53 protein-coding genes and 4 pseudogenes (2 of these 57 running past the window's edge) are annotated in these 57671 nt (G+C 61.0%); 30 read left to right on the plus strand and 27 right to left on the minus strand.

The annotated features are described in order from the left end of the window. On the plus strand, positions 1–57 hold the final stretch of the coding sequence (locus J3489_RS01265) for an ABC transporter substrate-binding protein (RefSeq protein WP_206995383.1). Its footprint begins 810 nt before the window's first position; 57 of the gene's 867 nt are visible here — the last part of the coding sequence; the start codon falls outside the window, past its left edge; the stop codon is at positions 55–57. A 72-nt stretch (positions 58–129) separates the two neighbouring features. Here the strand turns inward: J3489_RS01265 and J3489_RS01270 are convergent, their stop codons facing one another. Both J3489_RS01270 and J3489_RS01275 read right to left on the minus strand, forming a co-directional pair. Beyond that, on the minus strand, positions 130–948 hold the full coding sequence (locus tag J3489_RS01270; RefSeq protein ID WP_206995385.1) for an adenylyltransferase/cytidyltransferase family protein: 819 nt from the start codon (positions 946–948) through the stop codon (positions 130–132). A 102-nt stretch (positions 949–1050) separates the two neighbouring features. After that, positions 1051–1986 carry a LysR family transcriptional regulator gene (locus tag J3489_RS01275; RefSeq protein WP_206995387.1) on the minus strand — a complete coding sequence of 312 codons (936 nt, stop codon included), beginning with the start codon at positions 1984–1986 and terminating at the stop codon, positions 1051–1053. Between the two features lie 165 nt (positions 1987–2151). Between J3489_RS01275 and J3489_RS01280 the strand changes: the two genes are divergently transcribed. Together J3489_RS01280 and J3489_RS01285 are read left to right on the plus strand one after the other, a co-directional pair. Beyond that, positions 2152–2712 (plus strand): flavin reductase, encoded by a 561-nt coding sequence (locus tag J3489_RS01280; protein WP_206995389.1) that lies wholly within the window; start codon positions 2152–2154, stop codon positions 2710–2712. 36 nt (positions 2713–2748) lie between these two features. Further along, positions 2749–4302, plus strand: coding sequence for a 4-hydroxyphenylacetate 3-hydroxylase family protein (locus J3489_RS01285; RefSeq protein WP_206995391.1), 1554 nt, complete (start codon positions 2749–2751; stop codon positions 4300–4302). A 79-nt stretch (positions 4303–4381) separates the two neighbouring features. On the opposite strand, the gene J3489_RS01290 is transcribed toward J3489_RS01285, so the two are convergent. Then, positions 4382–5131: an ion channel gene (locus J3489_RS01290; RefSeq protein WP_206995393.1), complete on the minus strand. Its 750-nt coding sequence runs from the start codon at positions 5129–5131 to the stop codon at positions 4382–4384. Between the two features lie 182 nt (positions 5132–5313). Here J3489_RS01290 and J3489_RS01295 point away from each other — a divergent pair, with 182 nt between their 5' ends. Continuing rightward, on the plus strand, positions 5314–6006 hold the full coding sequence (locus J3489_RS01295) for a TetR/AcrR family transcriptional regulator (protein WP_309491310.1): 693 nt from the start codon (positions 5314–5316) through the stop codon (positions 6004–6006). A 122-nt stretch (positions 6007–6128) separates the two neighbouring features. Here J3489_RS01295 and J3489_RS01300 read toward each other — a convergent pair whose 3' ends face one another. The 10 genes from J3489_RS01300 to J3489_RS01345 form a co-directional block, all read right to left on the minus strand. Further along, on the minus strand, positions 6129–6623 hold the full coding sequence (locus J3489_RS01300) for a 4-hydroxylaminobenzoate lyase (RefSeq protein ID WP_206995395.1): 495 nt from the start codon (positions 6621–6623) through the stop codon (positions 6129–6131). Between the two features lie 18 nt (positions 6624–6641). Continuing rightward, complete coding sequence (locus tag J3489_RS01305) at positions 6642–7664, minus strand: amidohydrolase family protein (RefSeq protein WP_206995397.1); 1023 nt, start codon at positions 7662–7664, stop codon at positions 6642–6644. A 34-nt stretch (positions 7665–7698) separates the two neighbouring features. Further along, the gene (locus J3489_RS01310; protein WP_206995404.1) at positions 7699–8469 is read right to left on the minus strand and encodes a 2-keto-4-pentenoate hydratase; all 771 of its coding nucleotides are present in this window, start codon (positions 8467–8469) and stop codon (positions 7699–7701) included. After that, on the minus strand, positions 8466–9500 hold the full coding sequence (gene dmpG, locus J3489_RS01315) for a 4-hydroxy-2-oxovalerate aldolase (protein WP_206995406.1): 1035 nt from the start codon (positions 9498–9500) through the stop codon (positions 8466–8468). The genes J3489_RS01310 and dmpG overlap by 4 nt, the downstream gene beginning before the upstream one ends. A gap of 18 nt (positions 9501–9518) precedes the next feature. Beyond that, positions 9519–10451 carry an acetaldehyde dehydrogenase (acetylating) gene (locus tag J3489_RS01320; RefSeq protein ID WP_206996012.1) on the minus strand — a complete coding sequence of 311 codons (933 nt, stop codon included), beginning with the start codon at positions 10449–10451 and terminating at the stop codon, positions 9519–9521. Positions 10452–10456: 5 nt separating this feature from the next. Beyond that, entirely contained in the window at positions 10457–11260 is an 804-nt protein-coding gene (locus tag J3489_RS01325) for a 2-keto-4-pentenoate hydratase (RefSeq protein WP_206996021.1), read from the minus strand. A gap of 20 nt (positions 11261–11280) precedes the next feature. Then, entirely contained in the window at positions 11281–12765 is a 1485-nt protein-coding gene (locus J3489_RS01330) for a 2-hydroxymuconic semialdehyde dehydrogenase (protein WP_374193420.1), read from the minus strand. Positions 12766–12892: 127 nt separating this feature from the next. Beyond that, the gene (locus tag J3489_RS01335) at positions 12893–13843 is read right to left on the minus strand and encodes a LysR family transcriptional regulator (RefSeq protein WP_206995409.1); all 951 of its coding nucleotides are present in this window, start codon (positions 13841–13843) and stop codon (positions 12893–12895) included. A gap of 18 nt (positions 13844–13861) precedes the next feature. Beyond that, the gene (locus tag J3489_RS01340) at positions 13862–14395 is read right to left on the minus strand and encodes a 3-hydroxyanthranilate 3,4-dioxygenase (RefSeq protein ID WP_206995411.1); all 534 of its coding nucleotides are present in this window, start codon (positions 14393–14395) and stop codon (positions 13862–13864) included. A gap of 12 nt (positions 14396–14407) precedes the next feature. Continuing rightward, positions 14408–14857 (minus strand): RidA family protein, encoded by a 450-nt coding sequence (locus J3489_RS01345; protein WP_206995413.1) that lies wholly within the window; start codon positions 14855–14857, stop codon positions 14408–14410. A 456-nt stretch (positions 14858–15313) separates the two neighbouring features. On the opposite strand from J3489_RS01345, the gene J3489_RS01350 reads away from it, so the two are divergent. The 5 genes from J3489_RS01350 to J3489_RS01370 all read left to right on the plus strand — a co-directional run bounded on the left by J3489_RS01350 (position 15314) and on the right by J3489_RS01370 (position 19820). Beyond that, on the plus strand, positions 15314–16090 hold the full coding sequence (locus J3489_RS01350) for a class II aldolase/adducin family protein (RefSeq protein WP_206995415.1): 777 nt from the start codon (positions 15314–15316) through the stop codon (positions 16088–16090). After that, positions 16080–16340 carry a 4-oxalocrotonate tautomerase gene (locus J3489_RS38240; protein WP_309491318.1) on the plus strand — a complete coding sequence of 87 codons (261 nt, stop codon included), beginning with the start codon at positions 16080–16082 and terminating at the stop codon, positions 16338–16340. Before J3489_RS01350 ends, J3489_RS38240 begins: the two co-directional genes overlap by 11 nt. Positions 16341–17190: 850 nt before the next feature. Then, entirely contained in the window at positions 17191–18609 is a 1419-nt protein-coding gene (locus tag J3489_RS01360; RefSeq protein ID WP_206995418.1) for a cytochrome ubiquinol oxidase subunit I, read from the plus strand. 58 nt (positions 18610–18667) lie between these two features. Then, positions 18668–19669 (plus strand): cytochrome d ubiquinol oxidase subunit II, encoded by a 1002-nt coding sequence (cydB, locus tag J3489_RS01365; RefSeq protein ID WP_206995420.1) that lies wholly within the window; start codon positions 18668–18670, stop codon positions 19667–19669. Next, entirely contained in the window at positions 19647–19820 is a 174-nt protein-coding gene (locus J3489_RS01370; protein WP_206995422.1) for a hypothetical protein, read from the plus strand. The genes cydB and J3489_RS01370 overlap by 23 nt, the downstream gene beginning before the upstream one ends. A 173-nt stretch (positions 19821–19993) precedes the next feature. On the opposite strand, the gene J3489_RS01375 is transcribed toward J3489_RS01370, so the two are convergent. After that, positions 19994–20602 (minus strand): DUF1007 family protein, encoded by a 609-nt coding sequence (locus tag J3489_RS01375; protein WP_242539685.1) that lies wholly within the window; start codon positions 20600–20602, stop codon positions 19994–19996. Between the two features lie 277 nt (positions 20603–20879). On the opposite strand from J3489_RS01375, the gene J3489_RS01380 reads away from it, so the two are divergent. The 6 genes from J3489_RS01380 (at position 20880) to J3489_RS01405 (ending at position 26082) form a co-directional block, all read left to right on the plus strand. Beyond that, positions 20880–21521 carry a DsbA family oxidoreductase gene (locus J3489_RS01380; protein WP_206995424.1) on the plus strand — a complete coding sequence of 214 codons (642 nt, stop codon included), beginning with the start codon at positions 20880–20882 and terminating at the stop codon, positions 21519–21521. Positions 21522–21896: 375 nt separating this feature from the next. After that, positions 21897–22568: a peroxiredoxin-like family protein gene (locus tag J3489_RS01385; protein WP_206995426.1), complete on the plus strand. Its 672-nt coding sequence runs from the start codon at positions 21897–21899 to the stop codon at positions 22566–22568. A gap of 148 nt (positions 22569–22716) precedes the next feature. After that, on the plus strand, positions 22717–23466 hold the full coding sequence (locus tag J3489_RS01390) for an SDR family NAD(P)-dependent oxidoreductase (RefSeq protein ID WP_206995428.1): 750 nt from the start codon (positions 22717–22719) through the stop codon (positions 23464–23466). Between the two features lie 165 nt (positions 23467–23631). After that, on the plus strand, positions 23632–24270 hold the full coding sequence (locus tag J3489_RS01395) for a glutathione S-transferase family protein (RefSeq protein WP_206995430.1): 639 nt from the start codon (positions 23632–23634) through the stop codon (positions 24268–24270). An 84-nt stretch (positions 24271–24354) separates the two neighbouring features. After that, the gene (locus J3489_RS01400; RefSeq protein ID WP_206995432.1) at positions 24355–25017 is read left to right on the plus strand and encodes a gamma-glutamylcyclotransferase; all 663 of its coding nucleotides are present in this window, start codon (positions 24355–24357) and stop codon (positions 25015–25017) included. 162 nt (positions 25018–25179) lie between these two features. Then, positions 25180–26082, plus strand: a complete 903-nt coding sequence (locus tag J3489_RS01405; RefSeq protein ID WP_206995434.1) for a LysR family transcriptional regulator — start codon at positions 25180–25182, stop codon at positions 26080–26082. Positions 26083–26270: 188 nt separating this feature from the next. On the opposite strand, the gene J3489_RS37300 is transcribed toward J3489_RS01405, so the two are convergent. Then, positions 26271–26558 (minus strand): hypothetical protein, encoded by a 288-nt coding sequence (locus J3489_RS37300; RefSeq protein ID WP_242539688.1) that lies wholly within the window; start codon positions 26556–26558, stop codon positions 26271–26273. Between the two features lie 589 nt (positions 26559–27147). Here J3489_RS37300 and J3489_RS01410 point away from each other — a divergent pair. The 8 genes from J3489_RS01410 (at position 27148) to J3489_RS01445 (ending at position 38229) form a co-directional block, all read left to right on the plus strand. Next, complete coding sequence (locus J3489_RS01410) at positions 27148–28065, plus strand: haloalkane dehalogenase (protein WP_206995437.1); 918 nt, start codon at positions 27148–27150, stop codon at positions 28063–28065. A gap of 17 nt (positions 28066–28082) precedes the next feature. Next, complete coding sequence (locus tag J3489_RS01415; RefSeq protein WP_206995439.1) at positions 28083–31106, plus strand: FAD-binding and (Fe-S)-binding domain-containing protein; 3024 nt, start codon at positions 28083–28085, stop codon at positions 31104–31106. Between the two features lie 40 nt (positions 31107–31146). Further along, positions 31147–32088, plus strand: coding sequence for a dihydrodipicolinate synthase family protein (locus tag J3489_RS01420; RefSeq protein ID WP_309491311.1), 942 nt, complete (start codon positions 31147–31149; stop codon positions 32086–32088). A 160-nt stretch (positions 32089–32248) separates the two neighbouring features. Next, entirely contained in the window at positions 32249–33496 is a 1248-nt protein-coding gene (locus tag J3489_RS01425) for an MFS transporter (RefSeq protein ID WP_206995441.1), read from the plus strand. A gap of 107 nt (positions 33497–33603) precedes the next feature. Beyond that, positions 33604–34848, plus strand: coding sequence for an FAD binding domain-containing protein (locus tag J3489_RS01430; RefSeq protein WP_206995442.1), 1245 nt, complete (start codon positions 33604–33606; stop codon positions 34846–34848). 60 nt (positions 34849–34908) lie between these two features. Beyond that, positions 34909–36174 carry an LVIVD repeat-containing protein gene (locus J3489_RS01435; RefSeq protein ID WP_206995443.1) on the plus strand — a complete coding sequence of 422 codons (1266 nt, stop codon included), beginning with the start codon at positions 34909–34911 and terminating at the stop codon, positions 36172–36174. Continuing rightward, on the plus strand, positions 36165–37163 hold the full coding sequence (locus tag J3489_RS38520; protein WP_206995444.1) for a Gfo/Idh/MocA family protein: 999 nt from the start codon (positions 36165–36167) through the stop codon (positions 37161–37163). Before J3489_RS01435 ends, J3489_RS38520 begins: the two co-directional genes overlap by 10 nt. A 46-nt stretch (positions 37164–37209) precedes the next feature. Continuing rightward, a complete protein-coding gene (locus J3489_RS01445; RefSeq protein WP_206995445.1) occupies positions 37210–38229 on the plus strand; it encodes a porin in 1020 nt (339 codons plus the stop codon). A 31-nt stretch (positions 38230–38260) separates the two neighbouring features. Here J3489_RS01445 and J3489_RS01450 read toward each other — a convergent pair whose 3' ends face one another. Next, the gene (locus J3489_RS01450) at positions 38261–39175 is read right to left on the minus strand and encodes a LysR substrate-binding domain-containing protein (protein ID WP_206995446.1); all 915 of its coding nucleotides are present in this window, start codon (positions 39173–39175) and stop codon (positions 38261–38263) included. A gap of 206 nt (positions 39176–39381) precedes the next feature. Beyond that, the gene (locus J3489_RS01455; protein WP_206995448.1) at positions 39382–40371 is read right to left on the minus strand and encodes an LLM class oxidoreductase; all 990 of its coding nucleotides are present in this window, start codon (positions 40369–40371) and stop codon (positions 39382–39384) included. Between the two features lie 233 nt (positions 40372–40604). On the opposite strand from J3489_RS01455, the gene grxC reads away from it, so the two are divergent. Continuing rightward, positions 40605–40874, plus strand: coding sequence for a glutaredoxin 3 (gene grxC / locus J3489_RS01460; RefSeq protein ID WP_206996026.1), 270 nt, complete (start codon positions 40605–40607; stop codon positions 40872–40874). Between the two features lie 178 nt (positions 40875–41052). On the opposite strand, the gene J3489_RS01465 is transcribed toward grxC, so the two are convergent. From J3489_RS01465 to J3489_RS01480, 4 genes are all read right to left on the minus strand, one after another. Then, the gene (locus J3489_RS01465) at positions 41053–42171 is read right to left on the minus strand and encodes an alkene reductase (RefSeq protein ID WP_206995450.1); all 1119 of its coding nucleotides are present in this window, start codon (positions 42169–42171) and stop codon (positions 41053–41055) included. 330 nt (positions 42172–42501) lie between these two features. Then, positions 42502–43332 carry a glucose 1-dehydrogenase gene (locus J3489_RS01470; RefSeq protein WP_206995452.1) on the minus strand — a complete coding sequence of 277 codons (831 nt, stop codon included), beginning with the start codon at positions 43330–43332 and terminating at the stop codon, positions 42502–42504. Positions 43333–43461: 129 nt separating this feature from the next. After that, the gene (locus J3489_RS01475; protein ID WP_242539689.1) at positions 43462–44181 is read right to left on the minus strand and encodes an SDR family NAD(P)-dependent oxidoreductase; all 720 of its coding nucleotides are present in this window, start codon (positions 44179–44181) and stop codon (positions 43462–43464) included. Positions 44182–44479: 298 nt separating this feature from the next. Then, entirely contained in the window at positions 44480–45658 is a 1179-nt protein-coding gene (locus J3489_RS01480) for a glutathione S-transferase N-terminal domain-containing protein (RefSeq protein WP_206995456.1), read from the minus strand. Positions 45659–46061: 403 nt separating this feature from the next. Here J3489_RS01480 and J3489_RS01485 point away from each other — a divergent pair. The 4 genes and pseudogenes from J3489_RS01485 to J3489_RS01500 all read left to right on the plus strand — a co-directional run. Further along, a pseudogene (locus J3489_RS01485) lies at positions 46062–46530 on the plus strand (MDR/zinc-dependent alcohol dehydrogenase-like family protein). Positions 46531–46604: 74 nt separating this feature from the next. Beyond that, a complete protein-coding gene (locus J3489_RS01490) occupies positions 46605–47351 on the plus strand; it encodes a TetR/AcrR family transcriptional regulator (RefSeq protein ID WP_206995458.1) in 747 nt (248 codons plus the stop codon). Between the two features lie 146 nt (positions 47352–47497). Continuing rightward, positions 47498–47965 carry a VOC family protein gene (locus J3489_RS01495; RefSeq protein WP_206995460.1) on the plus strand — a complete coding sequence of 156 codons (468 nt, stop codon included), beginning with the start codon at positions 47498–47500 and terminating at the stop codon, positions 47963–47965. Positions 47966–47979: 14 nt separating this feature from the next. Further along, a pseudogene (locus tag J3489_RS01500) lies at positions 47980–48498 on the plus strand (Rossmann-fold NAD(P)-binding domain-containing protein); the annotation flags it as partial. A 462-nt stretch (positions 48499–48960) separates the two neighbouring features. Here J3489_RS01500 and J3489_RS01505 read toward each other — a convergent pair. The 4 genes from J3489_RS01505 to J3489_RS01520 all read right to left on the minus strand — a co-directional run bounded on the left by J3489_RS01505 (position 48961) and on the right by J3489_RS01520 (position 53720). Further along, a complete protein-coding gene (locus tag J3489_RS01505; protein ID WP_206995462.1) occupies positions 48961–49752 on the minus strand; it encodes a 3-hydroxybutyrate dehydrogenase in 792 nt (263 codons plus the stop codon). 75 nt (positions 49753–49827) lie between these two features. Continuing rightward, positions 49828–51069: a glycolate oxidase subunit GlcF gene (gene glcF, locus J3489_RS01510; RefSeq protein ID WP_206995464.1), complete on the minus strand. Its 1242-nt coding sequence runs from the start codon at positions 51067–51069 to the stop codon at positions 49828–49830. A 3-nt stretch (positions 51070–51072) separates the two neighbouring features. Continuing rightward, positions 51073–52209, minus strand: coding sequence for a glycolate oxidase subunit GlcE (glcE, locus tag J3489_RS01515; RefSeq protein ID WP_206995466.1), 1137 nt, complete (start codon positions 52207–52209; stop codon positions 51073–51075). Beyond that, entirely contained in the window at positions 52209–53720 is a 1512-nt protein-coding gene (locus J3489_RS01520) for an FAD-linked oxidase C-terminal domain-containing protein (protein ID WP_206996028.1), read from the minus strand. The genes glcE and J3489_RS01520 overlap by 1 nt, the downstream gene beginning before the upstream one ends. Before the next feature lie 89 nt (positions 53721–53809). On the opposite strand from J3489_RS01520, the pseudogene J3489_RS01525 reads away from it, so the two are divergent. Both J3489_RS01525 and J3489_RS01530 read left to right on the plus strand, forming a co-directional pair. Beyond that, a pseudogene (locus tag J3489_RS01525) lies at positions 53810–54378 on the plus strand (hypothetical protein). 164 nt (positions 54379–54542) lie between these two features. After that, on the plus strand, positions 54543–55286 hold the full coding sequence (locus J3489_RS01530) for a GntR family transcriptional regulator (RefSeq protein ID WP_206995468.1): 744 nt from the start codon (positions 54543–54545) through the stop codon (positions 55284–55286). Positions 55287–55661: 375 nt separating this feature from the next. Here the strand turns inward: J3489_RS01530 and J3489_RS01535 are convergent. Together J3489_RS01535 and J3489_RS01540 are read right to left on the minus strand one after the other, a co-directional pair. Continuing rightward, positions 55662–56192, minus strand: a pseudogene (locus tag J3489_RS01535) (LysR family transcriptional regulator); the annotation flags it as partial. Between the two features lie 105 nt (positions 56193–56297). Next, positions 56298–57671: the 3' portion of an MFS transporter gene (locus tag J3489_RS01540; RefSeq protein WP_206995472.1), read on the minus strand. The gene runs 9 nt beyond the window's last position; 1374 of the gene's 1383 nt are visible here — the last part of the coding sequence; its start codon lies off the right edge, out of view — the gene reads right to left on this strand; its stop codon occupies positions 56298–56300.

A 57671-nucleotide genomic window follows, 5' to 3' on the forward strand; every position in this document is an offset into this window, starting at 1 on the left:
AACGAACTAGGCATCCCTGCGGGTACTGTCGACCAGATGTACCTCCCTGCCCTGTGATCTCCTCTTGCAGAGCATCTCGGACGCCGGCGTCGATGGACGAACGGCGTCCGAAAACAAAGCTTCCCGGCTTCACGTCGTGATCGAAGCCGATAGCTGCGCCTGCCCTACCCTCTCGAGTGCGTCGACAAATTGCATGGTGACCTGGGCACCCCGTTCATAATCGGCATACGGAGCAAAACAGCGACGAATCCCCCCCTCGCTCCGAATGCTCACGTATTCTGGAAGCGTGACACCGTCCCGGCTGCGCAGAAGAACCGAATACTGTCCGACGCGCGGAATGCACATCCCGGCCGGCAAGTGCAATTCGCCGCTCACCCCCGCTTTACATTCCAGTTCGTGATGTCTTCCGAGCAACTGTGCTGAGCGCCGTACGTCGCCGTCAAGAATCAATCGGCGAATAACCGTCGACGAAGCCGGTTCGGTACTTTGATCATCGAACGCTGCGTGCAAAGCCACAGGATGGACGCTGAAATTCGCGGACTCTCCAAGTCGTGCCAAATATTCGACCGTCCCTACGCGTGCCTTTCCGCAAACAAAATTTTTGCCGACCACCAGCGCGCGCATCCCCAACTGCTCGACAAGCGTACCCTGCACGAAGTCATCGGCTGTCTGCTCCCGCCGATACTGATCAAAGGGCATCAACAACGCGCGATCGACACATCCGGTCGATGCCAGAAGCTCGAGGCGTCGCTGCACGCTCACCAGCAGGGGCAGTGCCTTGTCCGGCTGCAGCACCCGCCGCGGATGCGGATCGAAGGTGACGACGACAGCAGGCACTCCGTAAAGCTTCGCCGTTTCACGCAGCCTCTCAAGCACGCGCCGATGACCGCGGTGTACGCCGTCGAATACGCCAATCGAAATCACGCATCCTCGCTTCATTGTGTTCATGGTCGCGCTCCATAGCGGGTGTGTAAGCGGATCATAGAAGGCAATGAAGGCGCGATCCATCTACCCTGTTGAATGGGCTCAATAACGCCCAGGAATAGACTGTCAATTGCCTGTCTGGCAAAACAGCTGCTTCACGACGGTTCGGATCCACTGATTGCCCGGATCGCGATGTACGCGGTCATGCCAGTACTGCGCAATCTGAACCTTAGGGAAATCGAGCGGCGGCTCGACGAGTTGAAGGCCGCACTCGCGGCCCATACTGAGCGCAAGCGAGCGGGGTATGGTCGCAATAACGTCCGTGCGCCGCGAGATCAATGCAGCGGACGAGAACGTCGGCACGCGGCACGCGATGTTTTCGCGCGGCACATGCGCCTCGATCAGACGTTCGACGGACACATGCTCATGCCCTGTGCCTACAGTCGACACGAGCGCATGCTTCTCGGCGATAAACGCCTCGCGCGTCGGCGTGACGCCGATACGCGGGTGGTCGCTGCGCGTCACACTTGCATAGCTTTCCGTCCACAGCGGCAACCGCCGGATGCCTGCCGCGAGCGATGGAAACGAACCAATCGCGATATCAATCAAGCCCGACTCCAGCCACTGGTCCAGATGCTGCGCGTCGCAGTGGATCGCCTGCACATTCACGCGCGGCGCGTGCTCAGCCAGATAGTTGAGCACCGGCGGCAGCATGTTCACAACACCCGCATCAACCACATGGATGTTGAATGTGCGTTCCGAGGTCGCGGGATTGAAGGCGGCATGTGACGAGCGCAACTGCCGGAAGTTGGTGAGGATCGATTTGACGGGCTCCGCGAGTTCGAGCGCCTTGGGGGTCGGCTCCATGCGCATCGACACGCGAATAAAAAGCGGATCGCCAAAATACACCCGCAGCCGCGCGAGCGTCTTGCTCAACGCGGGTTGTGTGACGTTCAGCACGTGTGCGGCTTTCGTAATGCTGTGCTCGGTCATCAGCACATCGAAGATTTGCAGGTGGTGAAAGTCGAGATCCGCCTCATTCCGTTGCGGAATAGTGTCCATGACGCGCCATCCATAGAGCTAAAGATTGGGTCAGTGTAATTTAGCTCAAACCGCAGACGCAGGGCACCGGGCAATACCCAGGGTAGCAGACAGGAGATGCGGTCGATTTCTCCCATCTCCTCCTGTTCCGCACATTCGAGACCAGAGCTAATAAGGAGACGTAGGATGACTAAAGTACAACTTCAGCCGGCGGACGCGTCTGCGCATCACCAACCTGCGGACAGGTTGCCGTATATCGATGCCACGGACTTCCGTGAAGCGCTTTCCTGCGCAGCGACGGCCGTTACCGTCATCGCGACGGAGGGCTCTGCGGGCAAGGCTGGCGTCACCTGCTCCGCCGTCTGCTCAGTCAGCGACATGCCGCCGACCATCCTCTTCTGCGTCAATCGGCGCAGTGCTGCAAACAGCGTAATCAAGACGAATGGCCTTCTGTCCGTGAACTGGCTGCAAGCTCAGCAATCGGACGTTTCGCAGCTCTTTTCGGGTGTCGGCCACGTGCCGATGCACGAGCGTTTCAACGACACACGCTGGCAGTCGTCCGTCCACGGTATCCCGTACCGCACGGACGCCCTCGTCTCGCTCGATTGCCGTATAGCCTCAGCAATGGAAATCGGCACACACAGCGTTTTCGTTGCACACGTACTGAACGCACGGACGACCGCCGGCATGGCGCCGCTTGTTTATTGCCAGCGCGCGTACGCAACGACACGTCCCACGCAATCCTGACCACGCTGTAATTGACCACCAAAGGAGTACACACACATGATTCGCACCGGCAAGCAGTATCTCGAGTCCCTCAACGACGGACGTAATGTCTGGGTCGGAAACGAGAAAATCGACAATATCGCGACGCATCCCAAGACGCGCGGCTACGCAAAAGTTCACGCAGAATTTTACGATCTCCACCATCGCAAAGACCTGCAGGACGTGGTGACTTTTGTCGACGAAAACGGCGAGCGTCGTTCGATGCAATGGTTCGGCCATCGTAACAAGGACGAATTGCGCCGCAAGCGCAAGTATCACGAGACGGTTATGCGGGAACTGGCGGGCGCATCGTTCCCGCGCACGCCCGACGTTAACAACTACGTGCTGATGACCTATCGCGACGACCCGACGCCATGGGAAGCACAAAGCATCGGTGCGGAGGGCAAAGTCCTGGCGAAGAACATCGTTGCCTTCGTCAACTACGCGCGGGATAACGACTTCAATTGTGCTCCCCAATTCGTCGATCCGCAGATGGACCGATCGGGTCCCGAAGCTCAAGCGAAATCGCCTGGGCTGCGCGTCGTGAAGAAGGATGACAAAGGCATTTACGTTTCCGGGGTCAAGGCAATCGGCACCGGCGTTCCGTTTGCGGATTGGATCCATATCGGCGTCTTCTACCGTCCCGGCATTCCGGGCGAACAGATCATCTTTGCCGCCACGCCCGTCAATACGAAAGGCGTGACCATCGTTTGCCGCGAGAGCACTGTGAAGGAGGATGAAACCGAGCATCCGCTCGCCGCACAAGGTGACGAGCTCGACGGCGTGACTGTGTTCGAAAACGTCTTCATTCCGTGGAGCCATGTGTTTCACGTCGGAAATCCGGAACACGCCAAGCTCTATCCGCAACGCGTGTTCGACTGGTTGCATTATGCTGCGCTCATTCGCCAGGTTGTACGTGCTGAACTGATGGCCGGCCTTGCCATATTGATCACCGAGCACATAGGCACGAGCAAGATTCCACAAGTACAGACGCGCGTTGCCAAGCTGATCGGCTTCCATCAGGCGACGCTCGCACACATGATTGCCGCTGAAGAACTCGGTTTTCATACTCCGGGCGGGCACTATAAACCGAACATCCTTATCTACGACTTCGGTCGCGCCTATTACCTCGAACACTTCTCCTCGATGATCTACGAGCTGGTCGATCTGTGCGGCCGCAGCGCACTGATCTTCCCGACGGATGCTCAATGGAAGGACTCGACGCTTGGTCCGTGGCTCGAGCGTATGAACAATGGCCCGACTGGCAAACCGCTTGACCGCGTGAAGATCGGTCGCGTCGTGCGCGATCTGTTCCTCTCGGATTGGGGCAGCCGTCTCTTCATGTTCGAGAACTTCAATGGTACGCCGCTCATGACAATTCGTTCGCTGACGATGCAGCGTGCGGAGTTCGCTGCCTCTGGACCGTACGGCATGCTCGCATCGAAGGTGTGCGGCATCGAACAAAGCAGCGAAGCGATGACGGAATATGCCGCCTCTGCAGACTACGCGAAGGCTCAGGATAAGGCGCGTCATCAAGAGGAACTCGCCATGCGCAGCGCGTTGACGGTCTAACGACGAACGGCGTGCGACGCGCGTCGCACGCCCGGAAAGTTGGCGCAAGCATGTCGCTCGCCGAGACAGTCGAACAGGACTATTTAACGAATCGCTTATTCTTTGTCGCACCTGCATCGTTTTCATCGTGTTCTCCTCGCGCCTGCATCGCCATCGAGACGATTCTCGCCAGTACCGTCGCCGGGTAGAGATGGCCAATGGATGCCTCAAATATGGTGAGGCCTCGCGCCATAGGGCTAATGGGCAAGATATCTCCGAAGCCTGCCGACGTGAGTGTTGAAAATGAGAAGTACTCGAGCGTCGCACGAAACCCGGAATGATCGCTCGCCTGCGGCAAACCCGAGAAAGCGTTCACGGACAGCAACGTGATTAAACGAAACACTAGCGTAAAGAGAAGACCAATATTTAGATAGATGACAATCGAGCCGAGGGCCCGGTACACCGAGAAGCGGCCAGACGCAAAAACCGTAGCAAAAATCGCTACCGTCAGCAGCAGGAACGTCGTGATGGCCAGCACGTCCGCCCCAACCAGCGCCAACGGATAGTGCTGAAAGCAGTCCAGAACAATGATGGCGACGGATAGCGCAATGGCGATCGAACCGACAGCAAAGGTCCACTCAATGCGAGTGATCCGGACGACAAGCGCGGAAAAGAGAAGCGGCAATACGCCGACCAAACTCACCAGAACGCTCGGCCGCGACGCAGTGGCCGGAATCAAGCCGTAAACAGTGATGGACTGAATGACCAGCAAAGCAACCATCGCTGAATCACGCCTGCTTCGATGGAGTCGCGAGATCGCATCACCCACTTTGTTGATGCCGTTTGTCATACATTTATCCCCTGGCCATACGCACCGCACATTGCAACGCATACTAAACCGATCGGTTCTGTTACGTCAACAGTTCGGCGAATCAACCCGCATTTTCCGGGACTTCTAGTCAATCTGATAACGTACCGGCCAGTGCGATTTCGTCTGTCTTTGTGGTATCGTCGGGTTTTACTTCAGCAGCGATGGAATACATGGCCATCTCGTCAAGGCGCTCGAAGACGGCGACCTCTTCCAGCGGCCTCTTGCCCGACGGGGCAGCAGTCCAGTCCGAAAAGGCACGTCTTGTCCTGGCCGGGGCAAGAACCGTTTTCCTGGCCAATGGCTTTAGCGCCGCGACGACCGACATGATCCAGCAAGCCGCCGGGGTATCGAAATCGACGGTCTATTCGCACTACCCTAACAAGGAAGCCTTGTTCGTAGCCGTTATCGAAGCCGAATGTGAGTTGTTTCTGAAAACTGTCCGCAAGCACAAATTCCCGGAGAAGCGCCTTGCAGACATCCTGCATGCGATAGCTCGGACGTACCTGGAGCTTGTCCTGTCGCCTGATGGATTGGCACTGTATCGCACAGTGGTGTCTGAAGCGCCGAGGTTCCCCGAACTTGGGAGACGGTTCTACCTTGCTGGCCCGGGTGCCATGAACAGCGCTGTCGCGGAAACGCTGGAAGCCGCCGAGTGTAGAGGCGAGGTGGATCTCGGTGGCATCGGTCGTGATTTTGCAGCCGCGCTCTTTGTGAATATGGTGCGTGGCGACGCTCAGATGCAATGCCTGACTCACCCGGATTCCCCTGCGTCTGCTGTCCAACGGGACCAGTGGGCAAAGGACGCGGTCACTGCGTTTCTACGTGCTTTCCAAAAGAACGCCGCAACTGGCTGACATAATGAACCGCAGCGTGTCCCTCACGCCAACTTCGCCGCCGTGCGCTGCCGCTTATCGCCAGTATCTTGATTGCCATGGAAAGTCTTGAAAGAAGTTGAGAAACGATCCCGCTGCACGGCTCAGGCCGACGGCGGAGTCCGATATTCGATTTCGCCGCCCGGCAGAAAGAACATCATCAACGCGCGGCCGACGACGGTCGGGAAATGCTCGGTCATGGGCGCAAATACGCGCCAGCCCGCACCCGTACCGCAGAAATTCGCGCCCGCTTCCGAGGGGATGATCATGTTGATTTCGCCGCGCGTGTGGCAGTGATATTGCCCTTTGACGTTGGCAAGCAGCCCGCTTTCCACACTCAGGCCGGCTGTCTCGGGCGTTGGCTCCGCGATGCGTCCGCGACGATAATCGGGCCCCTCGATTTCCACATACGCGACCCACTTCTCTTCCACACCCCGCTTAAGCAGTTGCGTCATCTCTTCATAGCCTGGGGTGCCCGCACCGAAGCGCGAATTCAGGCTTTGGCCAAGAACATCGTCGAACGGCTGGTTGCCGATGTAGGCACAGACTTCGTGGACAAGCTCCAGCAGCCTCTCTTTGTGTGGCCCGGATGGCAGCATGTTTGTCTCCTGTATTGCTTAAGCGGCGGCGACATCGAGGTCGGCCAGGTTGAAAAAGCGTTGCGCGTTGCCGCTCATCAATTGTCGCTTGGCGAGCGCGTCGAGCCCCGCGTGCGCTTCGATCAATTTGCCGACTTGTTGCTCGCCGAGCGGGTACGGGTAGTCGGAACCGAGCATCACGCGCTCCGGACCCATCACGTCGACCAGCAATTGCAGCGCGCTTTCGTCGAATACCGCGCTGTCGACCGAAAAGCGGTCCACATACGAAGACGGCAGCCGCGGACAATTCTCGCGCACGATATCCCGCTCGCGCCACGCGTTGTCCACGCGACCGAGCAAAAACGCGAAACTGCCGCCGCCGTGCGCGAAGCAGAGCTTGAGCGTCTTCGGAATGCGCTCGAATGCGCCGGACAGAATCAGCGAAAGCATGCTGAGCTGCGTTTCGGCGGGCATCGCGACGAGCCACGGCAGCATCCACTTCTTCATTCTGCCGTCGGTCATCATGTCCCACGGATGCACGAGCACCGGTATGCCTTCGAGAGCGCAATGCGTGAGGAACCGGATCAAGCCCTCGTCGTCCAGGTCCTTGGCTCCGACGTGATTGCCGATCTGCACACCGTGGTGACCGGCGGCGAAAGCACGCGACGCTTCCGCGCAAGCGAGTTCGATGTCCTGCAGCGGCACTTGCGCGAGCACGTTGAGCCGATTGGGCGCGACCGCGCACATCTCCAGTGCGCGATCGTTCATTCGTTGCGCCCATTCGAGCGTCTTCTTGGCCGGGTAGCGATAGCCGAACATGACGGGCGTCGCGCACATCAGTTGAATGTCGATGCCGAGGCGGTCCATGTCTTCCACGCGGCGCCGCGCGTCCCATAGCGGCCGCGTCACCGGCCGGAATTCCCGGCTGCCGGTCATGATCATCGCGCTCTCGCCGCCGGCGGCGGGCGCGAGCCACGGGGCGTGCTCGGGATCCAGGCTCGCGGCCTCCTCCCGCGTAATCGACGGGAAAAAGTGCGAGTGGATATCGATTCGTCGTGTCATACGATCAACCTTCGAGATTGCGGGCGATACGAGTTCACGCGCCCGAACTCGTGGTGAATTCCGCCTGGCCGATGCCGGACACCACGCACTGCACGTGCAGGCCCGGTGTGAGCGCTTGGGCCGCGGTCGCCGCCCCAGCCATGATGAGCGAGCCGGCGGGAAGCGGCGTCTCAGCCTCGGCGACCAGATGCGACGCTTGCACGACGGAGCGCAACGGATGGCCAAGAATCGCAGCGGTCGAGCCGGTCTGCACGTCGCGCCCGTTAAAGCGCATCAGCACGCCCGCGTTGCGCAGCACGTCGAAGCGCCGCGACCACGCGCCGATCACGAGGCCCGCCGACGAGCAATTGTCGGCGACGACATCCTCGAGCGTGAAGCGAAACGCGCGATAACGCGAATCGATGATCTCCATCGCCGGCGCAACGGCCTCGATGTACGCGTGCGCTTCGAGCGCGGTCAAAGGCCGGTCGATATCGCGGCGCGTCACGAAGCAAACCTCCGGTTCAACGCGAGGATGAATGAAGCGCGATAGATCCACGCTTGCGCCTTCGGCTTCGAGCATCGCGTCGGTCAGCCAGCCCCAGATCAGGCTGTCCACACCCATCTGGATCATCTTGGCGCGGCTCGTGAAGCCGAGCTTGATGCCGACCGTGCGCTCCCCGCGTTGCGTGCGGCGCTTGATCGAAGCGCGCTGAATCTCGTATGCCTGCCCAAGCGAAAACGATTCGCCTGCGCTCAATTGCTCGATCGCTTCGACATGGCGTGCGGCGTCGTCGACACGCGCGGCTGCTGTAGCAACGTTCATTGCGCGACCTCCGCCGTTTCCTTGCGCTTCATGAGATCGAGCGCGACGTCGACGATCATGTCTTCCTGGCCGCCGACCATGCGCCGGCTGCCCAGCTCGACCATGATGTCGAACGCCGAGATGCCGTATTTCGCCGCGGCGGCTTCGGTATGCCGCAAGAAGCTCGAATAGATGCCCGCGTAGCCGAGCGCGAGCGTCTCGCGATCCACGCGCACCGGGCGCTCCTGCAACGGACGCACGATATCGTCGGCTGCGTCGATCAGCTTCTTCACGTCGCAGCCGTGATTGAGGCCCATGCGGTCCACTGCGGCGATGAAGACTTCGAGCGGCGCGTTGCCGGCGCCCGCGCCCATGCCGGTCAGCGAGGCATCGACGCGCTCGCACCCCGCTTCGAGCGCGACGATCGAATTGGCGACGCCGAGCGACAAGTTGTGATGCGCGTGAATGCCCGTCTGCGTGGCGGGGTCGAGCCTATCCTTGAACGCGCGAATCCGTTGCGCGACCTCGCGCATGTTCAACGCGCCGCCCGAATCGACGACATAGACGCACTGCGCGCCGTAGCGCTCCATCAATTTCGCCTGCTTGGCGAGCGACTCGGGATCGGTGCGATGAGACATCATCAGAAAGCCGACCGTATCCATTCCGAGCGTGCGCGCGTATTCGATGTGCTGCTTCGAAATATCCGCTTCGGTGCAATGCGTGGCGATGCGTACGACGCGCGCGCCCGCGTCGTACGCGCTGCGCAAGTCGTGCACGGTGCCGATGCCCGGCAACAGCAGCGTCGCCACCTTCGCGCGCTTCACGGCGCCGGCCACCGCAGCGATCCATTCGAGGTCGGTGTGCGCACCGAAGCCGTAGTTGAAGCTCGACCCGGCGAGGCCGTCGCCGTGCGCGACCTCGATGCTGTCGACACCCGCTTCGTCCAGCGCAACCGCGATCGCCACCGCCTGCTCGACCGAATACTGATGACGGATCGCATGCATGCCGTCGCGCAGCGTGACGTCCGAGACGTAAATCTTTCTGTCGTTCATGGTGAAACGTGCCCTCCGTCACGCAGCCAGCCGGATGGCGGCCAGTTGATCCGCGGCACGCACGGCGGCCGCGGTCATGATGTCGAGATTGCCGGCGTAGGCCGGCAGATAGTGCGCGGCGCCTTCCACTTCGAGAAAGACGCTGACCTTGAGTCCGTGCTTGGCCGCGCCGCAGTGCTTGGCGAACTGCGCGGGAATCGCCACCCGATCGAACTGCACTGCCTGCTTCAAGCGATAGCCCGGCACATAAGCGTTGACGTCGCCGGCCATCGCGTGCACCGACGCTTCGATCGCCTCTCGATCAGCATGCTCGTCCGTGAGGCAATACACGGTATCGCGCATCATCAGCGGCGGTTCCGCCGGGTTCAGCACGATGATCGCCTTGCCGGCCGTTGCGCCGCCGACGCTTTCGATCGCGCGCGACGTGGTCTCGGTGAACTCGTCGATGTTCGCGCGCGTTCCCGGTCCCGCCGAGCGGCTCGAGATCGACGCCACGATCTCCGCGTAGTGCACGCTCGCCACGCGCGAGACCGCCTTGACCATCGGAATCGTTGCCTGTCCGCCGCAGGTCACCATGTTGATATTGGGCGCATCCAAGTGCTGCCCCAGATTGACGGCCGGCACGACGAACGGGCCGATCGCAGCGGGCGTCAGGTCGATCGCCGTGATGCCGTGCTTGGCGAGCACTTCGGCATGGCGATGATGTGCGCCGGCGGAAGTCGCATCGAATGCAATCTTGATCTCTTTGAATTGCGGCATCGCGAGCAAGCCGTCGATACCGTCCGCGGTGACCGCAACGTCCAGGCGCGCGGCACGGGCGAGCCCGTCGGAAGCCGGATCGATACCGGCCATCGCGCGCATCGTCAGATGTTTCGAATGGCGCATCAACTTGAACATCAAGTCCGTGCCGATGTTTCCCGAACCGATGACCGCGACCGGGACTCGAGCCATATCTTTCACGATTGAGACTCCGTTTGAGTGGAAAACAGCGCACGCACCGAGCCGAGCCCTTCGATGCCAGCGGTAAAGACGTCGCCCGGCTGAACGGCCGCCATCGGGCCCAGTGCCCCGGTCAGGACGATGTCGCCGGCACGCAGCGGCGCACCGAGACGCACGAGCGTGTCGGCAAGCCAGATCGCCGCGATCAGCGGATTGCCGAGACAGGCGGCGCCCGCCCCGACGCTCACCTGATCGCCGCGCCGCTCCATCGACATGCCGCAGCCGACGATATCGAAATCGCTCAGCTTCACGGGCCGGCTGCCGAGCACGAAAAGGCCGCTCGATGCGTTGTCCGCGACGGTATCGGCAAGCCGTATGTCCCAATTGCGGATGCGGCTGCCGACGACTTCGATCGCCGGCAATGCATACGCCGTCGCGCGCAGGATGTCGGCAACCGTGTGCCGTTCGTGCGGCAGGTCGTGTTCGAGCACGAGCGCGATCTCGGCCTCGACCTTCGGCTGCTGCGTGCGCTCGAACGGGATCTCCTGGCCGTCGCTGCAGGCCATCCAATCGAAGAGCGCGCCGAAGTCGGGCTGATCGACGCCGAGCTGCGTCTGCACCGCCTTCGACGTGAGGCCGATCTTGCGGCCGACAATCCGCGCGCCCGCTTCGATGTGCCGCGACGTGTTGATCTGCTGCACGCGATAAGCGTTCTCGAGCATGTCGCCGTCGAGCGCGGCGATCGCGTCGCGCACCGGCGCAACCGGCACGAACGGCGTGCCCGTTTGCGCTTGCCAGAGCGCGTCGGCGAGCTGGTGCATCGTTTGAGAAGACTTGGACATTAGGCGATCCTCACGCAGACGTTGGTCAGTTCCGAATAGAAGTCCATCGAATGCCGGCCGCCTTCGCGGCCGAAGCCGGAAAGCTTGGTGCCGCCGAACGGCGTGCGAAGGTCGCGCTCGAACCATGCGTTGAGCCACACGATGCCCGTTTCGATCTGGCGCGCGACGCGATGCCCGCGCTGCAGGTTCGACGTCCACACGCTCGCGGCAAGGCCATACGCGCTGTCGTTGACGCGCCGCACCACCTCGTCTTCGGCGTCGAACGGCGCAACATGGCACACGGGGCCGAAGATTTCCTCCGTCACGCATCGTGCGTCATCGGGCAAGCCGGTCCAGATCGTCGGTTCGACAAACGCGCCGTTGTCGTTCGCATCGCCGAATGCCGGCACGCCGCCGCCGGTGACGACCGTCGCGCCTTCTGCCACCGCCAGCTTGAAGTAGCTCAGCACCTTGTCGCGATGCTGCTGCGAGATCATCGGCCCCGTGGTCGTTCCCGGCTCGTACGGCGAGCCCACCTCGAGCGCTTCAGTCTTCTCTTTCAGCGCCGCGACGAAGCGCTCGAAGATCGGACGCTCGACATACACGCGCTCCGAACACAGGCACACTTGACCCGCATTCGTGAAGCTCGAACGGAGCACACCCTCCACCGCCTGATCGAAGTCGGCATCGGCAAACACGACCGCCGCGTTCTTGCCGCCGAGCTCGAACGACACGTTCTTCACGCCGTCCGCGACCGCCTTCATGATCGCGCTGCCGGTCTTCGACTCGCCGGTAAACGTGATCGCGTCGATATCGGCGTGACGGGTCAGCCATTCGCCCGCCGCATTCGCGCCATGTCCGTGAATCAAATTGAAAACGCCGGCGGGCAGCCCGATGTCGCGCATCACTTCGGCGAGCAGCGTCGCCGAGGTCGGCGTCTCTTCCGAAGGCTTCGCGACGACGCAGTTGCCCATCGCGAGCGCCGGCGCCACTTTCCACGAGAACAGCAAGAGCGGCAGATTCCAAGGCGAAATCACGCCGACCACGCCAAGCGGCTTGCGCGTCACGTAGTTGATGAACTCGCGCCCGTCGCTCGTCGACGTCTCGAAGAACTCGCTGTGCGATGTCCGCACGAGATCCGCGAAGGTGCGGAAATTGGCGATGCCGCGCGCGACGTCGAGGCTTCGCGCCTGGCTGACCGGGCGCCCGGTATCGGCCACTTCCGCCGCGACGAAATCGTCGAAGCGCACCTGGATACCATCGGCGATCTTGTGCAGCCAATCGGCGCGCGCTTGCGCGCTCAGTTGTCCCCACGGACCGCGCTGCGCACGCTTGGCTGCACGCACCGCCGCATCGACGATGCGCATGTCGGCCTCCGCCACGCGCGACAGCTCGCTTCCGTCGACCGGGCTGATATTGGCGAAAGTCTGGTCCGAGTCGGCGAAGTCTCCGTCGACGAAATGGCGCAGCCGTTTCGGCAAGGCGGCTTGCGAAGATGCGTTCACGTAGTTCACTTGCACTCCTGCTGTCACAGTGATTGAAAGTCAGTGTAGGCAAGTGCATCGCCGCTGAACAATCAAAGATTCGCTGGCTGGTATAAGGAGGCGGAATAGCAGGCGGCGAAGCACACGCTCAGGTCGGGCCCACTTCCCTCAAGCATTGAATGAACGCTTCGCAAGCGGGACTGAGCGTCTTGCCCGAACGCACGCTAAAGCCGATCGTGCCGAACGAGCCCGTTTCGCGGATCTCGAGAATGCGCAGCAATCCGCAGCGCACGAACTGGGCGGCGGCGACGTGCGGCATCACGGCCACGCGCGGGGCGTCGAGCAGCAGCCCGAGGTTCGTCAACACCGACAGCGATTCGACGAGGTCTTCCGGCAGCTTCAAGCCGGCTGCGCGAAACATGCGCTCTACGGCAAGCCTCAACGGAGAGTCGACCGTCGGCAGAATCCACGGCATGCCGGCGAGATCCCTGAGCGACGCATTCGGTGCGCGCGCCAGCTCGTGCCCCGCACCGACCACGACCGCGAGAGCGTCTTCGAACAGCGCATGATGCGTCAATGGAAAAGCGTCGGAGAGCGGCAGCTCGACCTCGGGCAGACGGCCCACCACGATATCGAGTTCGCCGGTGGCGAGCGCAGGAAACAACTGTGCGGTAGGTCCTTCGCGCACCGTGACGAGCACATTCGGCGCGCGCGCCTTGAGGTGGGTGATCGCCGTCGGCAGCAGATGCGCCGATGCGGAGATCAGCGTTCCGACCACCACATGCCCCGCTTCGCCGAAACGGAATTGATCCAATTCTTCCGTCATATGACGAAACTCGGCGAGCAGCGACTTCACGCGCCGCCCGACGACGCGGCCCAGATCGGTCGGCACCACGCCTCGATTCGAACGCGCGAACAGCGCGCCTTGAAACGATGCCTCGAGCTCTTGAATGACCTTGGTCACGGCGGGCTGCGTGAGCCGCATTTCGTTGGCGGCATGCAAGATCGAGCCGGTCTCCATGACCCGGTCGAAGATCAGCAATTGACTGAGTTTGAGACTGCGGCTCAATCCGATCTGGCTTAGTCGATGCTGACGCATGGTCGTGGACGGCGCTTACTATTCCGCCTTCGCGCCGCGCCCGGGATGGACCGTTCCGCAGTGCGGACACGTGCGCTTCGCTTGCGATTCGTAGAACGCGGCAAAGAGCGGCGGCAGATCCTCGACGATATTTTTCAGCTGGATTTCGACGCGGTGCACGACGCCGTTGCAGCTGTCGCAATACCATTCGAACGCATCGATCGCGCCGTCGGCGCGCTGCCGCTCGATGACGAGACACGCACTGCCCGCTTCCGGCCGCTGCGGCGAATGACGCAGATGAGGCGGCAGCAGAAAGACGTCCCCCTCCTTCAGGTCGACACGCTCGCGGCGGCCGTCCGCGATCAGGTTCAGGTAGGCGTTGCCTCTTAGCTGATAGAAGAACTCCTCGTGCGGATCGTCGTGATAGTCGGTGCGGTGATTGGGGCCGCCCACCACCGTCACGATGAAATCCGCGTCCTGCCAGACCTGCTGATTGCCCACCGGCGGCTTGAGCAAATGCGCGTGCTCGTCGATCCAACGGGAAAAGTTAAACGGACGGCCATAGGTCAGCATGCTCGTCTCCACTCAAGATTTCGCGCGCCCGTCTGCTCCGGTGCGCGGAAGATACGCGACTGCCTTGATCTCGATCGCGAGGAGCGGATGCGGCAACTGGTGAACGGCGACGGTGGTCCGGGCCGGCCCGGTCTCGTCGAAATACTCCCCGTACACCTCGTTATAGCCGCCGAAGTCGTTCATGTTGACGAGAAACGCCGTGATGTCGACGAGGCTGGACAGGTCCGCGCCTTGCGCGCGCAGAATATCCCGGAGGTTCTCGATGACCGCGCGAGTCTGCGCCCGGATATCGACTTGCGCCGTGCCGAACGCGTCCGCACGGGCGCCGACGAACGTGTTGTCGGGCAGGCGCGCGCTCGTCCCCGATACGTAGAGAAAGTCTCCGGCCCGCACGACATGCGGGAATCGTCCGCGAGGCTTGGCTTTGTCGGCAACGACCAGGCCCTGAATGACGTCTTCCATTGGATTGCCCCTTGCACTGAGTGACGGATGCCAGTCTATGAAGCGCGAAGCCGCCTGAATAATCAAAATTCGTCCGCCTGCTATTCAGTTTTGGAATACCGCTATGACGCAGCGCAACACGGCACGGAAAGGCGCGCCATGCCGTCGAATTCTTCCGATGTCCAGCGCAATTCACGCATACCCGGCGCCTCCTGTCGACGTGAACGATCAATGCCGATGTTTCGAGCGATCGTAGCGCAAACCGGGTCCGCGCAAGCAGGCTGCAAATAGACACTATCCAAGGGCCTGCATGCCGCACGCGGCGGATCTGCCCTATGCTCGCGGCTCGGAAGCCGCGCGCTGCGACACGCCTGCGCGAGCGATCATCGCGCACGCGAACTGCGGCATACTGAACCCGTCTCCAAGCAACCGTGTAACGCGCTTTACGCCTGCTTCGCGCACTTGAAGGAAACGAATATGTCATTCGCTCACGCGCCCCATCGCCGCATCGCCGCATCCGGGCCCACGTCCGCTGCCGAGCAGCAGACCCGCATCGATCTCGCCGCCGCCTACCGGCTCGCCGCCCTCAATCAATGGGACGATCTCATCTACACGCATATCTCGGCGAGCGTGCCGGACGAGCCCGGCCATTTCCTGATCAACCCGTTCGGGCTCGCATTCGAGGAAGTGTGCGCGTCGAATCTCGTGAAGATCGACATCGAAGGCAACATCGTCGGCGAGAGCGAATACCCCGTGAACGCAACGGGCTTCGCGCTGCACGCCGCCGTGCACGCCGCGCGCGCCGCCGCTTTTTGCGTGATGCATCTGCACAATACGGCGGGCATTGCCGTCTCCGCGCAGCGCGAGGGCCTCTTGCCCGCTTCGCAGCACGCGCTGCGCTTTTACGGCCAGCTCGCCTATCACGACTATGAAGGGCTGGCGTTCACGCCAGCCGAAGGCGCGCGGCTCGTGGCGCACCTAGGCGACAAACCCGCGATGCTGTTGCGCAATCACGGCACGCTGACCGCCGGCCGCACTGTCGCGGAGGCTTATGTGCTGATGGCCACGCTCATCAAAGCCTGCGAAATACAGCTCCAGGCGCAAGGCAGCAAGCAAGACCTCGTGCTGCCGGACGACACTGTCGCCAAGCGCACGGCGGAGCAACTGCTCGACGGCGGCGCAATCGAAGGCGTGCTCGAATGGCCCGCGCTGCTGCGCAAGCTCGACCGCATCGATACGTCGTATCGCGACTAAGCAAGTCGCGGCGCCAACCTATTCATCCCACCAATTGCCAAGGAGAAAAGCAATGCCGACATTCCATATCGAACTGTTCGAAGGCCGAAGCATTGAGCAAAAACGCAAGTTCGTCGAAGCGATTACGCGCGTGACGTGTGAGACGCTCGGCTGCGAAGCGAGCTCCGTAGACATCATCCTCACCGACGTCAAGCGCGAAAACTGGGCGACCGCGGGCCGCCTGTGGTCCGATCCGGAGCCGTCCGTTTGAACGGCTCTCGACCTCGCTGAAGTTCTTTGCACGCCTTAGCGTGCAAAGCACGAAAGCGGCGCTTTTCAAGGCCCCTGTCCGAAATGCGCGAGGCTTCGACGCCTCGCGGCACAATATTTCAACAAAACCGCAACGGCGAACTTTTGTCCTTGCATCGCTATTTGGCGGGCACTAATTTTCCGTTCTAGGACCGCGTAAAAGGGATCGGCGCAACGCCCGGCACCTCGCGAGCTTCGCGCGCCGACGCGGCCCGGCAGGTCACAACGGGAGCCCCACCATGCATCGCCCGCCGATCTTCGCGGCGGGTGTGGCCGTGCGCCGCGCTCGCCTGGTACCGAGAATGTTTCGCCGTCCGCATCGTGCGCCAAGCATCCTCCATGACGGTTTTTCCGCTTATTGCGAATGCCCCGCGTGGCATCGCATTGTGTTGCCCAGGCACACAGGCGAGAGGCAAGACGGGCACCACTGCCTGTTCGCGCCTCGACGGCGGCAGAGCATTTCGTTCGACTGAGAATTGCGCAATGAGGCCCGGGCGTTATCAATTTGAAATAACCATGAAAGAAATCTGCAAGAAGGGCGGCGCGCCGTGCGCGCTGCAGCGCGGTAGATTGCCGCACTTTTCAATGATCAGTCAATTGACGTCCGTCAATTTGTGCTTCAACGAATCGTTACGCATCAGTGACTTACGTCTCGAAATTTGATGCGCGTCATTGACGACTCGTCATAAAGCGCCGGAACGCAGCGCAGCAAATTTCGCGTCGCTGCTCTAACCTTGGGTCCATCTGCATAGCACAGCGCAGTGCGCGCCGGCATCGGCCGGCACGCGTGGTCAACTTCTGCTCTCTGGCTTATGGAACCCGCACTCAGCGCTTTCGAACTGGCGCGCATTCAGTTCGCCTTCACCATTTCATTCCACATCGTCTTTCCGGCGCTCAGCATCGGCCTCGCAAGCTTCATCACCGTGCTCGAATGGCGTTGGCTCAAGACCGGCAAGGCGTACTACAAAGACCTGTGTCTGTTCTGGTCGAAGATCTTCGCGATCGCCTTCGGCATGGGCGTCGTTTCGGGCGTCGTGATGAGCTACGAATTCGGCACCAACTGGGCCGGTTTCTCCAAGTTCGCCGGCCCCATCACCGGACCGCTCTTGACCTACGAGGTGATGACCGCGTTCTTTCTCGAAGCGGGCTTCCTCGGGATCGCACTGTTCGGATGGAAACGCGTCGGCCCGCGCGCGCATTTCGGTGCAACGCTGATGGTGGCGATCGGCACGCTGATCTCGACATTCTGGATTCTCGCGTCCAATAGCTGGATGCAGACGCCGCAAGGCTTCACGATCGCCGACGGCCATGTGGTTCCGGTGGACTGGTTCAAGATCATCTTCAATCCGTCGTTCCCGTATCGTCTCGCGCATATGACGCTCGCCGCGTTCATCGTCGCCGCGCTCGTGGTGGCCGCAACGGGTGCCTGGCATCTGCTCAAGGGCCGGCGCGACCCGGCGGTCAAGAAGATGTTTTCGATGGCGCTGTGGCTGCTCCTGATCTTCACGCCGATTCAAGCGTTCGTCGGCGATCAGCACGGCTTGAACACGCGCAAGTACCAGCCCGCGAAGATCGCGGCGATCGAGGGCTTGTGGCAGACCGAGAAAGGCGGCACGGGGCTCAATCTGTTCGGCATCCCCGACATGGATGCGGAAATCACGCGTTACGCCGTGGCGATTCCACACCTCGGCAGCCTGATTCTCACGCACAGTTGGGACGGCGAGATTCGCGGCCTGAAAGAGTTTCCGAAGGAAGACAGGCCGAATTCGACCGTGGTGTTCTGGAGTTTTCGCATCATGGCCGGGCTCGGCATGCTGATGATCCTGATGTCCGCGCTGTCGTGGTGGCTGCGCCTGCGCGGGCGCCTTTTCGACGCGAAGTGGTTTCACCGCTTCGTCGTCGCAATGGGGCCGACCGGCGTCATCTCGCTGCTCGCGGGCTGGGTCACGACCGAAGTCGGCCGCCAGCCGTGGGTCGTGTACGGCGTGATGCGCACGGCGCAGGCGGTGTCGCCGCTCACCACGCAGCAAGTCGGCATTTCGCTGATGGTATTCGTGGCCGTCTACTTCCTCGTGTTCGGCACGGGCGTGTACTACATCCTGAAGCTGATGCAAAACGGGCCCGCGCTGCCGCCGCCGCGGCGGGAGACGGAACGCGACACGCCGCACGATACGAAGCCGCGCCCCACGCATCAGCCGATGCCCGCGCCCAAACACTTGATCGACGCCTGAGCGCGCGCCGCATCGCTATCGCCGGAACTCACAAAACCCCTGGATTTCGAGGCTTAAAATGGATGTGACCGTTGTCTGGGCTGCGATCATCGCGCTCGGCCTGTTCCTGTATGTCGTGCTCGACGGTTTCGACCTCGGCATCGGCATCATCTTTCCGTTCTTCCCCGAGGAGCGCGAGCGCGACCTGATGATGAACACCGTCGCCCCCGTATGGGACGGCAACGAGACTTGGCTCGTGCTCGGCGGCGCGTCGCTCTTCGCGGTGTTTCCGGTCGTCTATTCGACCGTGCTCTCGGCGCTCTACCTGCCGCTCATCTTCATGCTCGTGTGCCTGATCTTTCGCGGCGTGTCGTTCGAGATCCGCGCCAAGGCGCAGCGCACGAAGCCCATGTGGGATCTCGCGTTCATGGGCGGCTCGGCCGGCGCCGCGTTCTTCCAAGGGATTGCGCTCGGTGCGTTCCTGCAAGGCATTCCTGTCGAGAGCGGCCAGTTCGCCGGCAGCGCGTTCGGCTGGCTCACACCTTTCAGCCTGCTGACGGGGCTCGGCCTCGTGGCGACCTACGCGCTCCTCGGCGCGTGCTGGCTCGTCGCGAAGACGGAGGGCGATCTGCAGCGGCGCCTGCATCGCGTCGTGTGGCCGCTCACGCTCGTGCTGCTCGCGTTCATCGCGATGGTCAGCGTATGGACTCCGCTGCAGGACCCGAGCGTGGCCACACGCTGGTTCGATTCGGGCTTGTTCTATCGCTTGCTGCCGGTGCCGTTCCTCGTCGCGGTCTGCGCGTTCGTCATGTACCGCGCGGTCAACGGGCGGCATCACGCGACGCCGTTCTTCATCGCGCTCGCGCTCGTCCTGCTCGGTTACGCAGGCTTGCTCGTGACGCTCTGGCCGTATGCGATTCCGTCGAGCGTGACGGTGTGGGAGGCCGCCGCGCCGCGGTCGAGCCAGACCTTCACACTCGCCGGGGCGGCAGTGATCCTGCCGGTCATTCTCGGCTACACGATCTTGGGCTATTGGGTTTTCCGCGGAAAGGTGCGCCATGGCGACGCGCATTATCACTAAATCGATTGCCGCGCTTCAGCGCGCGAGCTGGGCGATGCCGCGCTGGGTCTGGTGCGTCGCGCTGTGGTGCGTCGGCGTAAGCGGCGCGATGCTGGTCGGCGCGCTGTTCAAGGTGTTCATGAACGTTACGCTATTTGCCGTATCGAAGTGATCGGCAGCGCAGGACCACGCCGGGGATGCGGTGATCGGCATCCCCGGCGCTTCCCTCTCTCCCCGTCTTTCCCCGCTCCCTCACCGCGCGGTATGCATTAGACGAAATGGCGCGGTGCTTTTTGAAGCGGCGACGCGTCGTCGCTTCAGCACCGGGCCGCACGGCTAGCCGCATCAGCACGCGATGCTCGTCGCCACGGGCACCACCGCACCGCCGAAAATCGGATGCTTGTCGTCGTCGAAATCGTGCGTCTTGCAGGTTTGGGACGCCCCCGCACCGAGCGTCACGTGGCGTGCGCCCGATGGCTCGTAGTCGACAAAGAAACTCTCGTCCCACACGCCTAGCTGCACTTTCGCGCGCGTCGCGTCGACGGCTTGTTGCGGCACGAGCGAGAAACGGTAGACCAGGCGCCCGTTCTCGATCGCCACCCGGAAGTTCGACGCAACGCCAAAACGCAGCGGCACCCCGTCGACGAACAGATGGGTGAAGTAATCGGCATCCTCGAGCGACGAGAACGCCTGCTCCCAGAACAATTGCGTCTGCGCCGCGTTCAACGGACCGCTCGCCGGCAGTTCGGACAGCCCCGCAATCGCCACCGGAAAGCCCCGCGAGAAAATCCATGTCTCGTTGACCGCAACGATCGCGGTGCCCCGCATATCGACCGACAAGGCATAGTTGATCCACACATGCGGATGCGCGTACGCCGTTTGAGCGGCCAGCCACACCACCGTCGCCAGGGCGATATGCCGCCAATCGCGCATGGCGCGCGATAAGCGTTTCATCCCAGCAGACGTGCGATCCAAACTCATTTCCATCCTTGCAGCGACGCCGATCGGCAAATAGCCGTTCTACGCCGGAATTACCGGTTCGACAATTCCAATCTATGAGACTCATAGGTTGCGGTCGTGACGGGGGCGGGCGCCGTTAATGAACCGAAGAACCGAAGCAGGCGTTCGGGGCGGCATCCTGCAAACATCGGCGATTCAGGCTACCCTGTCTGCCGTTCCTGCTTCCGCCCGCAGGCCAGTGGGGCGACAGGCTACCTCCATCAGGAAAGCAATGACGCAACCGCTAACTATCGATTTTGTCTCCGATATCGCGTGCCCGTGGTGCGCTATCGGCCTATCCTCGCTCCAACTTGCGCTGTCGCGCCTTGGCGACGCGGTTGACGCCCAAATCGTCGTGCATCCCTTCGAGCTGAATCCGCAGATGGGGCCGGAGGGCGAGGCTATTGTCGATTATCTCGGCAAGAAATACGGACGCACGCCGGCGCAGATTGCCGAAACGCAAGCGCTGATCCGCGAGCGCGGCGCCGACGTCGGCTTTGTCTTCAGTCCGCGTACGCGCGTCTATAACACCTTCGACGGACACCGCCTGCTGCATTGGGCCGGTATCGAAGGCAGGCAGTTGCCGCTCAAGCTGGCGCTGCTGCGGGCCTATCATTCCGAGGGCAAAGACCCAAGCGACCATGACGTCTTGGTCGAAGCGGCGCAATCGGTAGGACTTGACGCTGCGCAGGCGCGTGACGTGCTGCGAAGCGGCGACTTTGCCGATGCAGTTCGTGCGGAAGAGCGGAAATACCAGGAGCTGGGCATACAGTCGGTGCCGTCGATCATCTTTAACCAGCGCTATCTGGTGACCGGCGGACAACCGGCGAAAGAGTTCGAGCAAGTGATCCAGCAGATTCTGGCTGAAGCGTAGCGTGGCTGCACACTGCTACCCAATCCCGTGAACTGGCGCTGGTGCAAAAGCACGACTTCAACGCGTCTTCGAGCGTCTCCGGCAACACGTCCGAGGCTTGTGGTTCGGCCGTTTGCCCGACGCGTGCTATCACATCCTCTCCCCATCTAAAAGACGCACAGCGTCTCTGCCAATCCGAGTAAGCGGGATCGATCTGCGTGACTGACGCTGCCTGCGGACGGCCGCACGCTCGCGCCATGCCTGCCAAGAATGGGAGTTATTCGTCTGCGCTACCTTCCCGCGCTCGCCGCGTTGCCCGAACATGCAGCGCAAGACGAACCTGCGGTTCGCCTACCCCGAATCGAGACCCCCCATCCACTGATCGGAGACTTATTCATGTCGCTCCAAGACAAACTCGACGCATTCAAGGCAGACTTCCGTGCGGGCAAACCGCCGTTCAGCGCACCGCCGGAAATCCATCCCATCATGGAACGTGCGACGGCCGAGCTCATCGCGAGTGGCCAAGCCTCTCGCGCCATCAAGGCCGGTGACCGCGCCCCGCAGTTCCGCTTGACGGATCAGGACGGCAACGTGGTTTCCTCGGCCGAGCTGTTGGCCAAGGGTTCGTTGGTCATCAGCTTCTACCGCGGCGTCTGGTGCCCGTACTGCAACATCGAGCTGCAAGCCCTGAACGAAGTCTTGCCTGAAATCCAGGCCCTCGGCGCCAACGTGGTCGCGATCTCGCCGCAAGTCGCCGCCAACAGCAGGAAGTCCGTCCGCCAGAATCACCTGAACTTCCCTGTGCTGAACGACAACAAGAACGAAACGGCTGCCGCATTCGGTCTGCGTTTCACGCTTCCCGACTATCTCATCGACCTGTACAAGAAGCTCAAGAACGACCTGCCGGCATTCAACGGCGACCCGAGCTGGACACTGCCCATGCCCGCGCGCTATGTGATCGGCCAGGACGGCGTGGTGCTGTACTCGGAAGTCAATCCCGACTACACGCACCGCCCCGACCCGTCGGAGATGCTCCCGGTGCTCCAGAAGGCCGCGCAGAGCGCGTAACTCGCGATGGACCGCGCTGCTCACCGCAGCGCGGTCGCGTTCACGCGAGCCCATTCCGTCGAGGAATCATTGATATTTCGGGCGAATATCTTCCGCCGGCCGGCACCCCATGTGATGCTTCGCTCCACCTTTCACGGAGCACCCGATCATGAATAGATTGCTTGACAAGACTGCTGTCGTTACTGGCGGAAACAGCGGCATCGGCTTGGCGACCGCCAAGCGATTCGTCGACGAAGGCGCCTATGTCTTCATTGCCGGCCGGCGCCAGGAAGAGCTCGATCAGGCAGCCGCGCAGATAGGCAAGAACGTCACGGCCGTCAAGGCCGATGTCACGAAACTCGAGGACCTCGATCGTCTGTATTCGATCGTTCAGGAAAAGCGCGGGCAGATCGACGTGCTTTTCGCCAATGCCGGCTCGATCGAACACAAGACACTCGAACAGATTACGCCGGAACATTACGACAGGACGTTCGACGTCAACGTGCGAGGTTTGATCTTTACGGTGCAGAAGGCGCTTCCCCTGTTGCGCGACGGCAGCAGCGTCATTCTCACGAGTTCGATCGCCGGTGTGCTGGGGCTCGAGGCGCACGACACCTACAGCGCAGCGAAGGCTGCGGTGCGTTCGCTGGCCAGGACCTGGACGGTCGAGCTGAAAGGAAGAGGCATTCGCGTCAACGCGATCAGCCCGGGCGCAATCGACACTCCGATCATCGAAAGTCAGGTCTCGACTGCTGCGCAGGCGGATGCGTTGCGCGCCAAGTTCGCCTCGGTCACGCCATTGGGCCGTGTAGGCCGGCCAGAAGAATTGGCGGCTGCGGCGCTCTTTCTTGCGTCGGAAGACAGCAGTTATGTGGCGGGCATAGAACTCTTTGTGGACGGCGGATTGGCGCAGGTCTAGCACTCCTCTCGGGCGTCATGCCCTTGCGGAATAACTGCTATTCGTCGATCCTCTCTACCGCGCGTCTCCCCATTCGAAGACCATCACAGGCAAAGCGGGAAATCAACACCGCGCGGCGCACCCGTGTTTGTCGTCTTCCCCCGCTCACATTCTAAGGAAATCGAAATGATTGAAGTCCACGCGTTCGCAACGCCGAATAGCGTCAAGGTACCCATCGCGCTCGAGGAAATGGGCATCGCCTATGAACTCAAGCCTGTCAACGTTCGCCAGGGCGAACAGAAAGCGGAGCGCTTCCTTTCGCTGAATGCGAACGGCAAGGTGCCGGTGTTGATCGACCCGCACGGTCCGGACGGTCAGCGTCTGGTCCTGACCGAATCCGCCGCGATCCTGATCTATCTCGCCGAGAAGTCGCAGACGCTGTTGCCCGCTTCCGGCGCGGCGCGCGCCCGTGTTGTCGAGCAGCTGTTCTTTCACGCCTCAGGTATCGGCCCGGCCTTCGGACAATCGGGGTTCTTCCAGAAGCAGGCGCCCGAACGCCTTCCCTTCGCAATCGAACGCTTCAGCAATGAAGCAAAGCGGGTGATGACCGTCCTCGACGGCGTGCTGAGCCGCTCGACGTTTACTGCGGGCGAGGCGTTCACGATCGCCGACATCGCCCACTTCGGATGGCTGTGGCGCCGCGAATTCGCCGGTATCGACCTCAAACAGTTTCCGAACGTACTGCGCTGGTATGAGACCGTCCATGCCCGGCCCGCCGTGGCCAGGGCCGTGCAACGCGTTGCCGCGCTCGTCCCGCAATCCTGAGCGCCATCAGTCAGGCCGAACATCCCCATTGCGCGGCGGCCTCGCGCACGATGCGAGGCCGCCGCGCCAAGGCGAGAAAGCATCGTGTTGAGTCGAACGACGATCAGCTCGGGCCGATACCTCGAAAACTTCAAGGATCTGCCGGAGCACATCCGCTGGAAACCCGAGCAGATCGAACGATCGATGCGGGAGACGATGGATTTGCGGCCCGCGACAGGCGAACTATGGCTGTTCGGCTACGGGTCGTTGATCTGGAATCCGGTGTGCCGGTTCGAAGCGCGCAGGCGCGCGACCTTGCAAGGATGGCATCGCAGCTTCTGCCTGCGCATCGTCGCCGGACGCGCGAGCGCATTGATGCCGGGCAGGATGCTGTCGCTGGAACCCGGCGGCCTCACCCAAGGCATCGCGTTCCGCCTGCCTACCGCTGCGCTCGCCGAGGAGCTGCGCCTCGTCTGGATGCGCGAGATGCTGACTGGCGCCTATGTTCCAACCTGGTCTACGGTCACGCTCGACGACGGAAGCCAAGCGACCGCGTTGAGTTTCGTCGCCAGACAAGGACATCCGCTCTATGAACAGGACGCCTCCGTGCTTTCGGTGGCGCCATTCGTCGCCACTGCGTCGGGTCCGCTCGGCACCAATGCCGAGTACCTGTTCAGACTCAAGGCAGCGCTCACGGAGTGGCGCGTATCCGATGCTTACATCGACGCGCTCGCCGACGCTGTCGGCCGCATAGGGTCGTCACTTTAATCCCCCAATGTGACCTTGCTCAGTCCTTTCAGGCTCAATAGAATGCTCTTTCGTGTCATCCAACGGTTGCTCATGAATCAGCCTCTGAACGCTTGCCGCGCTCACCGGCTTTGACGGCACGCGGCGGACGCTTCCACCATTCACCCAGCAAGGAGAGGCGCTGTGGACCGGCTAACAGCAATGGAAACCTTTGTGAGCGTGGTGGAGTCGGGTTCCTTTTCGGCTGCCGCGCGGCTGCTGAATGTAGGACAGCCGGCCGTGTCGAAATCCATTGCCTTGCTCGAAGAGCGGCTCTCGGTACGCCTGCTGTTGCGCTCGACGCGCGGCTTGATGCCGACCGAAGCCGGCCAGGCATTTTACGAGCGGGCCAAACGCGCGATCGAAGAGGCCGATGAAGCGGAGCTCGCAGCCCGCGGCGCGGGCTCCAATCTCACGGGGCGCCTGCGCGTGTGCGCCGCCGTTACGTTTGCCCGGCTGCACATCGTGCCCACTATTGGACGGTTCCTCGAAGCGTACCCCGACCTCAACGTCGACCTCGTCCTCGACGATCGCAATGTCGATCTGCTCGAAGAAGGCATCGACATTGCCTTGCGCATGGGGCAGCTCGAGGACTCCGCCATGACCGCACGCAAGATCGGCGAAGTGCCGCGCCTCGTGGTGGGCACACCCGCCTACTTCAAACGGGCCGGCGTCCCAGCTTCCCCAGCGGAGCTGACTTCCCATCAGGCAATCGTATATAACCAGCGCGGCGGCGGCGGAACATGGACGTTTCGACGCGAGAGCTCGGAGGTGGCCGTCGTCGTATCGGGACGCGTTGCCATTACGGCGGCTGAGGGAATCCGTGCCGCGGTGCTCGCCGATCTAGGCTTGGCCGTAGTATCCGAATGGATGTTCTCGCCGGAGCTGAAGAGCGGCGAGGTCTGCTCGGTGCTCAACGACTGGCGCCTGCCTCCCATCGAACTTTGGGCCGTGTTCCCGGCAGGCCGCATGGTCAGCGCCAAGACACGGGCTTTCCTCAGCTTCCTCGAGGATATCTTGGGCCCCGGCACGGATGCCGCAAGCTGAGAAGATCTTTTGAAAGCCGCAGCTGTGACGTCGGGCTTTTATCGGCGAGGGGGAACGATTCTGGCGAGGGTCGAGCACGCAGACTCGCGGCGGACGCGATTCGCACAACATCCATGTTCGATCATCGAAGGAGGATGAGCAGGCGTCCGGGCCACTATCGAACCTCGAACGCCTGCTTGGAGGACCGCTCAACGACCGCGGTAAAGGTTGCGCTCCGCAACAGACAGACCAGACTGACCAGACTGACGACCCGACTGCGTCACCTCTGGGGCGGCACCGCCGTAGGCCGCGCTTGCCGGCGCGTTTGCCTGATCGCGTTCGGCAGCGAGGGTCTGCGCGCTTTGACCGCGCTGGGAAGCAGGTGCACCCTCCGACGGACGATAGAAAGGCGCCGGCCCATATCCGCTCGCGAACGCGGGAACGGCAAACGACGTGGACACGGCCACAAGCAAAGCGGCTACGAGACGATTCTTCATGACGGACTCCAAGTGAAAGTGATGTGATGACCGCCCCGATAGGCATCGGAAGCGGCATCGACGGTGAAGGCAAGTGTAATCGCTCCCTATCCGGAATCTAGACCCGCAGGTCGAAATCAGAAGCGCGAATTCGCGAACAATGCGAAGGCGAATAAAATGCCCAGTCGTGCATACCGCGGGGGAACCGGTCCAGAGATTTCATTCTCTTCGGACATAACAGGTATTCCCGGCGCGTACCTACGAGCCGGCGATGCCGATGAATAACATCAAAGCGCGTCCGTCAATCGGCGAACAGGTGTTGCATCTTCCGATCCCGCCGCGACCCGCCATTTCTACTTTTGTAGTCCTATCAAACGTGGCGGAGGTTCGACATTCCTATGGAGAACACACGCGTCACGCTAGGCGCCGGCACTCGCGCTTGCAAAGGCGTCTCCGCTCTCGCACTCGAGGTGGAGTTCATTCATAAACCTCATGCAAAGGCCGACCAAAATACGTTTGATGGCGCTCCATCGCCCACGCACACTACCGATACGTCCAGTACGAGTAACAGTACGGAATATTGAATGCCTCGGCGATCAGGAGACACGCAATGCATAGAGAAATATCGGCAGACTTTCCGTTTGGGCTCAAGAGAGCTCGCGTGCACGACGCCGAAATGGCGTACGTCGATATCGGGGAAGGGGATCCGATCGTCTTCCTGCACGGCAATCCCACCTCTTCTTATACATGGCGAAATGTCATTCCGCATGCGCAGGCGCTCGGACGCTGTCTTGCGCCCGACCTGATCGGAATGGGTGCGTCGAGCCCCTCTCCGACGTACTCCTACAAATTCGCGGATCACGCGCATTACCTCGATGCGTGGTTTGAACAGATGAAGCTGCGCAAGAACATCATTCTGGTTGTTCAGGACTGGGGGGCAGCGCTCGGGTTCGACCGCGCGGTCCGCTTCCCCGATTCGGTCTCCGGCATCGTTTATATGGAAGCCATGGTGCGCCCGCGGCTATGGACCGACATGCCGCCCGAGCGCCAGCAGACGTTCAAGCGGCTGCGCGGAGAGGAAGGGGAAAAGATGTGCCTGGAAGACAACTTCTTCGTGGAGAAGATGTTGTTCGAATACGGCGTCATTCGCAAGCTTACCGCTCTGGAGAAGGAAAACTATCTGAAGCCGTTCCGCGAGCCAGGTGTCTCGCGTCTGCCGACGCTCGTATGGCCGCGGCAGATTCCGTTCGACGGCGATCCGCCGGACACGTATGCGCGCGTCAAACGATACAGCGACTGGCTCGCGCAAAGCGCTCACTTGCCCAAGCTTTTCATCAACGCAGAGGAAGGACACGGAACGGCCGGTGCAGCACGCGAGTTTTGTCGTGCATGGCCCAACCAACGCGAGATCTCCTTGCGCGCCAAGCACTATTTGCCCGAGGACTGTCCACACGAGATTGGAGAGGCGGTTGCCCGATTCGTGACGGAAGTGCGTAGTGCGACCTGGAACGCCGGTCAGGCGTCTTAAGATCAAAACGTCTCATCATGTCGACAATTCAAACTGCGCACCCAGATCCGGATCCGGCTGACCCATCGGCAGCCGGGACCCATGCGTCACCAGACCCATGGAACGCGCTTCGCCGCGAACTGGCGGCCGCCTTGGGCGCGTCAGCGCATTTCGGCGCGGGTCACTTGGCCGTGTATGCGGCCGACGCCTCCAATTACCGACAAGTGCCGCTGGCGGTCGTCATTCCCAGGTCGATCGACGAACTGATCGAAGGGATAGAGGTATGTCGGCGCCACAACGCACCTGTCCTGATGCGAGGTGCGGGTACCTCAATGAGCGGGCAAACCGTCAACACGGCCGTCGTGTTCGACGTATCCGCCCACTGTTCGAGCATTCTCGAACTAGACCCCTCATCACGTACGGCTCTTCTTGAGCCCGGCGTGATATGCGATCAGCTTCGCGACGCCGCCGAACAGCACGGACTCACGTTTGCGCCGGATCCGTCGACTCATAGCCGGTGCACACTCGGTGGGATGATCGCCAACAACTCCTGCGGCCCACACTCTGTGATGGCCGGAAAGACGCTTGAGAACATCGAAGAAATAGAAGTTCTGACCTACGACGGGGCACGGTTCCGGGTCGGGCCGACCAGTGAGGAAGAACTCGATCGCATCATCGCAGAAGGTGGGCGAAAGGGAGAAATCTACGCAGGCCTGCGGGCCCTTCGTGACAGGTATGCCGACCTCATCCGCAGCCGCTTTCCGAACATCAGGCGCCGGGTCTCGGGCTATAACCTCGATCAGCTGCTGCCCGAAAACGGCTTCAACGTCGCTCGTGCGCTAGTCGGAACGGAGGGCACGTGCGCACTGACGCTTCGCGCACGTGTCCGCTTGGTTCACAGCCCCGCGCATCGAGTCGTTCTCGCCTTGGGATTCCCCGACATCTATGTCGCCGCCGACGCGGTACCGGAATTTTTGCAGTGCTCCCCGCTCGCCATCGAGGGGCTCGACCGCCAGATCATTCGAGGTCTCGAAGCACGGAAATTGGCCGCTGCCGAGATTGCCATGCTGCCCGAAGGCGACGCGTGGGTGCTCATGGAGTTCGGCGGAGAAACGCCGGAGGAGGCCGTTGCAAACGCCGAACGCGCCGCAGCGAAGCTTCTGAATCGAGGCACTGGCCCAATACCGACAAGCAAGCTGCTCGTGAGCCGCGAGGAGCAGAAGCGGATCTGGTCGATCCGCGAGAACGGCGCCTCCAGCACGCAACTGACCATCGATCCCGGCGAACCCGATCCCAAAGTCGGATGGGAGGATGCGGCGGTCGATCCGCACCGGCTCGGAGACTATCTGCGCGCCTTCCAGGGGCTCGTCGATCGTTACGGGTACAAGACCTCGCTGTTCGGCCATTTCGGCGACGGGTGCGTCCATGCGCGCATCACGTTCAACCTCAAAGAGGCACAAGGGGTACTCGACTATCGGCAGTTCGCACGAGAGGCCGCACAGCTCGTCGTCGACTACGGCGGTTCGTTGTCGGGCGAGCACGGCGATGGGCAGGCAAAGGGCGAGTTGCTTCCGATCATGTTCGGCGACGAGCTGATGGAAGCGATGCGCACCTTCAAGAAGATTTGGGATCCGCAGGGCCGCATGAATCCCGGAAAAGTTGTCGATGCACGCGGTCTCGATGAGGACCTGCGGATGGGCCCCGCCTACAAGGTCGTCAACTTTTCCACCAAGCTTCAATTCAGAAGCCAGGAAGGAAACGGCTTTCAACGCGCGGTGGAGCGTTGCGTCGGCATGGGGCGCTGTCGCACCGAAAAGGGCGGCACGATGTGCCCAAGCTATCGGGCGACGCACGACGAGCGCTTTTCGACTCGAGGCCGCTCGAGACTTCTCTGGGAGATGTTGCAGGGCGATCTGGTTCATGAGGGCTGGCAAAGCGAGCCGGTGAAGGAGGCGCTCGATACTTGCCTCGCCTGCAAAGGTTGCCGGAGCGACTGTCCGACGCACACGGACATGGCCTCGTACAAGGCCGAGTTTCTCGCTCACTATTACGAGCGCCGGCGTCGTCCGCGGCAGGCAATTTCCATGGGCCGCATCGGCGATTGGGCGCCCGTCGCCGCTCGCCTGCCCGCCCTCGCCAATGCGCTTACGCAGACGCCTCTCGTTTCGTCCATTGCCAAGCGAATCGCCGGTGTTGCTTCGGGCAGGACGCTGCCCCGCTTCGCGCCGCAGACTCATAGCAGAATGCACAAACGTCGCGCCGCCAAGCCTTCGCCGTCGTTGAAGAAAGTGATCCTTTGGGTAGACACGTTCTGCGAGCACTTTCATCCGGAAATCGCCCATGCCGCGGTTGACATACTCGAGATCGCCGGCTTCGATGCGCAGTTGCCCAAGCGGCGCCTTTGTTGCGGCCGGCCGCTCTACGACTATGGTTATCTCGACGCGGCCCGTGGGCGCTTGCAAGAGATCCTCGATACGTTGTCTCCCCTCTTCGATGAAGACAATGCACCCGTCGCGCTAGTCGGGCTGGAGCCCGGCTGCATGTCGGTGTTCAAGGACGAACTGCTGAAGATGTTTCCCGATGATCCGCGGGCGAAGGTCCTCGCCGAGAAAGCTTTTTTGCTTGGCGATTTCCTCAACCTCAACGGATATCAACCGCCTCAGTTTCGCGCCGACGTGATTGTCCATGCGCACTGCCATCAGAAGTCGCTCTTCGGCGTGGCCGGTGAAAAGGCGATTCTCAACGCGATGGGCGTCAACGCGACGTGGCTCGATAGCGGGTGCTGCGGGATGGCGGGTTCCTTTGGCTTCGATCCGGGGCATCAGGAGATTTCTGCGAATGCGGGCGAGCTCGTGCTGTTGCCCGCTGTGCGCAAAGCTCCGCAGCAAGCATTCATCTTGACGAACGGCTTCAGTTGCCGGGAGCAAATTCAGCAAAAGACCGGTCGCCAAGTCGTGCATTTCGCCGAGCTTCTCAAGATCGCGCACCAACATGCCGGGACGCGACCGGACAGCGGAAATGCCGTGGCTGCGAACGCCTCGCTGGAAGGTGCAAGTCATTGAACCGCCGCCCGATACGGACTTTACATTCAAGGAGTGCATCGTGACATCCCCCTTCCCGACCCATCCTCAACAGCCTATTCGGGGCGTCCTCGCTCCGGTCGTGACGCCGTTCCGATACGACCTCGAGGTCGACACCGGCGCATTCATCGAACACTGCAAGTGGATTGTGGATGCCGGCGCCGGCCTGGCTGTGTTTGGAACCAATTCGGAAGCCGCTTCGCTGTCGCTTTCCGAACGAATGTCGTTGCTCGACACATTGATCGACGCTGGACTGCCGGCCGCGAAAATGATGCCGGGCACCGGCACGGCTTCGCTGAAGGAGACGGCAGAGCTGACCCGCCACGCCGTCAATGCGGGGGCGGCCGGTGTGCTCATGTTGCCGCCGTACTATTTCAAGAATCCGTCGGAGAACGGCCTCTTCGACTACTTTTCCCGCGTGATCGACTCGGTTTCCGATTCGCGGTTGAGAATCTATCTCTACCACATCCCGCAGTTTACGCAGGTCCCCATCACGCTGGGTCTCATCGAGCGCTTGGTCAAGCGCTATCCGGGCGTGGTTCGCGGCGCAAAGGATTCGTCGGGGGATTGGGCGAATACCGAGGCGATGATCCGCACTTTCGGGCGCGATGGATTCGACGTCTTCCCCGCAAGCGAAGCGCTCCTGGCCAAAGCCGTGGCGATCGGGGGTGCCGGATGTATCAGTGCGACGGCAAACATGAATCCTCGCGGACTCGCCGAGCTTTACGACGCACTGACCTCCGGCAAGCCCACTACGACATCGAGCACCGCGTTGGCCGTGCGCGAAATCTTCATGTCGGTGCCGATGATTCCCGCCATGAAATATGTGATTTCGAAGGTCACCAAGCAGCCTGCGTGGTCGATCGTGCGGCCGCCGCTGACTTCGCTTCCGGACGAGTTGGGAACGGACCTGCTGAAGCGCCTTGAAGACGTTCGCTTCGCCATGCCGGGCCGGAACGCGTAGCCACGCGCCCCGCTTCGCCATCTCGAGAGAGAAGCCGCCGATCACGATTGCTGCTCCATAACGACAGGACGCCTGCGGCGCGGCGCGGAGACGAAGGTCGATGCGACGATAAAAGACGGAGTGAGCCGGATCGGCATCAGGATTCAAAGAGGAGACAAGGATGACTAGCTTGGAGAGCTACGCTGGGCAGACGCCCGCGTCGGCATCGAACAGAACGTTGACGAGGACGTCCCTCGTATTCGTCATGATTTTGCTCGGCACCTCGTACATGTTCAACGCGATGGACCGGCAGGTGTTCCCTGCGCTGCTCGGCGGAATTCGGACGACGTACGGTTTGACGCTGGCTCAATCGGGATTCGCCAGTACCGTCTTTTCGATCAACGTCGCCATTTTCGGAGCGACCAGCGGATGGTTCCTCGCACGCTTCAAGCGTCGCTCGATTCTCGTCGGAGGTCTCATTGGCTACTCGCTCTTTACGCTCCTCACACCGCTTGCGCAAGGCTTCGTCAGTCTGTCGGCCTATCGTGCGTTGACCGGAATCGGCGAAGCGCTGCAGATTGCGACGATCTTCAGCTGCATGGGCAGCTACTTTGGCCGGAGCCGCGGCGCGGCGATGGGAATCATGCAGGCGTTCTTCGGTTTTGGCGCCCTCATAGGCCCGATCGCCGGCACACGTCTCGGCGCGTGGTTCGGATCGTGGCAGATTCCAATGTATCTGTTCGGCGCAGCCGGCATCCTCATTGCCGTCGCCGCTGCGTTCTTGATTCCCGCCGGCTTTATCGAGGCGACGGAGTCAGGCAGCGGCAAGACCGACCGGATCCGGGTGACGCACGAAGAAGTCCCCCGGCTGCTGAATCGAAACGTCACGCTCGGTTCCCTCTCTTTCGCACTCGTCGGACTAGCTTTCTTCTCGTACACCGGACTTTATGCGACGTTCCTTCGCGAGCATTTGCATTACTCGCCGGTGGCGGCCGGCTCCGCGCTGGGGATGTATGGACTTGGCGCAATGGGTGCAGTCGTCGGCGGCTGGGCCGGCGACCGCCTCGGAAAGGCGGGGGTCTTGGCCGGCCTTGCCGTCTTGGCGGCAGTGAGCTTTGCCCTTTTCAACGGTGCAACCCGCCCGCTTACGCACGCCCTTCTCTCGTTCGTGTTCGGCCTGATGGTCAGCGGGTTTTTCTATGCCCGCTTTGTGTCCGTCATTCAACGCAGCGCCCATCCCGCACAAATCGGATATGCCGTGTCCGCGGCGATGGCCGGCTTCTATATCAGCGGACCGTTCGCAGGATTTCTCTTTGGAAAGCTCGTGGAAATCTGGGGGTGGTCTGTTGCCGCCAACGTGATGGTGTTCGCGCCTCCCTGTATCGCCATCGTGCTCATGAGCTTCTTTGATTTCTCTCGACTCGAGTGAGTGCAGAGAATTCCGCTAGTCGCGTCCCGCTGTCGCGGCCACGCGGTTTCATTCGGGAAATCCGAAAACGTCGTTATCGACAACGAATTTTGTCGTGAGGTGGAGCAATGAATCAACATCAGAACCCGTCGTCCCCACGGCGTGCGCTCGTCATCGGCGCCTCCATGGCCGGACTCTTTGCGACCGCCCTGCTGCGCAAGGCCGGCTGGTCCGTCGAGCTTTTTGAACGCTCGGACATTGAACTGTTCGGGCGCGGGGCGGGCATCACTTTGCAGCCGGAGCTCCACGAGGCGCTCATGGAAAGCGGCGCGGACGCGAGCCGGCTCGGCGTCGAGATTACCGAGCGCATCGCGATCGACCGGGAAGATCGCGTCATCGAACGGTTGACCTATCCCCAGGTCGTGACGTCGTGGGACAAGCTCCATCACATCATGCGCGCGCGAATCCCGAGCGAACACCATCATCTCGGGTGCAATCTGGATTCGGTCGAACAGTCCGCCTCAGGCGTTACAGCCCGCTTTTCGAATGGGCGCATCGAGAAAGCAGACCTTCTGATCGCGGCTGACGGATATCGCTCCGTCGTTCGAGACCTGTACATGCCGGATGTCCAGCCCATCTATGCCGGCTACGTGATCTGGCGCGGCGTCGCGGACGAGAGCGCAATGCCGAAGTCCGCGAGAGACACGATCTTCGACAAGTTCGCTTTCTTCCTGCCGCCGAACAACAAGATCATCGGTTACCCGATTCCGGGACAAGATCACGCGCTCGAGCCAGGCCGCCGGCGGTACAACTGGGTATGGTATCGACCGGTCGACAGGGAAACGCTCGAGACCATGCTCGTCGATGAAAGCGGAACCTACCATCGGCTTTCGATCGCACCTCCCAAGGTTCGTCAGGATCTGATCGACGAGATCAAGCGTGCAGCCCAGGACCGGCTTCCGCCGTCGTTCAGCGACACGTTGATGGCGATTCCCCGTCCCTTCTTCACGCCGATCTATGACCACTTCTCTCCAAAGATGGTATTCGGACGCGTCGCGCTGATCGGCGACGCCGCGTCCGTCGGCCGTCCCCACATCGGCATGGGCGTCGCCAAGGCCGCCGCCGACGCGCAGAGACTTGCCGAGCTTCTGCGCGACGCTTCCGTGCCTGTCGATCAGGCACTGGCGCAGTTCGAAAAGGAACGTCTGGGCGTCGGCCTGAAGTCAGTGGAACGCGGTCGTGCGCTCGGCCAGTATCTGCTTCTGCCTCATGACTCCGATAACGCCGCACACGACGCGCATTGGGAAGAGTTCCACAGCGTCCACGGCATTCTCAAGAACACGGCAACGTCCGACTTCCTCAGAGCGGACTGATTGTGAGCTTGACTGTCGTCGCTACGACGTCAGACCCGAAACTCAACCAGAGAGATCGAGATGTCCATTTCCGACCTTCCAGTCCCCGACTATTCGAACAACATGCGCATCATCGGCCACTCGGACCAGGGTGGCCGCCCTGATGGCGTGCAGCTCATGGTCCATCGAGGCTATGCGTACGTGGGCCATATGTTCTCGAAAGGATTCAGCGTCATCGACGTACGGGATCCGTCGAAACCGAGGCCCGTCAACTATGTCCCTGCCGAACCCGACACCTGGAATATCCACTTGCAGACGCACGACGACCTGTTGCTCGTCATCAACGCCAAAGACATGTTCGCGGCCACCGAGTTTCAGGACGAGCGCGCGTACTACAGCGGCGCGCTCGGCGAGAAGGTGGGCACCGCCGGCAGGCCGAGCACCGGACGTCATTGGCGCGCAGGACTCGCCGTCTATGACATCTCGAAGGGGGACGCTCCGCGCGAAATCGGCTTTATGCCCGTAGAGGGCGGCGGCATTCACCGCGTGTGGTACACGGGGGGGCGTTGGGCCTATGCGTCGGCGCTTCTTGATGGATATACGGACTATATCTTCATCACCATCGATATGTCCGATCCCCGCCACCCGAAGGAAGCCGGCAGATTCTGGCTGCCCGGCATGCATGCCGCCGGTGGAGAGGCGCCCTCCTGGGACGGCACGAGACGCAACGGCCTGCACCACCCGATCGTCCACGGCGACACGGCCTATTGCGCCTGGCGGGATGCTGGCATGGTCATCCTCGACGTGGCCGACCGCTCGGCGCCGAAACCGATTACCCATCGAAACTGGTCGCCTCCGTTCCGCGGCGGCACGCACAACTGCCTGCCCCTGCCCGATCGCGATCTGCTGGTCGTGCTCGACGAAGCGGTGCTTGACCATCAGGAAGACGGCGAGAAGTTCATCTGGATGTTCGACGCCCGCGAGAAGTCCAACCCGGTCAGCATCTCGACATTCCCGACGCCGTCCGAGTCCGACTACCGCTCGAAACCCGGGCACTTCGGGCCTCACAACTTGCACGAAAACCGCCCCGGCTCTTTTGTCAGCTCCGAAATCATCTTCGCCACCTATCAGAACGCAGGCGTGCGCGCGTTTGACATCAGAGATCCATACCGCCCGGTGGAGATCGCAGCATGGGTGCCGCCCGCGCCGACCCGCCTGATGGACCAGCGTCCGAACCGGCCGCGAGTCATCCAGTCTGCGGACGTGTTCGTCGATTCGAACGGCATCGTTTATTCGACCGACTACAACGGTGGCCTCTACATCCTGGAGGTCGAATCGTGGCGATAAATGCAGCGATTGTCGGGCTTGGCTGGTGGGGAAAGCATCTGTTGCGGCAAATGGAGGAATCCGAAGCGCTCCGCTTCACCGCGGCGGTGGGCAGCCGCGACGCTCATCGGCAGGCGGCAGATGCCCATGGGCTGCCTTTCACAACAGATCTCGAAAGCGTTTTAGGCGACGACACCATTCAAATGGTGGTGTTGACCACTCCGCATGCGCTGCACGCCCAACAGGTCATGAAAGCTGCCGCCCACGGCAAGCACGTCTTCTGCGAGAAGCCGCTTGCGCTGACCGTCGACGATGCGCTCAAGTGTGCCGAGGCATGCGAGAAAGCGGGCGTTAGGCTGGGACTCGGGCATGAGCGCCGCTTCGAAAGCGCAATGGTAGAAGCTCGGGAATGGATAGCGCGTGGAGCGCTGGGGAGCATCGTGCACGCCGAGGCCAGTTTCAGCCATGACAAACTGGCCAACGTTCCGACGGAAAACTGGCGGTTTACCGACACGGATCTGGCGCCGCTGCCGATGACCGCGACAGGCATTCACTTGAGCGATCTCTTGCTCGACATGCTCGGTGACGTCACCGAGGTCTACGCGGCGTCGCCGCGCCGTGACGCCGGCGCCGTGAGCCGCTCGCTTTCGCTGCATCTTCGCTTCGCGAGCGGAGCAACGGGTTACGTGAGTTCCATACTCGAAACACCGTTGTATATGCGACTCGCCGTTTTCGGCACCGCCGGTTGGCTGGAGGTCCGAAACCTTGCGCATCCCGATGCGCGCGGTTCCAGCATCGTAACCGTTCGCAGTGCGAATGGGTCAGAAAGATCGACTTGGCATGATTGGAACGATTCAGTAAGGGCGAATCTGGAGAGTTTCTGCCACGCCGTGGCCAACGATGCGCCCTACCCAATTTCCATCCATCAAATGGTTCGGAACGTTGCCGTCATGGCGGCCGCCGCTGAATCGCTAAGAAGCGCCCGGCCCATAGATTTGACGACCTGGTAACAAAAAGATGCCGGCAATTAGAAGATAAATAGATTGGAGACTTATTTTGAAGAAGCCGTTTCTTTTCAGGTTTTCCTCAATTTCCCTTGCCTTATCCGCCATCATTCCGGTTGCCGCCCACGCTCAGTCCTCGGTTGCTGTATACGGGATATTGGACGCTGTAGTGGGCAGCTTTAAAGGCAGCGGGGATCCGGCCGCCACGGTGGGTCTGTTGAACGGGGGACAAACCACTTCTTTCGTGGGGATGCGCGGCACCGAAGATCTCGGCGGCGGATACAAGGCCGACTTCGTACTTGAGGAATATATTCTCCTCAATACCGGTCAGGCTGGCCGCTTTGCCGGTGACGCCCAGTATTCCAGAAACGCCTATGTCGACCTGTCCACCCCGTATGGGACTTTGCGAATGGGGCGCCTCGTCACCCCGTTGTTCTACATTACGGCCAAAACCAACCCGATGCCGGGCTCCTATCGCTTCAGCCCGCTGCAGACCGTGACGTGGATCGCCGATTACGGCCGCAACGTATGGGGTGACACGGGCTGGGACGACGCTATTCTCTACGAGTCCCCGTCGATTGACGGTTTCAAGTTTTCCGTGCAAGAGACCCTGCCTGGCACCGGCGCACATAACCAGTCGGCGTCCGTGGAATACAGCAACGGACCGCTCTACCTGGCGGCCCTCGTGCAACGGGTGAAATATGGACTTGGGTTTCTCCCGGGGATCGAGCGCCAAGACACGTATTATTTCGGCGGCAGTTACGACCTCCAGTACGCGAAGCTTTACGCGTCCTATTACCACAACGCCGAGTCGAACGACGGGCAGATTCACAACGTCTACCAAAGTGGCGTATCCATTCCGTTCGGGAGCCTCGTGCTGGATGTCGCTTATTCGAGAACCGACACGCCGGTCGGGGGCGGCACTACGGGCTACTTCCGTAATACAGCGGGGGTGACGTTCGACTACGCGTTGTCCACGAGAACGGACATCTATGCGAGCTACCTTTATGACAAGCTGAGCATTGCAGGGACCGCGAACAGCTTCGGTGTCGGGATCAGGCACGCCTTCTAGGGGATTGAGGTGATCCGAGCGGACCAGGGCGTCACGCCTTTACAGGGGCTTCGCCGCCGATAGCCATCGACAAAATCCAGTCTTTGAAGGTAAGCAATTGCGGCAACGGGGCAGACTGCGCCGGAAGACATAGAAAATAGCTCAGCCCCGTTTCAAGCGGCCGCTCGATCGCGAGCTGGACCGCGCCGCTGCGAAGCTCGTCCTGGACGAGGAAGCTCGGAACCAGGCCCACGCCGATGCCGGACGATACCGCCTCTATCAGGTGGGACGTCAATTCAAATTGCGGCCCGAGGTTCATCGCCTCGGAAACGAGGCCCTGAGCTTCAAACCATCGCCCCCAGACATTGGGTCGCGCCGCAACGCACAGAAGCAAGTGCTGCGACAGATCCGCCGGTTTACGCACCGGCGCAGCAGCCGCAAGTGCGGGGCTGATGATCGGCAACAACGTTTCGTCCATCAGACGATACGAGGTCAGACCGGGCCACGCCCCATCGCCCACGCTGATCGCGGCATCCATCCCCTCCGCCGCCAGATCGAACGGACCGATTCGGGAATGAAGATTGATCAGGATGCCGCTGTGTTTGGCGTAGAAATCACTTAACCGGGGAACCAGCCATTTGCTTGCGAACGTGGGCAGCGCCGCAAGATCTATCGTCCCGCGCCCCGTTGCGGAAGCAATCGCGTGAAGCGATGCGTTTCGGATCCGCTGCAACGCACCGCTGATCTCCCGGTGATAGGCCGAACCGATTGCCGTGAGCAGCAGTTTGCGGTTGATGCGCCGAAACAGCGCCGCCCCTAGTAGTTCCTCCAGCGCTTGAACCTGGCGACTTACCGCGCTCTGCGTCAGCGCCAATTCGGCCGCTGCGCGAGTAAAACTCAAGTGCCGAGCGGCAGCGTCGAACGCTATGAGCAACGACATGGACGGTGTCAGGCGACGCGGGTTCATTCATCGACCTCGGGTAACAGACATGTGTGAGTGCCTTCAAAGACCCAGGCCACGCGGAAGCACTCAACGGCCCGACAAGATCGCCGGCAATTCCCTGACCCACGCGGCTTGATTCACGACGTGTCGCAAGCAGGTGAAGCATATCCCGAAATGGAATATCTGTTATTCCTCCGCTCGGGCCGCCGCATCGCCGAGCGCCTTCTGATTCACGATCCGGCGCGACCGAGCGACGGAAACTGCGGCAGCACGTACTCGGACAGCTCCTGCAGAATCTCGGCGAACGGGCGCCGTGACGGCTTCGGATTGAATGCCGCGTGATTGACGCCGGCCTGTCGAAGCGTGTCGAGATACCGGATCAGCCCGTTTCGTCCGACTCGAATTCCCGCCGGGATCGAGCTCAGCGGAAAGTCCGGATCCTCTTCGAATTGCAGGAAAAGACCCTCGAGGAAGGGCTTGAAAACGGCTTCTCCATTCACTCGCCATACTGCATCGAACCAGGTGCGCGTAATCAGCGATACCCGCTCCAGCCCCACGTTGTAGAAGAACCAACCGTCCGAATTCCGCGCAATCCATTCGACGTCCTGTCTGCTGCGGCCCGTGACGAAAGTCGGGATCTCACGCACGGTCGGCTTCGGTACCGTGTCCAAGCGGCCCGTCAACGACCCGAACCGCGGGAACGTCCCAACCGGAAAATCCTGCTCCGTGGCGAGGCGCAGCAACTCAAAAGCTTCGCGGAATCGATCGCCACGCTGCTCGAAGTCCGCTTCGAGTCCGAACGCCGGGTATTCGCTCGCTCGGTCGCCAGACGCGACACCAAGCAGCAAACGTCCGTTTGTCAGCCGATCGATCGACGCCGCCTGCTTCGCCAGAAGAAGCGGATGCCGCAACGTGATGACCGCGCTGCCGGTACCGAGCGCAATCCTCGACGTATTGGCAGCCAGAAAGCCCAGGTACGTGAACGGGTCGAAGATCTGTCCGACGTCGCCGAACGCGGGATCGAAAGTCGGGACATCTCGCGCCCAGAGTGCCGCGAAACCCAGTTCATCCGCGAGCCGGGTCACGGCCGCATGATCCTTCATCGTCGGCACCGGACTGTCCGGATAGCCTTCGAGGGGCAGGATGAAACCCAACGTCAAATGCCCCGGAGCAAACACGCGCGAAAAGCCGGGTAGGCGCTCAATAGGTCGACTTTCCATGCTCTGTGCCACCTCCACACTACACTCCAATAAAATAGGCAATTCGGCGGACAGGCCCGGGCCGGCGAAGCCGGATGAGCCTAATAGGCATTAACTTGAGCTTTAGAGATGCCCCCAATCCAACGATTTGATCCTACAGTTTGTCCAGGCGGCAAGCGGTGGCAGTCGCGAAGCACGGCGACCCTTTCATCCAGATGTCCGCCGCACTTCAGATCAAAGTGGAGAGTGGCACCATGACTTCGATTACGATTTACACGACACCGGCCTGCCCTTACTGCGTCGCCGCCAAGGCGCTTCTCAAGCGGAAAGGCGTGACGTTCGCCGAAATTAGCGTCGACGAGAATCCCGCCTTGGCGAAGTCGTTGCGGGAGCGGACGGGACGCCGCACGGTTCCGCAGATTTACATCGGTGAACACCATGTGGGCGGTTTCGACGACCTCAGGGCACTCGACGATGCAGGAAACCTGGACGCGATGCTCATGAGCCACTCCAGCGTCAACTGAGGCCAACCACCGCGCCAAACACGCCGCGAACGGATCAGGCAAGCCTTACGGATGCGCCCCCTAGACGCGTTCAACGAGTTTGAACGCGTCGGGAGCTCGCGTGGCCGTCCACCCGTTCGGCGGCGGCTCCGCCCCCTCCGCGGCGTCTGTAGGCCGCGAGAGGCCGTTTCGCCGGGAGTTACCCGGCAACCGCCTCTACAGTCAGCGACGAGTAGTCCGTATAGCCCCTGGCGTCGCCACCGTAGAAGGTCGAACGGTCGTAGCGAGCCAGCGGTGCGCCCGTCCGCAGACGCTCAGGCAAATCCGGATTCGAAACGAACAACCTGCCGAACGCGACGAGGTCCGCATGACCCTCGACGAGGATCTGCTCCGCGCTCTCGCGCGTGAACCCGCCGGCCGCGATGATCGGACCCTTGAAGAAACGGCGTGCGTCCTTCGACGAGAAGTCCGACTCACTTGAATCAACGTCTTCGATTCCTCGAATACGCGGCTCGATCACGTGCAGGTATGCGAGCTTGTAGTCGTTGAGTCGCCGCACCACATAGCCGAACGTTGCATGTGGATCGCTATCGGACATCGTCCCATAGGTGCCGCTCGGCGCGAGGCGGACCCCCACCCGATCCGGACCCCACACGGCGGTCACCGTTTCGAGCGTTTCAAAGAGCAGGCGCGCCCGGTTTTCGAGTGATCCGCCATAAGCGTCGGTGCGATGGTTCGTCCCGTCCTGCAGGAACTGATCGAAAATATAGCCGTTGGCGGCGTGAAGCTCGACGCCATCGAAACCCGCTTCCTTCGCGAGGATCGCGCCGTAGCGGAACTGCTCGACGATGCCTTGAATTTCATGCAACTCGAGCGCGCGCGGCACTTCGAGTTCCGCTTCAACGATGTTGCCGTTCTCATCGCGGATTGCCGCGTACTCGAGCGAGCGCAAGGCAGAAGGAGCAACCGGCGTGATACCGCCTGTATTTGCCGAATGTGCCTGGCGCCCTGCATGCCACATCTGCAGGAAGATGCGCCCGCCCTTGGCGTGGACCGCGTCGACCACCCGCTTCCAACCTCTTGCCTGGTCCACAGTGTAGATACCGGGCGCATCAACGTATGCGATGCCAAGCTGCGAGACCGCAGTCGCGTCGGTGATCAGGAGACCACCGTCTGTCGCCCGCTGCGTAAAGTACTCGACCATCAGGTCGCCTGGCACGTTGCCGGCCTCGGTACGCATGCGCGTCAGCGGTGCCAGCACAACGCGGTGTTTGAGTTGAGACGATCCAACCGTAGTCTGGGCGAAGAGCTTTTTCATTGCGATATCCTCGATGTGAGTGATGAAGTAGCGCAATGATGATCGCAGGCGACGCGGACCAGAAGACGCCGCCCGGCAATAGATCTCATTCCTTTGCGGAATACGCGCCAGCGCCAGCCTGCGGGCTCGATCACGCGGGGACGCTCATGCGCATTCCCGTTCGTTCGAGCCCGGCTATCGAGCCTGCACGGGTCTTCTGGGCACCCCTTGCGAAGGCAACGCGAATCCCCCCAAAAAGTCGAGCGCCGCGCCCCGTATGGTTTCAGGCGCGGCGCTACGAGGCGCAGCGAACGATTCCCGCTGGCCAAATGACACGCATAAAGCGCTCGGCTAGATCAAAACCATTCCGCCGTCCACCATGACTGTCTGACCGGTAATGTAGTCGGAGTCAGACGACGCGAGAAACGTCGTAACACCGACAAGATCTTTTGGCGTTGAATACCGGCCCAACAGGATGTCCGTACTGAAATCGTTGATTGCCTGATCCGGCCGGGATGTGATGCCTTTTTCGACGAATTCCCGGTTGAGCTGATCCCACAGAGCGGTATGCACGACGCCAGGGCCGAAGCAGTTCACCGTGATCTTGTGCTCTGCAAATGCTCGGGCGGCCGCCTGCGTCAACCCGACGACTGCAAACTTGCTGGCGCAATAGTGGGCAAATACCGGATAACCCTGCTTGCCGCCAATCGAAGCCGTATTGATGATCTTTCCGCCTGTTCCCTGTGCAATCATCTGCTTCGCCGCCTCTTGTGTCCCCATCAATACACCGAGGCCGTTGACGTTCATCAGCCTGTTCCAGCCAGCCTCTGTAATCTCGAGATACGACGCCGTCTCGATGATCCCGGCATTGTTGAACATGACGTCCAATCGCCCAAAGCGCTCGACTGTCTTCGCCACCAAAGCTTGGATGCTCGCCCGGTCCGTTACGTCCACGCGCACGGCAATGGCGGCCCCTCCTGTGTTCGACACCCTATCTTCGGCGACCTTCTGCGCCGCGCCTTCGTTGATGTCGGCGACTATTACGTTCGCACCATTTGCCACGAGGTCAGCCGCTATCCCGGCGCCAATTCCGCTGCCGGCTCCTGTGACGATGATGCTGCGCCCCTTGAGCCGGTCGCTCGCCGGGCTCGAATTTGCAGTTTCTTGACTGGATTCAGACATGTCCCGCTCCATTGATTAGCCCGCAATCGAACTCGATGCTTTGCGCCGAAGAGCGATCGAACGAATCAAGGTGTCGCCCGACCTGTCCGGCGACACCTTGCCGGTCGTCACTTCGGGAGGAAGGGACGCTCAGATAGCAAGGAAGCCGCCGTCCACGTAGAGCTCGGCGCCCGTGGTGTAGCTGGCTTCGTCGCTGGCTAGATAGAGGATCGCGTAGGCCAGTTCGATCGGCTTACCCATGCGTTTCATCGGTGTGCCGGAGACGACCAAATCGTTCAGTTCCTCGTTCTGCGCGTCGACCATCGGCGTGCGGGTGATACCAGGGTGGACAGAATTGACGCGGATCCCGTCTCCCACATAGGTAAGGGCAGCGTTCTTCGTCATGGTGCGGACGGCGCCTTTCGAGGCGTGGTAGGCTGCGGCGCCCGGAGCGCCGATCGTGCCCCAGATTGACGAGATATTGACGATCGCGCCTTTCTTGTTTTTCTGCATGACCGGGATGACATGCTTCATCCCAAGGAACGGGCCCGTCTGGTTGACCGCAATCGTGCGGTTCCACGACTCGAGCGAGCACTCGGTAATGGGCTCGTAGGTCAAGATGCCGGCGTTGTTGACCAGGATGTCGATGCGGCCGTATTTTGCCTCGATATCCTTGACGATCTTCTGCCAGTCACTTTCCTTGGTGACATCGAGGCGCATGCCCTCGATGTTGGTGCCGAACTTCTCCTTCGGCTCAGCCAGGTCGCCGACGACGACCTTCGCACCCTCCTTCACAAACAAGTCGACCACCGCGCGGCCGATGCCTTGGTTACCACCGGTGATCAAAGCTACTTTGCCTTCCAGTCTCATTTCCATACTCCTGTGGACACGCTACAGATGGGACATTCCAAGTCGCCACCATGGACAAGGGCGAGAGGCAGCGCCCGCTCACCCGATTCGACTTCTAAGCGGATTTCTCTTCAACGGCGGCGGGCATGACGGTCACCCGAGTGTGCGGAGAAACCGCTTCCCGAATCGAGACCGGCCTTGCCTACCTCATCAAAATCACCTCTCGTCACGCACTTGGTTAGCAATCCATAACGAAACTCATGAACCGTTTCAAAATGTGATCGCGCAACCTAGAGCGTTGCTCACTCAGGTCCGCCACTCAGGCGATCGTGTATGTGTAGTTTTCGTACTTGATCGGCGTGTTCGCCCGCGTTTCCATCATCCAGCCGCCGCCGGTATCCTCGAGCAACTGGTAGACGTCGTTCCGGTCTTTGCCCTTCAGATTGTCATGAAGCCTGGTGACGCATTGGTACTGGTAGATGGTATCGACCATCCCAAGCTTCACCACCGGCCTGCCGCGCAGCTCATAGTGAACCTTGCCGAACATTGGGTGTGCACAGCGCGGGGTTCCGAACGCCTCGAGCTCGTCGCCCTTCATCAACGATGGATTCTCGTCGATGTATTTGTTGTAGGTTTCGACCGTCGTCTTCAACTCGGCGCTGCAATCGCGGAAAATGTAACGGATGAAGTTCAACAGCGTTTCCGGCAGCTCGGCAAAATCGAAATACTCCTCCTCGACGCCAGGATAATCGCCGTAGATCGCTTGGCTGCGGTTCATCCGCTCGGTCCAATTGAACACGTTCATCGCCGTCTTCTGCATGATTATGCTGGGGTGCAGGTCGCGTGAAAGATGGGCGTAGAACATCGTCATCAGACCGCAGTCGGCGACCGAGGGCCGGCCGCCGAGCAAATACGGATACTGCCGGAAGTGCTCATCAAGGATCTTGAAGGCCTCTGCAAGCGATTCCTCGATCGCGGGAATGCTGTCCTTCGTCACGCCGAACTGCACCGTATAGTCGCGCGCCTGGTCAAAGAAAGCGGCGCCCAGGCGATACCGCTCCTCGAGCGGCAGGTCCTTGGACGTATTCTGGATGAAGCCTTTGCGCAGCGACTCCTCATGCGTGCTCAGAAAGTTCCAGCGGTAGTGCATGCCGGGCTTCAGGAACAGATCCGAGCCGAAGAAGTTGAGCAACCAGGCGAGCGCCGCCATGCGCTTCTCTTCCGGCACCATCGACGTGCCGATCTTGTTCTTCTCGAAATATTGCATCGTTTCGGTGGAATCCTGCATCACCGTGCCGTCCGGCATCTCGACCACCGGAACCACGAAATAACCGATGCCCGGTTTAATGTCGGCATGGTAGCGAGGGTCGCCCGGAAAACGCTCCTCTAACTTGACGCCTTTCTTCGTCAGGTACGAGCGCATCTTGCCGGACCACGCCGAGATCGGCATTGCCCACAGCACGATGCGATCATGCTTCTTACCGGTGTTGTGAAACATCGCTGTGCTCCTCCATCTGTTGACTTGACGGCATCGAGGCCGCCTCCTCTATCGGACAAGCGGCTTGCGAGTTCCGGCTCCGTCGGCAGAATCTCGAACGCCCACTCAATGGATGCGGTTTATTTGTCGATCGATAATTTGTATACACCATAAACCATCCAAGGACGTGAGATCCCATTCCAGTTTGTCATATCAGCTATTACTTGCGCGAAGAAGGGGTAAACACCGAAGATGCGACGATCCCATCACCCGTTGCGATCTTCTACAATTTATCGAACGATATGTAATCGGTTGATAAATACTAAATGAATGGTCTACGCTATTCGTCCGACCGCAAGTCGCAAGCGATTGTTTCGCACCGTCTCACGGAGGTAGGCAGCATGTTCCAAACTGGAGGAGCCAGATGGCCAAGATGAAAGCAACGGTGTTTGTGGAGCCCGGTCGGATCGCCCTCGACGACAAGCCGATCCCCGGCGTCGGACCGACTGACGCGCTCATCCGCATCACGACGACGACGATCTGCGGAACGGACATACACATACTGAAGGGCGAGTATCGCGGTCATCCCCGATAACCTCATCGACGAGGACGTGCTGCTGATCCCCGATATCTCCAGCGTGGGGATCTATTCCAAGAGCATTCCCTTTCCCCTGGACGGGTTCGGCGCCGGTCTTGCCAACAAGCGGATTTTGACGTCGACCTGTCCCGGCGGCAAGGAGCGTATGCGGCGCCTCCTGAATGTCACCTCGAGCCAGCGTATCAAGCTCGACCATCTCGTCACGCACACCTATGCGCTCGATGACGTGGTTGCCGCTTACGATCTGTTCGGCCATCAGCGGGACGGTGTCGTGAAACTTGCTCTGAAGCCGTAGCGCCACCTTCAGATCGGGCGGCGGACCTGCTATATTTTGCCCTTGATGATCAGTCACTCAATAAGAGGCAAAGTATGCCACGGCAGAAGCGCGCGCTCTCCACGACGGCACAGACATCGAGCCGCGGCAAGGCGGAGGCGCCCGAATCCTCCATAACCGGCCGCCGCATGGCGCCCGAAGAACGCGAACAGCAAATCGTCGACAAAGCGATCGAACACTTCGCCATACACGGTTTCTCGGGCAGCACGCGCGAACTCGCCAAGCAGATCGGCGTGACGCAACCGCTGCTCTATCGCTACTTCCCCAGCAAGGAAGCGCTGATCGATCGCGTGTACAACGAGGTCTACCGATGGGACCCCGACTGGGAGCGGCTGATCGCCGATCGCAGCCTTCCGCTGCCGGAGCGGCTCTGCTCGCTCTATAAGGCGTATTCACACGTCATTCTGCGACGCGAATGGATTCGCACGTTCATCTTTGCCGGACTCACGCGCCAGGGCATCAATACCCGCTATCTGCACAAATTGCGCGAGCGCATATTCCGTCCCGTGATGAACGAGATACGCGACGCCTACGATCTCCCGCCCCCTGCAACCCCCGCCGCGCAGGAAGCCGAACTCGAACTGATCTGGAGCCTCCACGCAAGCATCTTCTATGTAGGCATGCGCAAGTGGGTATACGGACTGCCTGTGCCGAAAGATCTCGACGCGCACGTCGAGCGGCAGGTCGACGCTTTCCTCAATGGCGCGCCCGCTGCATTGAAAAAACTCGCGCCGCCGATTCAGGCCAAAAAGGCCCGGTCCCCTCGCCAACGCCGTTCATAGCGCAAGCTGCCGCGGGCTGACGAGCAATCCAGTCAGCCCCTCCAACCAGGGTTAACACCCTCGAGACAGCACTCCTTGATCGCGGATTGTTGGTCTACAATTTATCCGCCGATCATTAATCCATCGATAAATAGTGGGAGGCTTTCGTGCCCATATCAAAACTTGCCCATTACTCGATCCGCACGCCCGATCTTGACGCGTCGCGCCGCTTTTACGAGCGCGTACTCGGTTTCAAGGCGGGATACCGGCCACCGTTCGACTTTCCAGGCCTTTGGCTTTACAAGGGCGGTGACGAAAGCGACTACGGCATCGTTCATCTGATCGGCGTCGATCCTGACAACCCCGACGGTCTCATCACCTACCTCGGTGACAAAGCCTTATCCGCCGCCGGGACTGGCGCGGTCGATCACATCGCTTTTCTCGCGACAGGCGTCGAACGCATGTGGAAAACGCTCGAGTCCGAAGGCATTGCGTGGCGCGACCGCACGGTCCCAAGCCTGGGTCTACATCAGATCTTCATCGAAGACCCGTCAGGCGTGACGATCGAACTCAACTTCCCGGCGTCGGAAGTCGCCCATCTGAAGGACGGCACCCCCGGTTCCGCATTGGCATAGGCAGGAGATCAGGCATGACACGCATCTCCCGACGACCGGCTGCGATCGTTATCGGTGGATCGCTCGGCGGACTCTTTGCGGCAAACATGCTGGTTCGCAACGGATGGGATGTCGATGTCTTCGAGCGCGTACCGGACGAACTGGCAGGCCGCGGCGCCGGCATCGTCACGCATCCGGAACTGTTCGACGCGCTCGCAACAGCAGGAGTGCGCCTCGACGAGTCGATCGGCGTCAAGGTGCACGCGCGGGTGACGTTCGATCCGGACGGCAGCGTTTTGTCCGAGCGCGCGCTCCCGCAGACCCTCACCGCGTGGAGCAAGATGTACCACGTACTGCGTGCCGCACTGCCGGACAACTGCTATCACTGCGGTCTGTCGGTGACTGCTGTCGACGATGGTGTCGAACAAGCAAGCGTCACGTTAAACGATGGGACGCTGCGCCATGCCGATATCGTGGTGGCGGCGGACGGCTTTCGTTCGGCCACTCGGTCGCAATTGCTGCCTGAGGTGAAGCTTGAATACGCGGGCTATGTTGATCCGTCCGGATGTTCTCGCCGACATGGAACACGCAGCTGTATCGCTGCTCGCTCCAGGCCGATATCCTCTTTGACCGGTTGAGACCGATCCGCAAAGGCATCGGCCTCCATCCCGCGACAACGATACGGAACGAAACACGGGGACGCCATGCAACCTACCGCTTCGAGCGGGACGGCCACCGCGTCAGAGGCAATCGACGCCGTGAAGCCGGCGATCTTTTTGCTGACCGATCGTTCGGCTCGCGCGACCGAAAGGCGTCGGCGGCGTCGCGAGCGGCTCGTCGGACGCGGGCCACCGGGCCATCCCGAAGGCTGACTGGAACTCGATGTACAACCATCACTGACAGGAAACTCCCGAGCACCAACAGGACGCTGATCGCAGTTGCGGCGCGTCGCCTTGCAACGCGCGGCCGCCACGGGGTCTACATTTCGTGGCGGCATTGCCCGTCTTCCACGCCTCCTATTGCGCTGTCCATCCGCCGTCGATCTGCAGCGTCGAACCGCGCATTTCAGATGCCGCGTCACTGCACAGAAAGACGGCAAGCTGCCCGATCTGTTCAGGACGCACAAATTGCCCTGATGGCTGCTTCTCACCAAGCAGCTTCGCCTGGGCTTCGATCTGAGTGAGCGAATCGCGCTGAGCCAGCGCATCAACCTGGCGTTGCACAAGCGGCGTCAACACGAAACCCGGACAAACCGCACTCACGGTCACGCCAGTTTGGGCGTTTTCCAGCGCCGCAACCTTCGTGAGACCGATGATGCCGTGCTTCGCCGCCACGTATGCCGACTTGCCGACCGAGCCGACGAATCCGTGAACGGATGCGATGTTCATCACGCGCCCCCATCCCTGTTCCCGCATGACGGGTATGGCAAGCCGCATCGTGTGAAAAGAGGAAGACAGATTGATCGCTATGATTTCATCCCACTTCGCGACCGGTAGCTCGTCAGTGTCCGCGACGTACTGGATACCGGCGTTGTTGACGAGAATGTCGACCGGTCCAAGCGTGGAGGCCGCCTCTCCCATCATCGCCGCGATTTGGTCGGGCTTTGTCATGTCGGCCCCGTGATGGATCACCTCGATGCCGAATCTCTCGATGGTGGCCACCGCCTCCGCGACATTCCCAAAACCATTCAGAACGATGTTCGCGCCCGCCTGGGCCAGTGCCGTAGCAATGCCCAGCCCTATCCCGCCAGTCGATCCCGTTACGAGCGCAGTGCGCCCTCTGAGCGACCTTGCAGTATGTTCTATCATATGTATTCCTTATCAAACATTTCATTCAGCTATGAATCAAGAATTCCGCCCGTTCAAAGTCCGTTTCGACGCCGGCTATTCCTCCCTCACCGGACTCGAGATCAGGTCATCCAGCAATTCGATCCAGTGTCGTACCGGCGTACCTGCGGCCGCGCCGAGGTGGGAAATGCAGCCAACATTCGCCGAGACAATCGTGTCCGGCTCGATACGCTCGAGGGCCGCAAGCTTATTGCTTCTCAGCTTGCCCGCCAGCTCCGGCTGAGTGATCGAATAAGTCCCGGCCGAACCACAACAAAGATGCGAGTCAGCAGGCAAGCGCACGTCGACGCCGATGGCTCGCAGCAGCCCCTCAACCGCCCCCTTGATCTTCTGGCCGTGCTGTAGTGTGCAAGGTGGGTGGAACGCGACGCGGCACTTGCGCGCCCGTCCAACCATTGAAACGAGCTTTTCCGAAAAATCCGGCAGCAACTCGGCCAGGTCCTTCGTGAGAGCCGAAATACGCGCAGCCTTCTCCGCGTAGTGAGGATCGTGCCGTAGCAAATGCCCGTAATCCTTCACTGTTGCCCCGCACCCCGAGGCGTTCATGACGATGGCCTCGACGCCCTGTTGCACATGAGGCCACCAGGCATCGACGTTGCGCCGGACATCGGCGAGGCCGTCCTCGGTCTCGGCAAGATGCAGCCTGATAGCGCCACAGCAACCAGCGCCGTCAGCGGTAACGATCTGCACGCCCAATGAATCGAGGACGCGACGGGTCGCTACGTTGATGTTCGGCAGCATGGAAGGCTGGACGCAGCCCTCGAGAAGCAGCATCCTGCGCGCGTGCTGCCGGTCGGGAATCGCGCGCGGGATTTGTCCGCGTGGAATTTTCTCTTTCAGTTTTTGACCGAGGAAGGGACGGGCAAGGCGACCGAGTTCCATGACCGTTGAAAATACGCCAGACCGCGGGACAGCGTTCGCGAGCGCATACCGCATCAACCGCTGGCCGGCGGGACGTCTCACCCGCGTTTCGACGACCCGCCTCCCAATCTCGATCAGACGTCCGTATTGCACGCCTGACGGGCACGTCGATTCACAGTTTCGACAAGTCAGGCAACGGTCGAGGTGGAGCTGCGTCTTCTGCGTAACGGGCTCTCCCTCCATCATCTGCTTCATCAAGTAGATGCGGCCGCGAGGACCGTCGAGTTCGTCGCCTAGCAACTGGTAGGTCGGGCACGTGGCCGTGCAGAAGCCGCAATGCACGCACTTGCCGATGATCGCCTGGGCCTCGTCGCCATCCGGCGTACCGGCCATGAAATCCGCTAGTTCAATTTGCATCGCTCAAATCTCCGGAAACATTCGGCCGCGATTGAAAACACCGCCGGGATCGAAAGCGGCCTTGAGGCGTTTGTGAATGTCCATCAGCTGTCTCGACAAAGGCGTGAAAACCGCCGCACCCGGCTTTCCGCAGCGAAAGCGGGTAGCGTGCCCTGACGCATCCAGGGCGGCCCGTCTAATCGTTTCGTCCCCGCCCTCCGAAAAAACCCAGCGTTGTGCCCCACCCCACTCGATCAGCTGTGAATCGGCACCGGGAAGCCTCGTCGCATCTGTCGTGGATGGCACGCAAATTCGCCACAAAGTGGCTTCCGCCGCCGGCCGACGAAAGAAGCTCGCAGTCTGCTCACGCATGGATTGCCAGAAGGCATCGGCCATGGGACGCTCGAGAAGCTCGCCTCCCAACTGGGCGCGGGCACTGCACACACCGGCAGCCACGCCTTCGAGTCGCACCGAAAGTACGCCGTCCTGCCAGGCACTCGCGGTGATAGGAAGTGCCTTGCCTCCCCATTCATTCATTCTTCGGATCGAGTCGTCGACCGACAACGCAAAGCGAAGCGTTGCGGCTTCGACTGGACGCGGCAACACCTTGAGGGAAATGTCCATCAACAGTCCGAGGCAACCGAGCGAGCCCGCCATCAGCCGTGCTACGTCGTAACCTGCAACGTTCTTCATGACCTGTCCGCCGAACCGCTGGATGTCTCCGCGCCCTGTCATCACAGATGCGCCGAGCACAAAATCCCGGACACCGCCCGCGCTCATCCTGCGCGGCCCCGAGAGTCCGGCGGCAACGCAACCGCCGAGAGTGGCACCGGCTCCGAAATGTGGCGGCTCGAACGGCAGCATCTGGCCATGCGATGCAAGAAGATCCTCCAATGCCGCAAGCGGGGTGCCGCTGCGCGCCGTGATCACCAGTTCCGCCGGATCGTAGGCGACCACACCCGCATAGATCCGGGTATCGAGGACCGAGCCGCCAGACGGTGCGCCGTACCACGCCTTGGTTCCGCCTCCCTGTATCTTGAGGGTCCTCCCGCCGGCAAGCGCCGTACGGATTTGCTCGCCAAACAGGCTCGATACGTCTCGTGCAAGACTGTCAGCGTCTTGCACGCGGTGTCCATTCAGTTCTTCGATTGCCTGCTGCATTAGAACCTCGGAATGTCGGGATGCGGCAACAGCCCATTACGGATGTGCATCCGGCCGTATTCAGCGCACCGGGCACGGGTCGGGATAGCCTTGTCCGGGTTCAGTAGCCTGTCCGGATCGAACGCGTGCTTGACTGCAAGGAATGTGTCGCGCTCGGCTGGGGAAAACTGCACGCACATTGAATTGATCTTCTCCACGCCGACGCCATGTTCTCCCGTGACCGTGCCCCCGAGCTCGACGCAGGTTTCGAGAATGTCCGCACCGAACAGCTCGGCACGCTCCCATTCCTCACGGTCGTTGCCGTTGAAGAGAATCAGCGGGTGCATGTTTCCGTCACCGGCGTGAAAGACGTTGATACACCGCAATCGATATCGATTGCTCATCTCTTCGATGCGTTTGAGCAGTGGCCCGATGGCTCGGCGAGGAATGGTGCCGTCCATGCAGTAGTAGTCGGGCGAGATTCGTCCGGCCGCCGGGAAAGCATTCTTGCGTCCCGACCAGAACCGCAGCCGCTCCTCCTCGGAGCGCGAGATCTCCAGCCGTGTTGCACCATTGCGCCGGAGAATCGAAGACAACCGGTCGATCTCCGCCGAAACCTCTTCCTGCGTCCCGTCCGATTCGCACAGCAATATCGCCGCGGCATCGACGTCATAGCCGGCGTGAACGAACTCTTCTACGGCGCGTGCGGCGCCCTGATCGAGCATCTCGAGCCCGGCCGGAACGATCCCGGCCGCAATCACGGCAGCCACGGCCGCTCCGCCCACTTCGACGTCGTCGAAACTGGCCATCACCACCTGAGCGGCTGCCGGCTTCGGAATCAGGCGTACCGTCACTTCCGTCACGATAGCGAACATGCCCTCGCTCCCTATCATGACCGCCAGCAAATCAAGACCTGATGCATCGGCCGCCAAAGAGCCGAACTCCACAATGTCGCCTTGCATCGTCACTGCCCGAACGCGCAGTACGTTATTGACGGTGAGGCCATACTTCAGGCAGTGCACTCCACCGGAGTTCTCCGCGATGTTGCCCCCAATGGTGCAAGCAATCTGCGACGACGGATCCGGCGCGTAGTAAAGGCCAAAGGGAGCGGCAGCTTCCGATATTGCGAGATTGCGCACACCGGGTTGCAGGGTCGCGGTCCTCGCGTACGGGTCCACATTCACGATGCTGCGCATTCTGGCAAGCGACAGCACGATACCCTCGCGCATCGGCATCGCCCCACCCGACAATCCCGTGCCCGCGCCGCGCGGGACTACGGGAATGCCTTCACGCGTGCACAGGCGCAGCACCGCCTGGACCTCGGCCTCGGTCTCGGCCAGCACCACGCCAAGAGGAAGCGACCGATATGCGGCAAGACCATCGCATTCATAGGGAACGATTTCCTCTCTTGCACTCAGGAATCTGATGCCGGGCGCTGCGCGCGCCAGTTCCCGCGCCAGAAAATCCACGCGCCTGGTCCGCTCGGCCTCACTTAGTGTCGACTCCTGATCGCCGCTCCCCTCATCTGGCATTTCACTCACGTTCAACTCCGATCTCTCCCCGGCAATCCGATATCAAGCACCACCAGTCTAATATGTTAGTTTAATATTTTCAATATTTTATGCGTGAGAAGTCCCCTGCGTTCCGCGAGAACTACAAGAAGGACATCAGCCCGCTCTATAACGGACTGCTGCACATTGTCGTGCTGTACGCCGCGGGCATCGGAGCGATCTGGTTCTGCGTCGAGCACCTGCAGCTTGCGCGCTGGGAATGGCTTCTGATGATTCCGGTATTTCTGGCGGGCAACTTCGTCGAATGGGGCATGCACCGTTTCGTCATGCACCGCCGCATCAATGTGTTCGGCCTGCGCCAGATTTATGAACGCCACACCCGCGAGCACCATCAGTACTTCACGGACGCCCAGCCCACCATCGACACGACGAGGGAGTTCCGTATCGTCTTCTTCCCGTGGCGCGTGCTGGTCACGCTGGGCATCGGCGGCACGATCCGATGGGCAGCAGCGACCTGCGCCGCGGCCTGATCGGCACGCTGTTCAACGGCTACAGCGAGAAGCACGTGAAGGAGGAACTGCGGCCCATCATCGCCAAGTTCAAGACCGACCACTCGAAGGTCACCCTGGACGGCCCGCAGCTCACGCAGGCCGAGCGCCAAGCCATGAAGGCGATCTGATCAGAGGCGTTCGCGGCGGCTCCATCGCCGGGCCGCCGCGCTTTTTGCGGGTTTCGACAAAGCATTCATTACCCGCAGCAGAATTTCGCAGCGCAGCATTGTCTACAGTAGAAACGGGCGCTGATATAAAATAGATATATATGTTGAGCACAATGGTGATCCCGATGCCCCCCCGTTCTACGTCACGTAAGTCGTCCAAGCATGATGCCCCAGCTCCGGCATCCACTTCTGCACGTGCTCCGGCCACCGGCCGGCTAACGCAAAAGGAGCCGGAGACCCTGACGGAACAGGCTTACGCACGGCTCGAAGAGCTTATCGCCACGCTGCAGCTTGCTCCTGGAACGACCGTATCGGAACTTTCACTGAGTGAAATGACTGGCATCGGACGCACGCCTATCCGTGAAGCCATCCAGCGTCTTGCCCGGGAACACATGATCGTGATCCTTCCGCAGCGCGGCCTCCTCATACCGGAAATCGACGTCAAGAAGCAACTTCGGCTACTACGTACCCGCCGTGAGGTTGAACGCCTGATCTGCCGCTCCGCCGCGAAGGTGGCGACCCCTGAGGAACGCGAGGTATTCGCGCAGCTCGCGGCCGAGTTTGCCGAGGCGGCTCGCAACAAGGACGATGTCAGCTTCATGCGCCTCGACAGGGAGTTCAACGAGCTGTGTCTCATTGCTGCACGCAACGAGTTCGCCGAGGGAGCCATGAGGCTCATGCATGGCCTGTCACGCCGCTTCTGGTATGTCCATTACAGGCAGGCGGCAGATCTGCCGGAGATGGCCCGGCTACATGGCGCTGTGGCACAGGCCATCGCCGACGGAAATGTGAACGGTGCAGGACGCGCACTCGACGCACTGCTGGACAATATCGAGGAGTTCACACGCGCGACGGTTTTCTCAGTCTGACGACAGACTGTCCGAACAAAGCCTCCATGATTCCGGTGCCATACGTCGGGCACATCGCGCTCCAGGTAACGTGGCCTTCGCGGTAACGCCTGCGATGCCACGTTACTGGGCATTCAGATGCTTTCCTCGGAACGATCTCGGCGGGACCCACGGCATGGGAACAGTTTGCGGCGCTGCTGCCGGTGAGCCGCCTCGTTCACGTTGCAAAAAGGCTTTGCTGTGTCGAGATCGACGACCAGAGTCGCCATCAGGACGGTCACACCTGCGCCACGATCTCATCGCCGGTCGCGGCGACATGCCGATAACCCGCTTCACCGCCAAGCGTCAGTGCCTTCAGGGTCGACTCGTCCTTTTCGATCGCCTTCGGTAGTGCAAACCACGCAACGCGACGTATGCCGGCGACGCACACAACATGTTGAACGTCGAGCCAACGTGGTGCGAGATCAGATCGGAATTAGGGAGTGCCGGTGCTGTGACAACGGCCACGTCGGCACTTCCATCGAAGAGATTCGGCATCTTCTGCAACAGCGTAAGCTCTACCGAAACACCCGGATACGCCTTCCGATACTCGGAGATCAGCGGAAGCACATAGTGCTGCCCCACGCTGGCGTAGCTGTGCATTCTCAGATTGCCGACGGGTGTGTCCTGCGCGCCCGACGCCTCGGCCTCCGCCGCATCAACCTCCTCAAGAATTCGACGACACCGCTCCAAATATCGGCTGCCGACTTCCGTCACGGACAGCCTCCGTGTTGAGCGGTGCAGCAAACGCGTCTTCAGACGCGCCTCCAGCTCGGATACCGCACGCGACGCAGCACCCGTGCTCGAGTCCGCGAGTGCGGCCGCTGCAGTGAAACTCCCCGAGTCCACGACTCTTACGAATGTCCGCATATTCTCGATTCGGTCCATCTTGACCTTCCTTCGCCCATATGGGCCACGTTGATCGCCTCGGCATCGACACCCACCGCTCGACGAAGTCTGCTACGAACTTGTCGGACCTTGTTCTATTCCGCGCTAATGAGACACATCTTCGAGACTGCGCCCTCTTGTTTCCGTGCCCAGCACGAGCACAGCCAGCGCTGCCGCTCCGAAAGAGCTAGCCCCTAACGTAAAGACCCCACCCGGTCCCGCCACCGGCAATACCGCACCGACAATCGACGGGCCCAGAAGCGAGCCGAAGCGGCCGACTGACGACGCAAGGCCGGTCCCGGTCGCGCGGATCCTGGTTGGATAGAGCTCCGGCGTATAGGCGTAAAGGACCGACCACATTCCGAAAAAGAAAAACTGCATGCATAACCCGACCCCGATCAGATACTGCACATCGAGATGCAAAGTGGCGGTCCGGCCATAAAGGTAAGCAAATGCTGCGCTACCGATGAGCATCACGGTACATGTGCCCTTGCGCCCCCAGGCTTCCAGGAGCCAGGACGAAAAGATAAAGCCCGGAATGCCGGCAAGTGAGATGACGATCGTATAAAAAACAGACTTCGTTACCGCATACCCGGCTTCCTGCAAGAGGGCGCCAAGCCAGGTAGTGAGCCCATAGTAGCCAAGCAGCGCAAAGAACCACAGGGCCCACGTCATGATCGTCCGCTTCGCGTAACCGCCCTTCCAGAGTTGCGAGAATCCGCCTTCGGTTTCCGACGCCGTCCCGTCCATGACCGCCGGTATTGGCGGCAGGCTCTTGTGTCCAAGGCAACGGCAAACATTCGATTCGATTGCGGCAATGACTTGATCGGCGTCGGCATTGCGTCCTCTGCTTTCGAGCCACCGGGGCGACTCCGGCACCTTGCGACGCACAACAAAAACAAAAGCGGCCGGAATCGCGAGCGCTATGAATAATCCCCGCCATCCGATGTGCGGCAGGAGAAAATAAGTTGCCACACCGGAAACGATGAATCCTATTGGCCAAAAACCCTCCAGGATTCCGAGATACTTCCCACGGTTCTTCGTCGGGAGGAGTTCCGACACGATGGAGAGTCCGATCGGAAACTCCATGCCCATGCCAAATCCCAGCATCACCCTGAACGCCATCAACCACCCCATGTCGGGCGCAAACGCGCACGCCAGACTGCCAGCGCCCCAAAAGATCATGCTGACCTGGAACACCGGCTTTCGTCCAAAGCGATCGCCCAGAACACCGGCGACCGCGGCACCGATGAGCATTCCTAGAAAACTCGAGCTTGCCACCCATCCTGTGTGAAGTGCATCCAGACCGAATTCGGTTTTTACCGAACCCAAAATGAAGGTCATGATGCCGAGATCGATCGAATCAAACAGCCATGCGGTCGCAACGACCGCAAAGATAACCTTCTGGTATCGGGTGAAGGGCAGTCTCTCCAGCCGGGCGGCAACGCCCGGCCGCACGTCGACAACGTCTGATACGCG

The sequence above is a fragment of the Trinickia mobilis genome (assembly GCF_017315705.1).
In the GTDB taxonomy this organism is placed as follows: Bacteria; Pseudomonadota; Gammaproteobacteria; order Burkholderiales; family Burkholderiaceae; genus Trinickia_A; species Trinickia_A mobilis.

Bases quoted from the DNA above. Each gene is read 5' to 3' on its own strand.
- J3489_RS01375 (WP_242539685.1), bottom strand. From the start codon at position 20,602: ATGAAACGCTTATCGCGCGCCATGCGCGATTGGCGGCATATCGCCCTG.
- J3489_RS01435 (WP_206995443.1), top strand. From the start codon at position 34,909: ATGTCCATTTCCGACCTTCCAGTCCCCGACTATTCGAACAACATGCGC.
- J3489_RS01275 (WP_206995387.1), bottom strand. From the start codon at position 1,986: ATGGACACTATTCCGCAACGGAATGAGGCGGATCTCGACTTTCACCAC.
- J3489_RS01490 (WP_206995458.1), top strand. From the start codon at position 46,605: ATGCCACGGCAGAAGCGCGCGCTCTCCACGACGGCACAGACATCGAGC.
- J3489_RS01290 (WP_206995393.1), bottom strand. From the start codon at position 5,131: ATGACAAACGGCATCAACAAAGTGGGTGATGCGATCTCGCGACTCCAT.
- J3489_RS01310 (WP_206995404.1), bottom strand. From the start codon at position 8,469: ATGAACGTTGCTACAGCAGCCGCGCGTGTCGACGACGCCGCACGCCAT.
- J3489_RS01520 (WP_206996028.1), bottom strand. From the start codon at position 53,720: ATGCCAGATGAGGGGAGCGGCGATCAGGAGTCGACACTAAGTGAGGCC.
- J3489_RS01475 (WP_242539689.1), bottom strand. From the start codon at position 44,181: ATGAGACTGGAAGGCAAAGTAGCTTTGATCACCGGTGGTAACCAAGGC.
- J3489_RS01370 (WP_206995422.1), top strand. From the start codon at position 19,647: ATGGCGACGCGCATTATCACTAAATCGATTGCCGCGCTTCAGCGCGCG.
- J3489_RS01430 (WP_206995442.1), top strand. From the start codon at position 33,604: ATGAATCAACATCAGAACCCGTCGTCCCCACGGCGTGCGCTCGTCATC.
- J3489_RS01410 (WP_206995437.1), top strand. From the start codon at position 27,148: ATGCATAGAGAAATATCGGCAGACTTTCCGTTTGGGCTCAAGAGAGCT.
- J3489_RS01415 (WP_206995439.1), top strand. From the start codon at position 28,083: ATGTCGACAATTCAAACTGCGCACCCAGATCCGGATCCGGCTGACCCA.
- J3489_RS01285 (WP_206995391.1), top strand. From the start codon at position 2,749: ATGATTCGCACCGGCAAGCAGTATCTCGAGTCCCTCAACGACGGACGT.
- J3489_RS01385 (WP_206995426.1), top strand. From the start codon at position 21,897: ATGTCGCTCCAAGACAAACTCGACGCATTCAAGGCAGACTTCCGTGCG.
- J3489_RS01425 (WP_206995441.1), top strand. From the start codon at position 32,249: ATGACTAGCTTGGAGAGCTACGCTGGGCAGACGCCCGCGTCGGCATCG.
- J3489_RS01380 (WP_206995424.1), top strand. From the start codon at position 20,880: ATGACGCAACCGCTAACTATCGATTTTGTCTCCGATATCGCGTGCCCG.
- J3489_RS01470 (WP_206995452.1), bottom strand. From the start codon at position 43,332: ATGTCTGAATCCAGTCAAGAAACTGCAAATTCGAGCCCGGCGAGCGAC.
- J3489_RS01505 (WP_206995462.1), bottom strand. From the start codon at position 49,752: ATGATAGAACATACTGCAAGGTCGCTCAGAGGGCGCACTGCGCTCGTA.
- J3489_RS01390 (WP_206995428.1), top strand. From the start codon at position 22,717: ATGAATAGATTGCTTGACAAGACTGCTGTCGTTACTGGCGGAAACAGC.
- J3489_RS01305 (WP_206995397.1), bottom strand. From the start codon at position 7,664: ATGACACGACGAATCGATATCCACTCGCACTTTTTCCCGTCGATTACG.
- cydB (WP_206995420.1), top strand. From the start codon at position 18,668: ATGGATGTGACCGTTGTCTGGGCTGCGATCATCGCGCTCGGCCTGTTC.
- J3489_RS01530 (WP_206995468.1), top strand. From the start codon at position 54,543: ATGCCCCCCCGTTCTACGTCACGTAAGTCGTCCAAGCATGATGCCCCA.
- J3489_RS01300 (WP_206995395.1), bottom strand. From the start codon at position 6,623: ATGCTGCCATCCGGGCCACACAAAGAGAGGCTGCTGGAGCTTGTCCAC.
- glcE (WP_206995466.1), bottom strand. From the start codon at position 52,209: ATGCAGCAGGCAATCGAAGAACTGAATGGACACCGCGTGCAAGACGCT.
- J3489_RS37300 (WP_242539688.1), bottom strand. From the start codon at position 26,558: ATGAAGAATCGTCTCGTAGCCGCTTTGCTTGTGGCCGTGTCCACGTCG.
- J3489_RS01320 (WP_206996012.1), bottom strand. From the start codon at position 10,451: ATGGCTCGAGTCCCGGTCGCGGTCATCGGTTCGGGAAACATCGGCACG.
- J3489_RS01455 (WP_206995448.1), bottom strand. From the start codon at position 40,371: ATGGAAAGTCGACCTATTGAGCGCCTACCCGGCTTTTCGCGCGTGTTT.
- dmpG (WP_206995406.1), bottom strand. From the start codon at position 9,500: ATGAACGACAGAAAGATTTACGTCTCGGACGTCACGCTGCGCGACGGC.
- J3489_RS01345 (WP_206995413.1), bottom strand. From the start codon at position 14,857: ATGGAAGACGTCATTCAGGGCCTGGTCGTTGCCGACAAAGCCAAGCCT.
- J3489_RS01270 (WP_206995385.1), bottom strand. From the start codon at position 948: ATGAACACAATGAAGCGAGGATGCGTGATTTCGATTGGCGTATTCGAC.
- glcF (WP_206995464.1), bottom strand. From the start codon at position 51,069: ATGCAAATTGAACTAGCGGATTTCATGGCCGGTACGCCGGATGGCGAC.
- J3489_RS01480 (WP_206995456.1), bottom strand. From the start codon at position 45,658: ATGTTTCACAACACCGGTAAGAAGCATGATCGCATCGTGCTGTGGGCA.
- J3489_RS01395 (WP_206995430.1), top strand. From the start codon at position 23,632: ATGATTGAAGTCCACGCGTTCGCAACGCCGAATAGCGTCAAGGTACCC.
- J3489_RS01450 (WP_206995446.1), bottom strand. From the start codon at position 39,175: ATGAACCCGCGTCGCCTGACACCGTCCATGTCGTTGCTCATAGCGTTC.
- J3489_RS01350 (WP_206995415.1), top strand. From the start codon at position 15,314: ATGTCATTCGCTCACGCGCCCCATCGCCGCATCGCCGCATCCGGGCCC.
- J3489_RS01325 (WP_206996021.1), bottom strand. From the start codon at position 11,260: ATGCACCAGCTCGCCGACGCGCTCTGGCAAGCGCAAACGGGCACGCCG.
- J3489_RS01465 (WP_206995450.1), bottom strand. From the start codon at position 42,171: ATGAAAAAGCTCTTCGCCCAGACTACGGTTGGATCGTCTCAACTCAAA.
- J3489_RS01340 (WP_206995411.1), bottom strand. From the start codon at position 14,395: ATGCTGACCTATGGCCGTCCGTTTAACTTTTCCCGTTGGATCGACGAG.
- J3489_RS01335 (WP_206995409.1), bottom strand. From the start codon at position 13,843: ATGCGTCAGCATCGACTAAGCCAGATCGGATTGAGCCGCAGTCTCAAA.
- grxC (WP_206996026.1), top strand. From the start codon at position 40,605: ATGACTTCGATTACGATTTACACGACACCGGCCTGCCCTTACTGCGTC.
- J3489_RS01360 (WP_206995418.1), top strand. From the start codon at position 17,191: ATGGAACCCGCACTCAGCGCTTTCGAACTGGCGCGCATTCAGTTCGCC.
- J3489_RS01295 (WP_309491310.1), top strand. From the start codon at position 5,314: ATGGAATACATGGCCATCTCGTCAAGGCGCTCGAAGACGGCGACCTCT.
- J3489_RS01280 (WP_206995389.1), top strand. From the start codon at position 2,152: ATGACTAAAGTACAACTTCAGCCGGCGGACGCGTCTGCGCATCACCAA.